The sequence below is a fragment of the Aeribacillus sp. FSL K6-8210 genome (assembly GCF_037963925.1).
Taxonomy (GTDB): domain Bacteria; phylum Bacillota; class Bacilli; order Bacillales; family Aeribacillaceae; genus Aeribacillus; species Aeribacillus composti.
Map to the genome: position 1 here is coordinate 2,125,145 of NZ_CP150172.1, position 57,671 is coordinate 2,182,815.

At 40.7% G+C, this 57,671-nt stretch carries 43 protein-coding genes, 3 pseudogenes and 1 other annotated feature (2 of these 47 running past the window's edge); of the genes and pseudogenes, 20 read left to right on the forward strand and 26 right to left on the reverse strand.

Annotation, left to right across the window (positions count from 1 at the left end):
• Both NSQ41_RS10175 and NSQ41_RS10180 read right to left on the reverse strand, forming a co-directional pair.
• Nucleotides 1-560, reverse strand: a pseudogene (locus NSQ41_RS10175) (AAA family ATPase); its annotated part reaches 514 nt to the left of the window's first position; the annotation flags it as partial.
• Between the two features lie 380 nt (nucleotides 561-940).
• The gene (locus NSQ41_RS10180) at nucleotides 941-2,179 is read right to left on the reverse strand and encodes a hypothetical protein (RefSeq protein WP_339209854.1); all 1,239 of its coding nucleotides are present in this window, start codon (nucleotides 2,177-2,179) and stop codon (nucleotides 941-943) included.
• A gap of 142 nt (nucleotides 2,180-2,321) precedes the next feature.
• Between NSQ41_RS10180 and NSQ41_RS10185 the strand changes: the two genes are divergently transcribed.
• Nucleotides 2,322-3,695, forward strand: coding sequence for an IS1380-like element ISGsp2 family transposase (locus tag NSQ41_RS10185; RefSeq protein WP_044899598.1), 1,374 nt, complete (start codon nucleotides 2,322-2,324; stop codon nucleotides 3,693-3,695).
• Between the two features lie 202 nt (nucleotides 3,696-3,897).
• Here the strand turns inward: NSQ41_RS10185 and NSQ41_RS10190 are convergent, their stop codons facing one another.
• From NSQ41_RS10190 to NSQ41_RS10205, 4 genes are all read right to left on the reverse strand, one after another.
• Complete coding sequence (locus NSQ41_RS10190) at nucleotides 3,898-4,317, reverse strand: hypothetical protein (RefSeq protein WP_339209855.1); 420 nt, start codon at nucleotides 4,315-4,317, stop codon at nucleotides 3,898-3,900.
• Nucleotides 4,318-4,849: 532 nt separating this feature from the next.
• Nucleotides 4,850-6,052 carry a transposase gene (locus tag NSQ41_RS10195; RefSeq protein WP_339192838.1) on the reverse strand — a complete coding sequence of 401 codons (1,203 nt, stop codon included), beginning with the start codon at nucleotides 6,050-6,052 and terminating at the stop codon, nucleotides 4,850-4,852.
• Between the two features lie 543 nt (nucleotides 6,053-6,595).
• On the reverse strand, nucleotides 6,596-6,850 hold the full coding sequence (locus tag NSQ41_RS10200) for a hypothetical protein (RefSeq protein ID WP_339209857.1): 255 nt from the start codon (nucleotides 6,848-6,850) through the stop codon (nucleotides 6,596-6,598).
• A gap of 387 nt (nucleotides 6,851-7,237) precedes the next feature.
• The gene (locus tag NSQ41_RS10205) at nucleotides 7,238-8,515 is read right to left on the reverse strand and encodes an IS110 family transposase (protein ID WP_339196343.1); all 1,278 of its coding nucleotides are present in this window, start codon (nucleotides 8,513-8,515) and stop codon (nucleotides 7,238-7,240) included.
• Nucleotides 8,516-9,905: 1,390 nt separating this feature from the next.
• Between NSQ41_RS10205 and NSQ41_RS10210 the strand changes: the two genes are divergently transcribed.
• On the forward strand, nucleotides 9,906-11,108 hold the full coding sequence (locus tag NSQ41_RS10210; protein WP_339192838.1) for a transposase: 1,203 nt from the start codon (nucleotides 9,906-9,908) through the stop codon (nucleotides 11,106-11,108).
• A gap of 640 nt (nucleotides 11,109-11,748) precedes the next feature.
• On the opposite strand, the gene NSQ41_RS10215 is transcribed toward NSQ41_RS10210, so the two are convergent.
• Genes NSQ41_RS10215 through NSQ41_RS10225 form a run of 3 tightly spaced genes read right to left on the reverse strand, consistent with a single transcriptional unit; the run spans nucleotide 11,749 to nucleotide 15,724 of the window.
• The gene (locus NSQ41_RS10215) at nucleotides 11,749-13,098 is read right to left on the reverse strand and encodes a GntP family permease (RefSeq protein WP_339209858.1); all 1,350 of its coding nucleotides are present in this window, start codon (nucleotides 13,096-13,098) and stop codon (nucleotides 11,749-11,751) included.
• Nucleotides 13,099-13,147: 49 nt separating this feature from the next.
• Nucleotides 13,148-14,692, reverse strand: a complete 1,545-nt coding sequence (gntK, locus tag NSQ41_RS10220; protein ID WP_339209859.1) for a gluconokinase — start codon at nucleotides 14,690-14,692, stop codon at nucleotides 13,148-13,150.
• Between the two features lie 15 nt (nucleotides 14,693-14,707).
• Nucleotides 14,708-15,724 carry a LacI family DNA-binding transcriptional regulator gene (locus NSQ41_RS10225; RefSeq protein WP_327848663.1) on the reverse strand — a complete coding sequence of 339 codons (1,017 nt, stop codon included), beginning with the start codon at nucleotides 15,722-15,724 and terminating at the stop codon, nucleotides 14,708-14,710.
• Between the two features lie 640 nt (nucleotides 15,725-16,364).
• On the opposite strand from NSQ41_RS10225, the gene NSQ41_RS10230 reads away from it, so the two are divergent.
• Together NSQ41_RS10230 and cbiQ are read left to right on the forward strand one after the other, a co-directional pair.
• The gene (locus NSQ41_RS10230) at nucleotides 16,365-17,411 is read left to right on the forward strand and encodes an energy-coupling factor ABC transporter permease (protein ID WP_339209860.1); all 1,047 of its coding nucleotides are present in this window, start codon (nucleotides 16,365-16,367) and stop codon (nucleotides 17,409-17,411) included.
• 60 nt (nucleotides 17,412-17,471) lie between these two features.
• Nucleotides 17,472-18,233 (forward strand): cobalt ECF transporter T component CbiQ, encoded by a 762-nt coding sequence (cbiQ, locus tag NSQ41_RS10235; protein WP_339209861.1) that lies wholly within the window; start codon nucleotides 17,472-17,474, stop codon nucleotides 18,231-18,233.
• 141 nt (nucleotides 18,234-18,374) lie between these two features.
• Here the strand turns inward: cbiQ and NSQ41_RS10240 are convergent, their stop codons facing one another.
• Entirely contained in the window at nucleotides 18,375-19,625 is a 1,251-nt protein-coding gene (locus NSQ41_RS10240) for an IS4 family transposase (protein WP_339192832.1), read from the reverse strand.
• A gap of 211 nt (nucleotides 19,626-19,836) precedes the next feature.
• On the opposite strand from NSQ41_RS10240, the gene NSQ41_RS10245 reads away from it, so the two are divergent.
• The gene (locus NSQ41_RS10245; protein ID WP_339209862.1) at nucleotides 19,837-20,667 is read left to right on the forward strand and encodes an ABC transporter ATP-binding protein; all 831 of its coding nucleotides are present in this window, start codon (nucleotides 19,837-19,839) and stop codon (nucleotides 20,665-20,667) included.
• Between the two features lie 479 nt (nucleotides 20,668-21,146).
• On the opposite strand, the gene NSQ41_RS10250 is transcribed toward NSQ41_RS10245, so the two are convergent.
• The gene (locus tag NSQ41_RS10250; RefSeq protein ID WP_339209863.1) at nucleotides 21,147-22,925 is read right to left on the reverse strand and encodes an IS1182 family transposase; all 1,779 of its coding nucleotides are present in this window, start codon (nucleotides 22,923-22,925) and stop codon (nucleotides 21,147-21,149) included.
• Nucleotides 22,926-23,333: 408 nt separating this feature from the next.
• On the opposite strand from NSQ41_RS10250, the gene NSQ41_RS10255 reads away from it, so the two are divergent.
• The 6 genes from NSQ41_RS10255 to NSQ41_RS10280 all read left to right on the forward strand — a co-directional run bounded on the left by NSQ41_RS10255 (nucleotide 23,334) and on the right by NSQ41_RS10280 (nucleotide 28,854).
• Entirely contained in the window at nucleotides 23,334-23,726 is a 393-nt protein-coding gene (locus NSQ41_RS10255; RefSeq protein WP_094245969.1) for a hypothetical protein, read from the forward strand.
• Nucleotides 23,727-23,796: 70 nt separating this feature from the next.
• Nucleotides 23,797-24,813: an FtsX-like permease family protein gene (locus tag NSQ41_RS10260; RefSeq protein ID WP_263115627.1), complete on the forward strand. Its 1,017-nt coding sequence runs from the start codon at nucleotides 23,797-23,799 to the stop codon at nucleotides 24,811-24,813.
• Entirely contained in the window at nucleotides 24,806-25,891 is a 1,086-nt protein-coding gene (locus NSQ41_RS10265) for a hypothetical protein (RefSeq protein WP_094245971.1), read from the forward strand. Before NSQ41_RS10260 ends, NSQ41_RS10265 begins: the two co-directional genes overlap by 8 nt.
• A gap of 2 nt (nucleotides 25,892-25,893) precedes the next feature.
• Complete coding sequence (locus NSQ41_RS10270) at nucleotides 25,894-26,589, forward strand: ABC transporter ATP-binding protein (protein WP_094245972.1); 696 nt, start codon at nucleotides 25,894-25,896, stop codon at nucleotides 26,587-26,589.
• Between the two features lie 120 nt (nucleotides 26,590-26,709).
• Nucleotides 26,710-26,898 carry a hypothetical protein gene (locus tag NSQ41_RS10275; RefSeq protein WP_263115623.1) on the forward strand — a complete coding sequence of 63 codons (189 nt, stop codon included), beginning with the start codon at nucleotides 26,710-26,712 and terminating at the stop codon, nucleotides 26,896-26,898.
• A gap of 1,077 nt (nucleotides 26,899-27,975) precedes the next feature.
• On the forward strand, nucleotides 27,976-28,854 hold the full coding sequence (locus NSQ41_RS10280) for an IS982 family transposase (RefSeq protein ID WP_339209864.1): 879 nt from the start codon (nucleotides 27,976-27,978) through the stop codon (nucleotides 28,852-28,854).
• 460 nt (nucleotides 28,855-29,314) lie between these two features.
• On the opposite strand, the pseudogene NSQ41_RS10285 reads toward NSQ41_RS10280, so the two are convergent.
• Nucleotides 29,315-29,470 (reverse strand): annotated as a pseudogene (locus tag NSQ41_RS10285) (GNAT family N-acetyltransferase); the annotation flags it as partial.
• A gap of 109 nt (nucleotides 29,471-29,579) precedes the next feature.
• Between NSQ41_RS10285 and NSQ41_RS10290 the strand changes: the two are divergent.
• On the forward strand, nucleotides 29,580-30,014 hold the full coding sequence (locus NSQ41_RS10290; RefSeq protein ID WP_339209865.1) for a GNAT family N-acetyltransferase: 435 nt from the start codon (nucleotides 29,580-29,582) through the stop codon (nucleotides 30,012-30,014).
• 404 nt (nucleotides 30,015-30,418) lie between these two features.
• Nucleotides 30,419-30,670, forward strand: a binding site (T-box leader).
• A 190-nt stretch (nucleotides 30,671-30,860) separates the two neighbouring features.
• On the opposite strand, the gene NSQ41_RS10295 is transcribed toward NSQ41_RS10290, so the two are convergent.
• Nucleotides 30,861-32,090: an IS110 family transposase gene (locus tag NSQ41_RS10295; RefSeq protein ID WP_027725928.1), complete on the reverse strand. Its 1,230-nt coding sequence runs from the start codon at nucleotides 32,088-32,090 to the stop codon at nucleotides 30,861-30,863.
• Between the two features lie 503 nt (nucleotides 32,091-32,593).
• Here NSQ41_RS10295 and trpS point away from each other — a divergent pair.
• Nucleotides 32,594-33,589 carry a tryptophan--tRNA ligase gene (trpS, locus tag NSQ41_RS10300; RefSeq protein ID WP_339209866.1) on the forward strand — a complete coding sequence of 332 codons (996 nt, stop codon included), beginning with the start codon at nucleotides 32,594-32,596 and terminating at the stop codon, nucleotides 33,587-33,589.
• Nucleotides 33,590-34,056: 467 nt separating this feature from the next.
• Here the strand turns inward: trpS and NSQ41_RS10305 are convergent, their stop codons facing one another.
• From NSQ41_RS10305 to NSQ41_RS10345, 9 genes and pseudogenes are all read right to left on the reverse strand, one after another.
• Nucleotides 34,057-35,517: a CoA-acylating methylmalonate-semialdehyde dehydrogenase gene (locus NSQ41_RS10305; RefSeq protein ID WP_339209867.1), complete on the reverse strand. Its 1,461-nt coding sequence runs from the start codon at nucleotides 35,515-35,517 to the stop codon at nucleotides 34,057-34,059.
• Nucleotides 35,518-35,543: 26 nt separating this feature from the next.
• Nucleotides 35,544-36,983 carry a GntP family permease gene (locus tag NSQ41_RS10310; RefSeq protein WP_339209868.1) on the reverse strand — a complete coding sequence of 480 codons (1,440 nt, stop codon included), beginning with the start codon at nucleotides 36,981-36,983 and terminating at the stop codon, nucleotides 35,544-35,546.
• A gap of 38 nt (nucleotides 36,984-37,021) precedes the next feature.
• Nucleotides 37,022-38,221, reverse strand: a complete 1,200-nt coding sequence (locus tag NSQ41_RS10315) for an iron-containing alcohol dehydrogenase (RefSeq protein ID WP_339209869.1) — start codon at nucleotides 38,219-38,221, stop codon at nucleotides 37,022-37,024.
• Nucleotides 38,222-38,397: 176 nt separating this feature from the next.
• Nucleotides 38,398-40,131 (reverse strand): sigma 54-interacting transcriptional regulator, encoded by a 1,734-nt coding sequence (locus NSQ41_RS10320; protein ID WP_339209870.1) that lies wholly within the window; start codon nucleotides 40,129-40,131, stop codon nucleotides 38,398-38,400.
• 343 nt (nucleotides 40,132-40,474) lie between these two features.
• Nucleotides 40,475-40,651, reverse strand: a pseudogene (locus NSQ41_RS10325) (aldo/keto reductase); the annotation flags it as partial.
• A 9-nt stretch (nucleotides 40,652-40,660) separates the two neighbouring features.
• A complete protein-coding gene (locus tag NSQ41_RS10330; protein WP_311066194.1) occupies nucleotides 40,661-41,665 on the reverse strand; it encodes a C-terminal binding protein in 1,005 nt (334 codons plus the stop codon).
• 715 nt (nucleotides 41,666-42,380) lie between these two features.
• Nucleotides 42,381-43,724 (reverse strand): acetyl-CoA carboxylase biotin carboxylase subunit, encoded by a 1,344-nt coding sequence (gene accC, locus NSQ41_RS10335; protein WP_339209871.1) that lies wholly within the window; start codon nucleotides 43,722-43,724, stop codon nucleotides 42,381-42,383.
• Nucleotides 43,725-43,890: 166 nt separating this feature from the next.
• A complete protein-coding gene (locus NSQ41_RS10340) occupies nucleotides 43,891-44,445 on the reverse strand; it encodes a biotin/lipoyl-containing protein (protein ID WP_339209872.1) in 555 nt (184 codons plus the stop codon).
• 54 nt (nucleotides 44,446-44,499) lie between these two features.
• Nucleotides 44,500-45,975 carry a hypothetical protein gene (locus tag NSQ41_RS10345; protein ID WP_066247442.1) on the reverse strand — a complete coding sequence of 492 codons (1,476 nt, stop codon included), beginning with the start codon at nucleotides 45,973-45,975 and terminating at the stop codon, nucleotides 44,500-44,502.
• Between the two features lie 220 nt (nucleotides 45,976-46,195).
• Between NSQ41_RS10345 and NSQ41_RS10350 the strand changes: the two genes are divergently transcribed.
• Entirely contained in the window at nucleotides 46,196-47,377 is a 1,182-nt protein-coding gene (locus tag NSQ41_RS10350) for an IS701 family transposase (RefSeq protein ID WP_339197155.1), read from the forward strand.
• Between the two features lie 79 nt (nucleotides 47,378-47,456).
• Here NSQ41_RS10350 and NSQ41_RS10355 read toward each other — a convergent pair whose 3' ends face one another.
• Nucleotides 47,457-48,779, reverse strand: coding sequence for an AMP-binding protein (locus tag NSQ41_RS10355; protein WP_339209873.1), 1,323 nt, complete (start codon nucleotides 48,777-48,779; stop codon nucleotides 47,457-47,459).
• A gap of 179 nt (nucleotides 48,780-48,958) precedes the next feature.
• Here NSQ41_RS10355 and NSQ41_RS10360 point away from each other — a divergent pair, with 179 nt between their 5' ends.
• The 3 genes from NSQ41_RS10360 to NSQ41_RS10370 all read left to right on the forward strand — a co-directional run bounded on the left by NSQ41_RS10360 (nucleotide 48,959) and on the right by NSQ41_RS10370 (nucleotide 51,592).
• On the forward strand, nucleotides 48,959-49,732 hold the full coding sequence (locus tag NSQ41_RS10360) for an IclR family transcriptional regulator (RefSeq protein WP_066247440.1): 774 nt from the start codon (nucleotides 48,959-48,961) through the stop codon (nucleotides 49,730-49,732).
• A 26-nt stretch (nucleotides 49,733-49,758) separates the two neighbouring features.
• A complete protein-coding gene (locus NSQ41_RS10365; RefSeq protein ID WP_327855855.1) occupies nucleotides 49,759-50,505 on the forward strand; it encodes an IclR family transcriptional regulator in 747 nt (248 codons plus the stop codon).
• A 901-nt stretch (nucleotides 50,506-51,406) separates the two neighbouring features.
• Complete coding sequence (locus NSQ41_RS10370) at nucleotides 51,407-51,592, forward strand: hypothetical protein (protein ID WP_063388204.1); 186 nt, start codon at nucleotides 51,407-51,409, stop codon at nucleotides 51,590-51,592.
• 141 nt (nucleotides 51,593-51,733) lie between these two features.
• Here the strand turns inward: NSQ41_RS10370 and NSQ41_RS10375 are convergent, their stop codons facing one another.
• On the reverse strand, nucleotides 51,734-52,345 hold the full coding sequence (locus NSQ41_RS10375) for a hypothetical protein (RefSeq protein ID WP_063388205.1): 612 nt from the start codon (nucleotides 52,343-52,345) through the stop codon (nucleotides 51,734-51,736).
• A 383-nt stretch (nucleotides 52,346-52,728) separates the two neighbouring features.
• Here NSQ41_RS10375 and NSQ41_RS10380 point away from each other — a divergent pair, with 383 nt between their 5' ends.
• Complete coding sequence (locus tag NSQ41_RS10380) at nucleotides 52,729-53,202, forward strand: hypothetical protein (RefSeq protein ID WP_063388206.1); 474 nt, start codon at nucleotides 52,729-52,731, stop codon at nucleotides 53,200-53,202.
• Between the two features lie 295 nt (nucleotides 53,203-53,497).
• On the opposite strand, the gene NSQ41_RS10385 is transcribed toward NSQ41_RS10380, so the two are convergent.
• Complete coding sequence (locus NSQ41_RS10385; protein WP_063388207.1) at nucleotides 53,498-53,977, reverse strand: VanZ family protein; 480 nt, start codon at nucleotides 53,975-53,977, stop codon at nucleotides 53,498-53,500.
• A gap of 899 nt (nucleotides 53,978-54,876) precedes the next feature.
• Nucleotides 54,877-56,154 (reverse strand): IS110 family transposase, encoded by a 1,278-nt coding sequence (locus NSQ41_RS10390; RefSeq protein WP_339209874.1) that lies wholly within the window; start codon nucleotides 56,152-56,154, stop codon nucleotides 54,877-54,879.
• Nucleotides 56,155-56,461: 307 nt separating this feature from the next.
• Between NSQ41_RS10390 and NSQ41_RS10395 the strand changes: the two genes are divergently transcribed.
• A complete protein-coding gene (locus tag NSQ41_RS10395; protein ID WP_339209875.1) occupies nucleotides 56,462-57,052 on the forward strand; it encodes a hypothetical protein in 591 nt (196 codons plus the stop codon).
• Nucleotides 57,049-57,671: the 5' portion of a transposase gene (locus NSQ41_RS10400; RefSeq protein WP_339209877.1), read on the forward strand. It continues 307 nt past the right edge of the window; only the first 623 of its 930 coding nucleotides appear in the window; it begins with the start codon at nucleotides 57,049-57,051; its stop codon lies off the right edge, out of view. Before NSQ41_RS10395 ends, NSQ41_RS10400 begins: the two co-directional genes overlap by 4 nt.

Sequence of the window (57,671 nt, forward strand, 5' to 3'; positions counted from 1 at the left end):
TCAATCGTATTTGCCCGATCTAACACCTTTTTACTAAATGGATGAGTAGTTTCGTCCATATTAACCGTTCCGATGATATAAACGTTTGATGGAAAGGTGACCTCTCTTCTCGCTACCTCTTTGGAAAGAAGGTTCGAGGACACAATTTTTCCATTCTCCCACCTTCTACTTTCCATTACACTTAAAACATCGCTAAAGTAATACTCGACACGCGCTAAATTCATTTCATCTAACAAAACAAAATATGGATATTCTGGATTTTGTTCCGCCTCGAGCACTACTTTCGTAAGCGGACCTGGTCGAAACTCTCCTTTAATGTCTTCATACCCTAACAAATCTGACCCATCGTTCCAATCGGGTCGAACAGGGATTAACGTAAATCTTCCATTTTTTTCGGTGGCTCCCACACTTTCTGCTAACCATTGAACAATTTTCGTTTTCCCAGTGCCTGAAATCCCCGAAAGAATGACAAACGGCTTTGTTTTTAATGATAAAAATAGATTGATCACTTCTTCTTTAGTGTAGTAAAAGCCTTTACTAGAAATATAGGAATGGATGTGGTGAGTGATTTGTTCGGATGTTAATGCTTTTTCTTCCTCTTGAATTGGAATGTTGATTATCTCTATGAGTTCTTTTGGGAAATGATTTTTAAATTTTCCTAAAAGTTTTCCTACAAATTCTTCTGATACTTCAAAAAAGTAGCCTTGTTTAACATTTCCGTTCCGATCAAATGGTCCGGTTTCATTCAAACGCCACTTTTCTGGAATCTCTTCTTTTTTAATAGGTGAGATTAAATCATAATATGTTAATCGAACAAGATTTCCTTCTTCTTCCCAATTTCCAGAGGATATTTCCTTAGGCTTTGGAAGCTCTTCTGCTTCTCTTTCAACAATTCCAACTGCTTTAATTTCTCCTGCCGAATATGCAAATACAAGATCCCCTACTTTTGCATAAACGAGATTTCGATGATGTGCAAAAATGGTCCCACTTTTTGTTTGTTTTGGCGCCCACAAATAGCCGCCTTCTTTTTCCTCTTTATGTGTTTGACCTGGTTAACCCACCAATATTTCAAACTTTTTCTCTCCTCATTTTGATTTATCCAATATAAATACCAATCCAATTCAATAAAATCAGCTGCATGTAAGGTTTCCTTCAAATGAGCGATATCTTTTTGGAAAGCTTCTAATGTGTCTGGTGAAAATCCTAGCTTTTTCAAGGCTTTAATAGATTGAGAATTATAGATGGCAAATTCATCTGGATGAAATACCATGACGAGACCTGTTGCAATATTTTCACCAAATCCCTTTATATCTACCAAATTTTTAACCTTCTCCAAAGGTGTTAGATCGGTTCTATTTAATATTTCAACAGCGTTATTGATTAACTGTTCTTTTTCTTGATCGGTCAATTTTAATTGAGCACCAAAAACTCTAGTTGCTGTGCCCCAGATAGAATTACCACTATATATTAATTCCTTTTTTTCTAATTGTTCGTTTAATTTCTTTAACGTATCAAAATCCTTGTTATGTATTAAGTTAAATACGTTAACTTTCGAGTCATTTAAGACTGCATAACCGATATTCCAAACTTCCTCGTTAAATTGTTGTAAGGAAATTTTGTTTTTTCCATTTAATAGCTCTTTCAGTTGATTGGCACGATACTTTCTTAGCTTAATAAAAAAACTGTGGAAGATATTTTGTTTAAAATCATTAAAGTTCAACAATTCATTTTCAGGATTTTGTTGGATTAAGTTCCATTCATCATCAACAATTCCCACGGCTTTCAACCAATTTAACAAATTCGTTGTTCGCTCTTTTGCGACGGAATCAACCATGAGATTTTCTCCACGTGAGTTACGAACTATTAACTTTCCTAACTCAACAAGTATTGCTTTTTTCTCGTTTTTATCAACACTACTTAATAGTTTCAGAACCTCCAATACGGTTTTGTTGTAAGGATGTTTTACCATTTGTTTTTTTATCACTTCATATTTATCTTCCGAATTGATATATTCATGAAAAAGCGTTTCATTTTTTTCATTTTCATCATTTAGGAAGCCTAGTAGCCTTAAATCTTGTCTCGCTCTTGATTTAATTCTATATAAATTGCTATCGGTTTGTTCACTTAATCTTTTAGGATCAAATATCTCATTTATCACTTCTTCTAAAAAAGTAATCACTTTATGAAATTGTTCAGATGGTAAATCTTCGGTTGTAAATTCTTTTCCTGAATCCGTGACAAAACATCTTTACAATGGTCGCAAACCGTTGATACGATAAGGGAAAACGACGTTGACGATTCTTCATCAAGTAGGTGATGTGATGAAAGATTTCCCGATTCGGTTTGTATTGACAGATGAAGCGATTACCCCAAGTGCTGGGCTTGCTCTCGTTGGCTACTTACTCCATCGAACGAAACTGGATAAACGGGTAAACGCACTTCGGCTTCCAACGGTTCGTCGAGAAGTGCACATTTCCCATAGCGATGTCATTCGCTCGATGATTGGCTTGCTTGCCACAGGAAAAACGGATTTCGATCATATCGAAGCGTATCGTCAGGACGATATCTTTTCGGCATCGATGGGGATTCAGCACGTGCCTTCCTCTCCAACCTTGCGACAACGACTCGATCAGCTCGCTTGTCTTCCGATGACCGAAACGATTCTTTGGGAGGAGTCCATACGTCTGTTGATTCAACGACATGCCACTTTGTCCCCTTGTTGGACCAAAGGAAAGACGACATGGCTTCCCCTTGATATAGATGGTTCCCCATTTGACAACTCCGATACGAAAAAAGAAGGAGTCAGTCGAACGTATAAAGGATTTGACGGTTTTACACCGTTGTTTGCGTATGCAGGGAAGGAAGGGTATCTCGTTCATGCCGAGTTGCGTCCAGGGAAACAACATGTGCAAGACAACATGCCCTCGTTTTTAGTCACCGCTATCCGTCGAGCTCGTCAACTGACTTCATCTCGTCTGCTTGTTCGCATGGATGCAGGAAACGATGCAGAAGCGAATGTGCACGTATGCCTAAAGGAAGACGTGGACTTTGTCATCAAGCGAAACTTACGCCGAGAATCGAAAGCGCTTTGGTTCCAGATCGCTTCGCAAAAGGGCAAACGTGTCGATGATGGACAAAGCGAAGGAGTACAAACCTATGAGCTATGCCTTCCACAGAAGGCAGCGATCGATGGGAACACGTATACGTACGTTCAAGTCACCCAAGTGACGGAACGGACGATGGAACGCAATGGACAGCTGATGCTCGTTCCTGATTATGAAGTGGAAAGCTATTGGGTGCGGCTCAAAGGATACGAGCATGTTCGAATGAGCGATGTGCTCGCGTTGTATCATGACCATGCGACATGCGAACAGTTTCATAGCGAACTGAAGAGCGACTTAGATTTAGAGCGGCTTCCATCTGGGAAGATGAAAACGAATGCGCTCGTGTTGGTCATGGGAGCCTTCGTTTACAATCTTCTTCGTCTGATTGGACAAGATCTATTAAGCGATCCGAGACATCCGTTGCACCACAAAGTGAAACGCCGCCGCATCAAGACGATTATTCAGACGGTGATCACGATGGCAGGGCGACTCGTCCGTCGATCACGACAGATCTGGATGAAACTGACGCGAAGGAGTGGCTATAGCGAGCCCCTACTGAACGTCTATCAGAAATGGAGAGAGGCAAGATAACGAACGAATGTTCGGGCACTGATGTCCAACGTCACTCCCTGTGCTTTTTTGTCTATTTTTTTGGTTCGTATACCTAAAAAAGAGATTTGTTCCATTTTCGGAAATAGAGATGACATAGGTCATAAGCATAAAAAGGGTTTTATGGATTATCAATCCATCAAAATTACAACAAAATCAAAGTCGATTTCAATTCATCACGGATTCAGGCTTTTATTTGAATGGCAATTGAATTTTCTTTGATTGTTTTCGTGACAAAAGGAAGTTCATGAAAAAAGGCCATTAAAAAAGATGATCTTCCTTTTGTTTTTATAAAATCTTTTGAATTGGCGGTTCGTACCTTTATAAATTCATTCCAGCCAGTTCTTATAAAGTCAAAGGGGATATATTCCCAAGGCTTATCCTGTTCTCCATTATTAAATTTCTCTCTCGATTTTTCTGTTTCCACATAAAACCCATTTGAATCAACTTTTGTTATCCAATTTGGGTTGTTGGAGCTTAATGTGTAAATACAATCTACCTTTTTTGCAAGTTCAATTAATAGTTTTTCTAGCATCTTTCCCACCACAATTCCAAAATTTCCTTTATTTATATTATCAAATTTTTTTGAAATAAAAAAACACATGCCTAAGTTGGAATGCATGTGTTGAAATGAAAAGGGAACAAATTTTCTAATTTAAGCCCTTCAAATTAATTTATCCTATTTTTGAGTTAAAGGAAATTCTCATTTAAACAATTATTTTAATTTCAAATAAGTCGGTAGATATCTTACCTTTCAGCAAATAAATAAACGCCCATCCATTCGGATAGACGCTTTTTTGACAGACTTTGACTACCTCAGCAAAATTGTTCACACTACAATCAAATCATGTTCGAAGCAAAATAATATGTCATCTATCCCATGTTTTGGTAGCAAAAATCTCCAAAGGATGTTTCAATTCCTCATAGTTAAGATAAAAACTGGTGACGATCGAACACAAACCGGTCGGTCGCGGGTTTCAATTCCTCTTAGTTGAGCATTTTGCAAAATTAGATTTTTTGGATAAAAGTATAAAAAATAAAGCACTCGGCAAATAGCTACCAGCATGTTATTTTACAAAATATTACAATAATCTTGTTTTCGGGCATACCTACAGAATTTTTCACATTGAATTTTTTTAAGCGGCTTTCTTCCCTTTATTTTCCTTTGCCATCGCTAGCGCTGAAACAAGTAATACAATAGCGTTCAGGTAAATATGGGTCTTTACTTTTTCAATTCCCCATACATGTAGGGAGTTCGCCGTAAGGTAGCTTTTCATTCTTGAATTACAGCGTTCTACACTTGTCCTCTCGTTGTAAAGCTCTTTCCAACGTTTTGTATCACGGTGCGGATTGGAATATCGGCGCACATCCTTTTTGATGTCGACTTTTACCACCATTCCATAGTTGGAAGATGAACAGGCTGCCATTCCTAATGGGCAATCCACTTTGCCGGTTGCGTGAGGACATCTGAACTTGAGCTGGTCCTTATCAGCTCCCCAATAAGTCATTTCATAACCCATGGAACAACGCGGAGTTCCATTGGAAGAAATCCCTTCAGGAGGCTCTTTTTCGTTGCGCAAATTGAGCGGGATAATGGCTTGCGCTCCAATGTTTTTGGCTGATTCATAGTTTTTTAGTTGGTCATATCCGCCATCCATGATCAGAAATTCAATTTTGGATTTGGTACGCTCTGCCACTTGCTCTATTAATTCTGGTGCGACTTCTCCATCGTTCACATGGGCAGGGGTTACTTTTATGGCTATTGGCAGTTCGCTTGCGGTATCGACTGAAAGATGCATCTTATAGCCAAACCAGGTAATTTTATTGCCGAAGGAATCATATTTTGCGCCCCAATTGGCATTACCCGTTTGTTCACTACGCTTTTTGGGCTGTTTCTTTTCATAGGCATCAATGGCGGCACTGTCGATGGCCTGGTGGCTGCCGTCAATTATTCCTTCCTCCTGAGCTAACTGTACCAAGTCAAGGAAGATCTTTTCAGCCAGCTTTTTTTTGGTAAGTGCCGCAAAAACCCGGCTGAGAGTGGAGATAGACGGTGCGGGGCGATCAATCGATAAACCGCATTGATAACGGAAACGAAGGTCTTTATCCAATCGATGATGAAGGGCGGTAAAGGTGTCGATGCCTTCGAGTGGGGCAGCGATGAGAGCCCTTAGAATCCCTTCTCTGGAATGACCGTCAGCCCCTCGGGGTGAAGAACTTCTCAACTGTTTAGCATAAGGGCGTAAATCAAGCGAGCTAAAAAAGATAGGTAATTTCTCTTTTGACTCTAATTTTTGCAGTTCTTCAAAGGAAAATAGGCTTTCTTGTAGAATATACAAAGTGACTTCCTCCTTTTGAATTTTTGTGGTTTCGTCACTTCAAAAATTCTACATTTTAGGGGTGAAGTCCTTTTTTATGTCTTTGAAATCCTTATGGCTCTTGGGTCAAAAAATATGCAAAATGCTCAGTTAAGATAAAAACGCTGTTTGAGTGGATCCATTATTCATCATCTTCTTGTTTCAATTCCTCTTAGTTAAGATAAAAACGATTTTCATACTTGCTAATAGCCGGCAGCGTTAACTTCTTTACGGTTTAAACATAATCTTTTTCACCAAGTTCAGCTTTGCAACGTTTATTATCAACAAAAAAGCGTCTAGATGTTCGACGCTTCCTGCCCAGATTTCGTACTTTTTAACTTCACATTGACAACAACCCTTCATGCATTGTGATGGTGTTGCCCGAAAAACGAACCATCTGGTTGTTACCATTTCCGGCCAAACCGCTTGTTCCTCGAGCTGATTCAAGTACGCTTATGCAGCTGTCAAGAAAGGAAACACTTTATACTTTTCCAACCAGCTATCACCCCGGATTTATGTCTGCCATTATTTCTCCGTTGTCTTTTCAAGAGCATATTTGATTGCAGCGACGGATCCGATCCCATACAAGGCATATTTTAATCCGTTTACTAAAACCTCAAATGAGAAAGCGCTGGCTTCAAAAATAGAGAAAGCAATGCCAAGTACAACTGCGACAATCGGAATGTAGCGATTCGAAAGATTGGTTGCTTGACGGATTGCGTACAGCAAAACGGCTAATGCCACATATGCAGTGAATTCAATTGATAGAATAGCTTCCAATTGAACATCTCTCCCTCTATAAATGTTGATATATCAACGGTTGTAGCCGTTTCAGGGGTGTCAAAAAAATATTTTTCGACAAAGTTTCTAACATTATTTCTTAAATATGTGTATATCTTACATTGACTGGGTACGCTTCGCGGCCACTACTGGTTAAATTTGGTTGTAGTGGGGGGAAGCGTATGGGATGCACCGTAGATCTCTGCATCGCTGATGATGACGAACCCTCCCATGTCTCTTGGCATCCTTGTGCCTACATTCCTTCGTTCGGTCTAGTCATCAGGCAGAGGCCGGCTAAGCTCCTTTAGGGACTCAAGGTCGAATGGATGATATCGCGCCAGCTTCTCCGTGTCATCCTTGTTGTCTAGAGAATCGAGACTATAGGCATCAAGCAGCCGTTTCGAGGCCAAAGATGTCCTGCATCATTCGCTTCGCATCGAACGCTTGGTGCTTCGTACATACAGCGTGCAATACCTTCAATAATTTTCCGCATAACACCACAATCGATTGCTTCTTCCGCAACGGATTATCAGGACGTGTCGTGTAATAGTCGTGCAGCTGCCGAAACGCTTCGTTGTGGCGGATCATCGGCATCATCACCCGGAACAGAAGGGCGCGCAACCGCCTTCTTCCACGCTTGGAGATCCGTTTTTGCCCTTTGTGTTGGCCGGAGGAATGTTCCCGCAGCGTCAGGCCCGCTAATTTGATAAGCTGCCGCGGATCCTGATAATGGGAGAAACTCCCGATCTCTGATAACAGTTCTACGATGGTCGCATCGCCTAAGCCCGGAACGGTCTTCAACCATTCGTACTCGACCGATGTCTGTACGAGTTCGATCAGCTGCTCTGTCAGTGCCTCGATTTCTTCTTCCAGTTGGCGGTATCGGCGGACAAGCGTGGCAATTTCGATACGGGCCATCTGTTGTCCTTCCGTTACGCCAATGGAGTGTTGGGCCAATTCCATCAACTTCTTCGCTTTCGGTTTTTGTGGCGATTGTAATCCCTCACTTTTCCGGTAAAGGGCCAGCACCTCTTCTAGTTCTTTTCCTGCCAGATCACTCGGAAATGGCGTATATTCCAGCACCGCGAGCGCCATTTTCCCAAATGACAGGAAGACTTGGGAAAACTCCGGAAAATATCGATCAAGCCAGCGAATCATTTGATTTCGAATCGCTCCCTGTTCTTCCACCAATTTGGAGCGAAATGTCGCTCCCACGCGCAGCTCCGCCTCCATCCCTTTCAGAATACGCGGATAGCTGAATCGGCCGTCTTTCACTAACCGGGCAATGACGAGCGCGTCTTTCGCATCATGCTTGGTTGGAAGATTGTCGTCCAGCTCTTTGGAGCGCTTCACGTGCATCGGGTTTGTCATGACGAGAGGAATGCCCTTCTCGTCAAGAAAGTAAGCGAGATTGAGCCAATAATGTCCCGTTGGCTCGATGCCAACGATCACCTCGGTTTTTCCAAATTCCTTCATGGCTTCCACGATGCACTGGTACAACCATTCCAATCCTTCTCTAGATTGCGGAACGGGAAACGGCTTTTTTAACACCCTCCCTCGCTCATCCACAAAGCAGGCATAATGTTTTTTCTTTGCAATATCCATCCCAACAACCAGCGTTTGATCGGTGACTTGATTAATCTTCTTGTTTGAGATAGAATTCATGTATAGTCCTCCTTGGTATCCAAATTAGGGGTCAATTCGTGCGATTGACACCCCCGAATCATACCAAGAGGGCTTTTTTTATTCAAGTCCCCGAAAAAACTTCTAACAGGAATGCTCCTTTCTAATTGTCATTACTCCAACATTAATGTATTCAAGACCTAGGGCAAGAGAAACAGCAGAAGCATAGCAATTCAACAAATGAGTTACTTGTCTACCGCACGATTTTTTCCGTCACTGAACACTTACTTCAATGTAGCAAAAATAATAGCTACGACTCCTCCGATCACTGACACAATAATTGCGCTTGTGATCGTTAGCCGTAGCCATTTTGTATCGTCCTTAATAGCTCGAATGTCATTAAATTTTTGTAGTCGCCTAGTGGTCAAGAAGGCAGAGTTTTACGTCCGGCTTCTTTTCGTCCAATAATGATCGCCAAAACAATTGACATAGAACCGTAATTAAATTACATTCTTATCCTTTGAATTTCAAATGTCGATATTTAAAACTCAATCGTTTGCTCGATTCTCATTAAAAATTTTCAAAAGAAAAAATGAACTTACTAATAAAACAGGTATTCCTATCAAGATGTATAAAAAATTTTTCGACATAATCATATCGTATACATACAAAAAGAGTTGTCCAAACAAACAGGACTATATATTTTAATATTTTTCAACTCCGCATTCATTTATCCATCGCTGCTTAACATAAAATCTCTATGAAACTGTCATTTACTGCTAATTTACATTGTATTAAAACCGATGGATAAACATAAAAAAGGTCGTGTAGTATGAATGAAAGCATTTTTATTTAGAAATCTCACAACATATTGGTTGGTATCAGTACTGATAACGATCTGTCTAATCCCTAGATTCAGGATGGAAACTCCTGATGAAATATTTCCTATATTTTTATCTGCTGGCTTCTATGTATCTTTCATTGTTTTGTTATATGGGGTATCCGCATCAATCCTCTCTGAAATTTTAAGTAAAAGTATTATAAGTATTATGAAAAAAGAAAATCGACTATTAGTCAAAGCAATTATATACTGTCTTTCTATATCTATATTTGCATTACAGTCAAAGTAAAGCGAAACACGTTAGTGAGTTCAGAAACTTTCTATATCTATATTTGCATTATAGTCTCCTCCTGAATTACTGATTTATGCAGTTATTCGTGCAGTGTTCTATTATTCTGTGGACGAATTTATTCGAAAAATATAATAGCAATAAACAATAGCCCAAGGATTTTTCTTTTGAACCTGAGCATTTTGCATATTTTTTGACCCAAGAGCCATAAGGATTTCAAAGACATAAAAAAGGACTTCACCCCTAAAATGTAGAATTTTTGAAGTGACGAAACCACAAAAATTCAAAAGGAGGAAGTCACTTTGTATATTCTACAAGAAAGCCTATTTTCCTTTGAAGAACTGCAAAAATTAGAGTCAAAAGAGAAATTACCTATCTTTTTTAGCTCGCTTGATTTACGCCCTTATGCTAAACAGTTGAGAAGTTCTTCACCCCGAGGGGCTGACGGTCATTCCAGAGAAGGGATTCTAAGGGCTCTCATCGCTGCCCCACTCGAAGGCATCGACACCTTTACCGCCCTTCATCATCGATTGGATAAAGACCTTCGTTTCCGTTATCAATGCGGTTTATCGATTGATCGCCCCGCACCGTCTATCTCCACTCTCAGCCGGGTTTTTGCGGCACTTACCAAAAAAAAGCTGGCTGAAAAGATCTTCCTTGACTTGGTACAGTTAGCTCAGGAGGAAGGAATAATTGACGGCAGCCACCAGGCCATCGACAGTGCCGCCATTGATGCCTATGAAAAGAAACAGCCCAAAAAGCGTAGTGAACAAACGGGTAATGCCAATTGGGGCGCAAAATATGATTCCTTCGGCAATAAAATTACCTGGTTTGGCTATAAGATGCATCTTTCAGTCGATACCGCAAGCGAACTGCCAATAGCCATAAAAGTAACCCCTGCCCATGTGAACGATGGAGAAGTCGCACCAGAATTAATAGAGCAAGTGGCAGAGCGTACCAAATCCAAAATTGAATTTCTGATCATGGATGGCGGATATGACCAACTAAAAAACTATGAATCAGCCAAAAACATTGGAGCGCAAGCCATTATCCCGCTCAATTTGCGCAACGAAAAAGAGCCTCCTGAAGGGATTTCTTCCAATGGAACTCCGCGTTGTTCCATGGGTTATGAAATGACTTATTGGGGAGCTGATAAGGACCAGCTCAAGTTCAGATGTCCTCACGCAACCGGCAAAGTGGATTGCCCATTAGGAATGGCAGCCTGTTCATCTTCCAACTATGGAATGGTGGTAAAAGTCGACATCAAAAAGGATGTGCGCCGATATTCCAATCCGCACCGTGATACAAAACGTTGGAAAGAGCTTTACAACGAGAGGACAAGTGTAGAACGCTGTAATTCAAGAATGAAAAGCTACCTTACGGCGAACTCCCTACATGTATGGGGAATTGAAAAAGTAAAGACCCATATTTACCTGAACGCTATTGTATTACTTGTTTCAGCGCTAGCGATGGCAAAGGAAAATAAAGGGAAGAAAGCCGCTTAAAAAAATTCAATGTGAAAAATTCTGTAGGTATGCCCGAAAACAAGATTATTGTAATATTTTGTAAAATAACATGCTGGTAGCTATTTGCCGAGTGCTTTATTTTTTATACTTTTATCCAAAAAATCTAATTTTGCAAAATGCTCACCTAAATAAAAATGCTCTATCAAATACAACTTCTAAATTTTATTTCGTTGGACGAATTTTTAACGAATGTTCCGTTCTTCTAATTTCGCATATTCACCTGCTTTTTACATTTAGATGAACAAAAAACACATAGTTTTGACGGCATCTCCTTTTTTATACGATTCAGCGAGCGATTAGTCTCACGCTTTTAGAAGTCCTTACGCAATTTCCTGCTGGATTAGTTTGATGATCAAAAAAAATAAATGTGTGATTCTTTAAGGCTTGTAATTGCGATTGAAGAATATATTCATTTTTTACCATTACAGTCGTTTCCAAGAAAAAATAACGGCCTTTCCCCGGTTGAGTATCGAGAAAAGGCCGCAGCTTCATATACTCTTTTTTTAATATCTGCTTGACAGAGTTATGTGCAAGTGACTATTACAGCATTGTTGTTCGATCTAAGTCGGAAATGCCCACTTGACAGGGTTTTGCGAAAGCGCCTGACATTTTTTATATCTTACACTAATAAATCCAGCAACGCAATCAGCGCAAAAGCGACGAAAGAAATAATTGTCTCCATTGCGGTCCATGTCATCAACGTTTCTTTGACGGTCATGCCGAAATACTCTTTGATCATCCAGAAGCCGGAGTCGTTGACGTGCGATAAAATGAGTGATCCCGCTCCTGTCGCTAATACAAGCAATTCAGCGTTCGTGCCAGGAATGCTGGCGGCAATTGGGGCAACAATGCCTGCCGCTGTCATCATCGATACCGTCGCAGAACCTGTCGCAATCCGAATGAGCGCGGCAATTCCCCAACCTAACAGCAGCGGAGACATTTGCGAATGTGTAGCCCAGTCTGCGATTTGGTCGCCAATGCCAGAATCAAGCAACACCTTATTGAACGCCCCGCCAGCTCCGATGACAAGCAAAATATTGGCGACAGGACCAAGGCAGTCATTGGCAAATTTTAATACTTTATCGCGATTGAATCCTCGAGCGTAGCCAAGGCTAAAGAACGAATAAATCGTCGCGATCAAAAGCGCGATGATCGGATCCCCGATAAAGCGCAACACTTTCGATGCTTCCGACGCTTGATCCAGCGTAACATTAGCTATGGAAGCAACCAGCATTAAAATAACCGGAAGCAGAATCGTAAATAACGTGTTGCCAAAGCCAGGGAGGTCTTTCTTTTCTTTATGCTGTACAAGCTGCTCGGCGATTTCACTAGGCACTTGTTTATACATGCGCGACCCGATCCATTTTCCAAACAACGGGCCGGCGATAATGGCTGTCGGCAGCCCGACAATAAGCGAATAAAGAATTGTTGTCCCGACATCGGCTTTAAAAATGCCGACGGCAGCCATCGCAGCCGGATGCGGCGGAACAAGTCCATGCACGACAGATAATCCGGCAACTAGCGGAATACCAATTGTCACAAGTGAAATTCCTGTTTCCATTGCAATGGTAAACACAAGCGGAATTAATAGCACGAATCCTACTTGGAAAAATACTGGGATCCCCACTAAAAATGCGACGACCATCATTGCCCAATGGACGCGTTTTTGGCCAAAACGGTCAATCAATGTTTTCGCAATGCGTTCAGCGCCTCCGGACTCCGCCATCATCTTTCCAAGCATCGTTCCAAGCGCCAATACGATCGCCAAAAAGCCAAGCGTATTGCCAAGACCTGCTTTAATCGAATCAATAATTCCCGGCGTTTCCGGCGACGGTGCGATCAGCGGCATCCCCATTGCCAGCCCTACTCCAACAGATGTCAAAATCAAAGCGACAAACGGATGCATTTTCGCAACCGTGATGAGCAGCAATAACACAACAATCGCAGCAATAACAATCGCGATTCCCATTTCCATTCCTCCTCTTTTCTGTTTGATGCAAACTAAACCGATTTAGTAGCTATCCATTTCTACGCTGGAAAGAAGCAATCACATCAAACTCATCCTTTAAGCGATCATATAATCGTGTATATATATCAAATAGTTCGGAATAAATAAGCGTATTTTCTTCATTTGGCACATGGCGTGATAAAATATGAATCCACGTTTTCACCGTATCAAGCGATGGAATATCGCCAAGCGCATACAATGCCAATGCTGCAGCGCCTAACGCAGACGCCTCGTGCGTTTCCGGTACTAACAGCTCTTTTCCCATCATATCGGCAAGCATTTGCCGCCAAAACGGAGATTTCGCAAAACCGCCAGATACGCGGATTTCCGACAGCGGCCCTGTGACATCGCGAATCGCCAGAGCGACAGAAAAGACGCTCATACATACCCCTTCCATCACCGCGCGAATAAAATGCTCCCGCTTATGACGGAGGCTGATGCCGAAAAAAGTCCCTCTTGCGTTCGCGTTCCAGTACGGTGCACGTTCGCCAGACAAAAACGGAAGAAACAGCAATCCTTCTGAACCTGCTGGAACTCTTTCAGCGTACTTTGTCAGCAGTTCATATGGATCAATGCCGAGCCTTTTCGCCACTTCGCGCTCTGGGCTGCCAAATTCGTCACGAAGCCAACGCAGCAAAATACCGCCATTGTTCGTCGGCCCGCCAACGACCCAATGATTTGGTGTAAGCGCATAACAAAACGTCCGCCCTTTTTCATCTGTTTTTTGAATTGGGGAAATCGTCCGCACCGCGCCGCTTGTTCCAATCGTAATCGCCGCCTCCCCGGGCAAAATCGCTCCGACGCCGACATTAGCGAGCACCCCGTCACTAGCTCCGACAACGACAGGGACGTTCGGATCCAAGCCCATTTGCTCAGCCCATTCTTTCCTCATCCCCTGCAATATGTGCGTCGTTGGCACCAAGCTCGATAACTGCGCTCTTGTCATTCCGAGAAGTTTAAGAACATCCTCATCCCAATCAAGCGTATCTAAGCGGAACAGACCCGTTGCTGAAGCGATCGAATAGTCGACAACATATTGGCCATATAATTGATACAGCACATATTCTTTCATCGATACAAATTTGTGCGTCTGACGGAATAAATCAGGCTGTTCCTCTTTCAGCCAAAGCAATTTCGGAAGCGGGGACATCGGATGAATCGGGGTTCCAGTCCGTTTGTAAATGCTTATGCCGCTTAATTCATCCAAAAGCCGCTCCGCTTGTTCGACACTGCGGTTATCGGCCCAAATAATGCAGCGGGTAAGCGGGCGTCCTGATACATCAAGCGCCATTAATGAATGCATCGCCGCGCTGAATCCGATCGCCTTCACTTGGCTAGAAGGAATTTTTAACTTAGAAATAACAGCGTTTACAGTTTTCACAACAGCTGCGAAAATCTCCTCCGGCTCCTGCTCCGCCCAGCCTGGATGCTGCTGTATTATTGGATAATCAATTGCGTGGGAGGCTAGCGTCCGCCCCTGTTCGCCAAACGCCACCGCTTTTGTGCTCGTCGTTCCGATATCGACACCAATTACAACTGGTTGTTTTGCTTCCATGTCTGCTCCCTCTTTCTATGATGTTTTTTCTTTTACCGATCCTCGTTCGATAAACGTAGGCGAAAAACGAAAAACTTGCGGTTGATGCTCGCTTTTTTTTTCGATTTGCAAAAAAAGCCGTTCTGCCGCTTTTTTCCCCATGGCAAACGTCGGCTGCGAGATCGTCGTCAACGTCGGCGTATAAACATGGGCAAACGGCACATCGTCAATGCTGATGATCGCCAATTCGTCAGGAGTATTAATATGATTTCCTTTAATAAAATACAAAACTTCCATCAATGTTAAATCATTGATCGCAAACAATGCTTCCGGCAAGCGGCCGGATTCATACAACCTTGTCAATTCTTTTTGAATATGCGGGATCTCCGTTGTGATAAAATAATCGTCAACAACTGGAAGTCCCTTTTTTACTAACGCTTGCCGAAATCCTTCAATGCGCTCCATCCTCGGAACGATATGGGAAACAAGCGGCGGAGTGACAATTCCGATGTGTTCGTAACCACGCTCAGCAAAATATTCGACCGCCAATTCAGCAGCCTTTTGATTATCAAGCAGAACTGCGTCCGCTTTGACCTCCGGAACCATCCGATCGACAAACACAAGCGGAAACCGTTCTTCAAGTAATTTTTGATATATATCAGCGTTTTTTCCTGTTGGAAAAATAATCAAACCATCGACTTGTTTTGCCCGCAGCATCTCAATATATTTCTTTTCTTTCTCCGGATCATCATCGGAGTTAGAGACGATAACATGGAAACCCCGCTCTTGGCACTCTTCCTCAATCGCATGCAGCACTTGCGTCGTAAGCATATGCATAATGTTGAAGACGACTACTCCGATTGTCATCGTTGTTTTCTGTTTTAAGCTGCGGGCGATAAAATTCGGTTGATATCCCAATTCCTTAATCGCCATGGCAATTCGTTTTCTCGTTTCCTCGCTCATATATTCATAGCGTTTATTTAAATATTGCGACACTGTGCTTTTCGAGACATCCGCCAACTTTGCGACGTCAGCCATCGTAACTTTTTTCAAAGGGATCCCTCTTTCATTACTAAATCGATTTAGTATTTATAAGCGTTTTCATAAACCGGTTTAGTAAAATTATAAAACAAAATGAAATCGTTTTACAATTATTTTGTTAAAAATTTTTTCTTTAAAAATCAACATATCTGGCTGCCAAACGTTGTAAATAAATCGATATGTTTGTGAACCAGTTAAATGCGGACAAATCCAATTTTAAAAAAAACTGCCCGTTTATATGATAGATTCATTAATCGCCGATAAGAAAAAAACTTCGCAAAACATTGACGGAATTACCGGTTGTACGCAACAACGAACATAAAGATATATTTTTCGACATCTATGACCCGGCACAGAAAATCTGCGATACTAGTTGACCCTTAACGATGAGCCGAAAACAACATGAGTACCAGTAAAAATCCATCTCCTCCCCCGTTTCAAATCCAGAAACCGGATAGTGAGAAATGGCTGGATAGCAAAAGATTGTAATTGCTGGACAAAAACAAATCGCGTTCAACAAAGCTGAACATTTCTGACCATTGAAAGTCGTGTAACTTAACATTCTCTTGACCATTCTTGTCAAACCGTGATACGCTCGACTTACAAATTATTTTAAAAATTCTAAAAATAATGTTACAAAGGGGTGAATATGATGCACATGGCGGATGCCTTGATTTCACCAGCTGTTGGTGGAACCATGCTGGCAACCACTGCTGGAGTTGCAGCTTATTCAATCAAAAAGCTCCAGAATGAGCTGGATGAAAAGAAAATTCCTTTAATGGGAGTGATGGGAGCATTTGTTTTTGCAGCACAAATGATTAATTTTTCAATACCAGGCACTGGTTCAAGCGGACACCTCGGAGGAGGAATGCTGCTGGCAATATTATTAGGTCCTTATGCGGGATTTTTAACAATGGCTTCGATTTTGTTGATACAGGCATTGTTCTTTGGTGACGGTGGATTGCTTGCTTATGGCTGCAACGTATTTAACCTTGGTTTTTATACGTGCTTTATAGCGTATCCATTCATATATAAGTGGATTACACGTAAAGGGGTTACTTCCAATAGGATTTTTGCTGGTTCGATGGCTTCAGCACTGGTTGCTCTCCAATTGGGTGCTTTTAGCGTTGTCCTTGAGACTCTTTTATCAGGAAAAACTGAATTGCCCTTTGAGAAATTCGTATTGTTAATGCAGCCGATACACCTTGCGATCGGAATAGTTGAAGGGCTGGTGACCGCAGCAATCATTACCTTCGTATGGAGGGCTAGACCTGACATTTTGGAAAAAGCAGCAAACGAGGAAGCCTTTGGCAATATATCTATGAAGAAAGTATTGACAGCCCTTTCAATCGCTGTAGTTGTGGTTGGCGGTTTGTTTTCTTGGTTTGCATCCGCTAATCCTGACGGACTGGAATGGTCTATCGAAAAAACAGCAGGTACGGCAGAATTGGAAGCTCCTGACGGCATTCATGAAACACTCTCTGAAATTCAAAGCAAAACAGCATTATTGCCTGATTATGATTTTAAAGCAAGTGAAAATGAAAAAACAGCTGGACAAGCTGAAAATGCGTGGCCTGCTGTTAATGCTGGGACAAGCGTTTCGGGTATAGTAGGAGGAGCATTGACTCTTGCATTAGCCGTATTTACAGGGTGGGTCATCATGTTGATTAAAAGGAAAAAAATAAAAACGACCGCTTGATTATTTTATGGTGGGGCCCTCCCTTTAGTTTATTAAAATATATAATAGGAATGGATGTAAATGTCGAACATGATAAATTCGCTGTCTAATATGAGGCTTCTGGATGATCTGGCGCGAAAAGAGACCTTTATACACAAAATTCATCCGCTAATAAAGCTGTTAACCACAGTCGTCTATTTGACTGTGGTTGTATCATTTGAAAGGTATGAAATAATTGGTCTTTTGCCTTTTATTTTTTATCCTATACTAATTTTTGCTTTTGCAGAGCTACCAGTTGCGCCAATTTTAAAAATGATATTGCTTATTGAACCTTTCATTATCGGAATCGGAATATTAAATCCATTGTTTGATCATTCTAAAGTGCTGTTTGGTGGAATTGCCATTTCAAAAGGTTGGGTTACTTTTTTATCAATTTTAATAAAATGCAGTTTAACAGTGACAGCCAGCATTTTACTCATTGCAACCACAGGGATGGATCGGTTTGCCGCAGCTTTGCGGATGGTCAAAATCCCTAAGATTTTTGTCTTACAGCTTCTATTAACATATCGATATATATCGGTGCTGATCGAAGAGATTTCCAGGATGATAAGGGCGTATTCACTTAGGGCGCCAGGACAAAAGGGATTAAAGTGGAGCGCTTGGGGCTCTTTTGCCGGACAAATATTGCTCAGGACTTTTGAAAGAGCAGAGCGGGTATATCAAGCAATGAATTTAAGAGGCTTTACAGGAGAGTATTATACAGGAGATATTGCAAAACTAAGCTTTAAAGACCTTGCCTATTTTGCCGGATGGAGTCTATTTTTTATCAGTAGCGTTGCATAAAAAAATTTAATGTTTGTCAAGCTCAATAAAAATTCCAGTTATTTCATGTAACTGAATATTCAGACATACAATCTTTCTAAGCAAGCTTAAAAGGACAATGACGTCTTAATCGGCAGTCCATTTCCACAATTTGGTAATATATTACAGAAACATTGGATCATAAACTAAATCGTCTAGGTGTTCCACCTCCCCTTCTTCAAATTGGTACACGATGGTTTCAAAATCTTTTTCCCAATGGTATTTTTTCCGACCGTTGGACGTTCGAATTGGCTTTTTAAAAAGGGAGCGAACAAAACAGTCAAAACCTTTAAAAAGCAGATTCTGTAAAGTTCGCTTGATCTCTAATAAAGGACCATCGTGATTCACTTTTAATTGGAGCATGGCCTGTAAGCAATAGGTGATTAGGGCGATCCAAATTTGATTGTAAACGGCATTTTGACTTTTTCCATAAAATCTTTTTATCTTAAGGTGCTGTTTCATCCATTTAAAGAAGGTCTCTATCTTCCAGCGATATCGGTATAAATCTGCAATCTCTTCCGCAGAAAGATCAAAGCAATTGGTTATGATGATCACGGGATTCCCTTCGCTGTCGACCGTTTCGATCAATCGGAGAGGATGAGTCATTTTGGTATGATTACGGTCATTTCCTAAAATGACAATCTGATCCCTATAAATCAAACGTTCTGGATTGGGAATCCGTTCCGATAAAACTTCAATCTCTGCGTTCTTTTTAAGCCGGGTAATGAATCGCACCCCTTCTCGGCATAAGCGGTCGAACTGTTTGTAATCGACATACCCTCGATCAAACAAGTAAATCGCATTTGGATCGATTTCAATGAGTTCGTCCATCTGTGTGCGATCGGCATGTTTCGCGGGTAAGATAATCCCTTGATCCGGAACAGTGATATCCTTCGTTACAACAACCTTTAAATGGAGTCGAACACCAGCCTTTGTCTTACGAAAAGTTGCCCATGGATATTGGCTCAAACTCATGCTCATCGTGGTAGAATCAATGACCAGAAGACGACCAATGTTTCGGATGATCGGGGCATTTTTCATTTGCCCTTGGATCTTTAAGACCAGATATTTAAATACTTTTTCAAACAGTTGAGGGGATAATTGGCCTAATTTGCGAGAAAGTTGCGAAGTACTAATTGCATCAAATTCCAGATATGTCTGCAACTCTTCCTTGTCTTTCAAATGTTTGGCCAATTTTGTTAAGCTTTCCAATTCGTTTAACTGAGCGATGATACAAAGTTGTAAAAACTTATACGCCGTTAATTTTTTAATGTATTTGTCAACGTCAATCACATTAATTAGTTTTGAAAAAGTTATTGGATCGATCTCTTTAAATAGTTCATTTATTGTGGATTCTGTGGTATTCTTATCCATAATGGTTTCTCCTTATTCTTAGGATTTGGATAGGACTGCCAATCCTAATTATAAGGAGTTTTTTTATATCCAAAAAGATGAAATTTAACATAAAATTGGGCTTGACAAATTAAAATTAACTTAATGCAATGCTACTGATTTTTTATTATTGCAAGAATTTACAACATACCTGTATTGATAGGGTCATTGTTTACAGGAGTGATTTGATAGGATGAGTCATCATAAAATTGAAGTGAGGAATCTGCATTTTTCGTATCCGGATGGACATGAAGCAATTAAAAATATGTCTTTTTCCATTTATCATGGTGAATCAGTCGGAATCATTGGTGCAAATGGTGCTGGGAAGTCTACGCTGCTAATGCTGTTGATGGGAGTTTATTTTCCGGATGGCGGAGAAGTGCTGGTAGGAGATGTGCGTGTAACCAAAAAGACATTACCGATGATTCGCCAAAGATTGGGAATGGTTTTTCAGGACCCTGACGACCAATTGTTCATGACTACTGTTTATGAAGACGTTGCCTTTGGACCACGAAATTATAAGCTGGAAGAGGAAGACGTGGAGAGACGGGTGATGCAGGCACTGGAGAAGGTTGGAATACCTCATTTGAGAGACCGAGCCCCCTATAAACTATCAGGAGGAGAAAAGCGCTCTGCCGCAATTGCATCCGTTTTATCCATGCAACCTGATGTATTGATCATGGATGAGCCAACTTCTGGCCTGGACCCAAAATCAAGACGGAGAGTAATTGATTTGTTAAAAAGCTTTGAACATACAAAATTAATTACCAGCCACGATTTGGACATGGTACTTGAAACCTGTAAAAGGATTATTGTGATAAAAAAAGGAGAAATAGCTGCAGATGGAACCGCAGTGGACATTTTATCCAATGAAGATCTGCTGAATAGCTGTGGCTTGGAATTACCTCTTTCACTTCAAAAATGTCCTGTTTGCGGAACTTCAAAAGGCAAATTCGGATATATCCATGAGAAAATTGTAGTCGACAAAGAAGCCAAAAAAGAATTGCGATTGACCGGAGAATGAGTTTGCTTTTGAAATTTGAAGAAGCTCAAATAAATTCAACTATTTCGAAGCAGTTGACCTTATGAAATAAGCACTGCCTAATCTGACGAGAACCATAAAATATTCTCTCGTTTATTTTGATGTTCCATGCACCCCCGCCCCGGCATCACTTTCACAAAAAACATCGGCTGGCTCATTGATGTTCCGAACTTAACTTATATCCGTTTCCCCGAGTCTCCTAGTGGGAACAGATAAATGAATTTATTATCGAATAAAGCATAATCTGAGGATACTCTATAGAACCTTACACAAAATTCTTGATGGTACCTTTAAAAGGAAAAGTTTCTATTTCTATATAATTATTCTTACAACCTTTTTATTTTAGAATGAGTGTATTGAACAATTCTATTTGATATGCAACATACACTTTACTGAGGGATAAATCCTATTAAGTTAAAAATGCCTTGTGGCTCTATGGTTGTGGAAATATATGCTTTACGTCATACGAAATGTGACAGGGGCTTGTCTAAAAAGTCCATAAAAACAGAGCGAATGGAGAAAACAATGAGTTTTTCCATTCGCTCTGTTTCCTTATTTTTGAAATTGGTTTGGGAATTTGCGGCCCATTTCAGTATGTTGTGGGCCATTGCCACAATCCCGAATTCTGTTCGGACTTTATGAAGCCCCCGTAACAGAAATCGAGTGAAACGCAAATTGCCCTTGATGTTACCGAACACACTTTCGACATCCACTTTACGCTTCGCATAAAGAGCTGCCTTTTGTTCGTCACCAAGAGCTGCTTTGGCTTTCGCTTTCATTTCTTCATAAATCGTGTTCCAATATACTCGACGATTTCCTTTGGCTTTCGTACACCCATTCTTCAACGGGCAATCCGTACAATCTTCACACTCGTACACTTTCAAATCTTGTATGTATCCAGATGCATTTTTTCTTTTTTGATAATACTTGAATACGACTTTCCGATTGTTCGGACAGATAAAGCAATCGTCTTCTTCGATGTATTTCCAGTTTTGTACTTTTGATAAATCCTTTTTAAACTTTTTACTTTGTTCCTTCAAATAGGTTTGGTATGGGGCTAATAATTCAAAACGAGGTTCTTTTTCTTCGCCAATCGCATATAAATAGTTTTCTTCACTCGCATATCCTGCATCGGCAATGACATACTTGAGTTTCTTTTCCTTCGGCATCGATTCCAATAACTTTTCCATAAATGGTTGGAAACAGCGAGTATCTCCTGGATTTTGATAAATTTCAAATCCCACGATAAATTGATGTTGTGTGGCGAGTTGAACATTATAACCCGCCTTGAGTTGGCCGTTTTTCATATGGTCCTCTTTCATTCGCATAAAAGTGGCCTCATGGTCGGTTTTCGAGTAGCTATTTCGTTCACCTAGAATCTGTTTTTGTACTTTGTATTTTCGTAATCGTGGAAGATAATCCGTTTGAATCGTTTTCAGTTGTTTGGTGAGTTGGGATTTTTTAGAGCGAAGTTCTTTTTTTCTTTCTTTGTCTTCTTCCTGTTTATAATCTTTTTCCAAAGCTTCTATTCTCTCAGAAAGTTGTGCCGATGATTTTTCTAATTCTTCTTCTAATTGTTCTTCTTTTAATTCCTCCAAGGCGATTTGGTGCGCTTCTTGTAGAAACGATTGAATTTTGGCTCGTAGTTTCTGATCATATTTTTCTACGGATTTTCGCCATACAAACGTATATTTGTTGGCATTCGCTTCTATTTTCGTACCATCCACAAAAATATGGTCGAGGTCGATAAGTCCTTGTTCTACTAGTTGAAGGACAAATTGTTCAAATACAGAATCCATCATGTTTGACATACGAACACTACGAAAATCATTTATTGTGCGATGGTCAGGGGTTTGCAATCCCGCCAACCACATCATCGGAAGATTTTCTTTCACCATTTGCGCTATTTTCCGACTTGAATAAACATTTTGAGTGTACGCATATAAAATCACTTTCAATAACATTTTAGGGTGATAGGGTGCACGACCCCCACCAACATAATGAGTATACAACACTTCATCCGGAATCGATTCCACCATTTCATCCACTAAACGGGCGACATGATTTTCAGGAATATACATTTCGATATCTAAAATGCTCATGACTTGACGATTGCAATAAGGTTGGAAAACTAGTTTTTTGCGTTTCTTATTCTTTTGAACCTCTATTTTTTGAATACCCTCTAGAGTCATTTCTAATTGCGTGTTATAATTTTCTTGAATAGTCATTTGATTATTCATAAGAAATCGTCCTTTCTGTAGAATGTTTTTTGGTCAATTTCATTCTATAAAAAAGGACGATTTTTTTGTACCCTAAAAACAGAAAAAAGGGCTGAGCCCAAGGTCGATTCAATCGACTTTTCGGACAGCCCCTTTTTATTTTAATGGAATTTTATATACTTGTCGAAGCAAAAAATAAAGTGTGATGTCCCCTTTATGCGATCCTATTGTAGTAAAAACAAAGACATGTTTGGATTATCCAATCCTTCATAAATTTTACTCCACCATTTTTACCTATATATTTTCGTGCAAAAATACTAAACCTTAATTGATGCTAGTAATATTGTTTCATTTTGTCAAAATAGAGAGGAATTTATTGTTAATTGTTGAAAAGATTACTGTGAAAAACTTGGAAAGGGGGGATAAAAAATGAATAGTAGTCTTGGAGTTTCTCGCTATGTGCGAAATGTATTTGTCTTAATCATTGCGGGGCTTTTAATTACCTTATGTCTCTCTTTTACTCAAACACAAGCAGCCGGTCAGAACTATGCTAAAGCATGGGAAACACTAATGGGGGCAAAATGGAATGGCTATGTCCAAATCAAAGCCTCGTATAATGATAATGGCAAACACGCGAAACAGGGATATCACCGGTTTACTCGTCAGGCGGGACCTTCTCTTGATACAGGACGTCTTTACACTTCAAAAGCAAGTTCGAAAAGTGATACAAGAGTTCATTCCCGCCAAGACTCTGTTTGGGACTCACCACTTTGGGGTGACAAATATGTAACTCGCTATAACTATAACTTTATTTACTTCTAAAATTATAACCTAATTAAGTTTTACTTTCTAGAATTTGGATCAAAGCACGTAAATTGAGGAGGGCGTTGACATGAATACAAATAAATGGTTTCTATTAAATTTAAGACTTGCACTTAGTTGCGTCCTTCTCAGCATGCTAACATCTTTCATGGTGCAAGCATTTCAATGGACGCTTGAAAGCCGCCAAGAAATCACATTCGGCTTAACAGGAGAAATAACTGTCTTGACCATGATTAATGGTCCACAAGAGGTTACAAAAACTGAAGCATCTTCTGCACAAAGTATGTTAATTGACTATATTGATAAACAGTCACTATCTCTTGTTTATTCTTCGTTAGGCGATGGTCGACCTGAAATCATTGTTTACGACCCACATGGATCCCTGCCTTGGTTTCCAAAAGATTCAGATGAAAGTACGGACTTAACAACTTCTCATGCCTATCTTTTCCGAGGTACATACACTGAAAAACAGTGGTCGAATTCTGGTACAGCATCTCTTTTACCAAAGGAAGTTGAAATTTCCGGAGTGATTGATTCGCCATCTGCAACAGATGATTATCAATATGCACGTACGATTAATCTAGATCCACTACCTCCTGGAAATTACACGATAAATACTTCGGATCCGGATCAAGTAAAACATATATTAAACTTGTTCTATCAGATGGGGTTTGTCCCTCAGGTAAGTAAGGAAATCCCATTATTTACATATTTCATTAATAATCCATTTGTTGTAATCACTGTCATTTTTCTAGTTATGGGTCTTTTATGTGTTGTTTTGGACTGGTTTTTATACAATCAAGAACGTACTCGAGAGTTTGGCATTCGAAGACGTTATGGAGCCTTGCCCACTACCCTCGTGCGAGAAAATCTATTATTTGGGATAGCTGGTCTTCTAATAGGGAGTGCTATAGGTGGAATTATGTCAAAACTTCTAATAGCAGAAGTTAGCCATACTGATATCCCATTATTCAATTTACAAACATTCGCTAGTATTGCTATCTCATTCATTATTGTCATCTTGACATGGTCTTTGATACTTTATGTGGTTATAAAGACAAACAAGGAGGTAAATGTTGATGCGTGAGTTGTGGGCAGGGGTTATTATGGCTTGCCGACGTTGGCAGGCCATGTTAGGAATTTCATTGATGATTACCGCAGCCTGCGTTGTTTTTGCACTGGCCTTAGAGGATGTTGTATCCCAGGTTGCTGTATTAAAAGGAGGCCAGCAATTACGGGAACAGCACGCTGTCACTTTTACCCCTTACTATCCATCCGATGGTGAACCGAGTCAAGTAGGGACGGATACTATACAATTTGTGATAGACCAAATCAACGATCAAAAGGGCTATACTGCAATCATTAATAACATGGGACTTGATGATCCTGAATTTGCAGATGGACATCTTACACTAATACTGTTCGGTGATGTTATTTCAGATTTATTTCCTGAGCTTCAGCTGTGCGAATCCGTACCATGTGCTATGCAAGGGTCAAAACTTGCTGGTGAAAATATGGACTCTGTAAATATAGCAGGAGAAAACATACCAGTAGTCGGCACACTTCCTGCAGGAGCTACCTTTTTTGATCCTTCGGCGGCAGGTTTACCCTTAGACAATCGCATCGTGATTAGAGCACCATCTAACCTTCTTCCACTACTCAGTCCTATTGAGCAAGAAGAAGCTATAGCTCGAACGGTCTTGCTTGATCCGGAAGCTAAAGCGGTAGGTACGTTTGTTAAGATGAGTGCAAATAGTGACTTGTTTCTTATTCCCCATGACATAGCTGTGGATCAACCTCAACGATTTCGTGAAATAATGGGACGTTCCGCTATATATATTGTAGGTATGTTAAGTTTTCTGTTACTAGTTTTTATTGCTTTCGTGTCCTCTGCACGTTTGACGATTCGTCAAGAGCATCGGGCTTTTAAAATCAGGGTTATGTATGGAGCAACGCCTTTTCATATTAGTCTTCGCATTGGGGGATTTTTGGCAGCGGTGGTGCTGATCCCACCGATTACGATACTTACACTGCTCTTATGTTACTTACATCTTGCGGGTGCACCATCACCAAATGTACCGTTATGGGTTATGTTAGGAATCTTAGTGACATTTTTTATATTATGGTTATGGTCCATGCGCAGCACAAAAAAGATAGGAGGCTGAAAATGAAACCAATCCTTGAAGCTCGAAACATTTCGAAGGTTTATGGTAGGGATCGCACACAAGTAACGGCTCTTGAAAAAGTTTCTTTACGACTGAATGCTGGTGAATGTGTTATTTTGATGGGGGCGTCAGGTAGCGGTAAATCTACATTATTAAATATATTAGGATTAATTAGTAAGCCAACGCGGGGCCATATCCTCATTCAAGGAAGAGAAGTATCAGAACGCGATCGTAATAGGGCTCGTCTACGAAATGAGTATTTTGGATATATCCATCAGGATTACGCAATAATTGAGAATGAAACTGTTGAAAGTAATGTCATGATACCATTGCAATATGCAAGACCCTTACCAGGACGTAAGGAGAGAAAAAATAGAGTATTAGAGGCATTAGAGAAAGTCGGTCTGGATTGGGCATTAAAGAAGAAACCATCAGAACTTTCTGGAGGTGAACGACAGCGAGTTGCTATTGCTCGTGCTCTGGTGAACAATCCTGATGTGATACTCGCCGATGAGCCGACAGCAGCCCTTGATAGCGAGACAGCGCAAACAGTAATGTCTCATATTCTTTCTTTCAAAGAAAAAGGTGCTGCAGTGCTTGTTGCGACCCATGATGATAAGGTGGCTAAGCTAGGGGATCGAATTCTACGAATTAATGACGGTCAACTCATAACAAGTAAGGGGCTGTCCAAAAAGTGACTAATTTTCACTTTTTGGCAGCCTCTTTCTGTTAATTCATGCTTAAAAATACAAAAAAATCACCCTTTCTAGTAAAAGGTAAGTGACCAAACAAACATTTTAGAAAGAGGGCGATTTTTTATGAGTAATCAAAAGACTACTATAATGAATGATACCATGCAATTGTCATTTTTTCCAGAAATACATGATAAAGAACCTTCAAAACAGCAAAGAGACATTACTCCTACATTTAAAGAATACAACAATAAGCAAGTTATGGTTATTTATGATATTGAGGGGTTATTCCCATACCGACATCAAAAGCAATGACGCTTTGCATATACATTCCTCCTGATTTTTATGTAGAAGTCTTCACTTCACCTTATCGATTCCCTTTTCTTATACACGATCTCAAGGAACCAACATACTGAAACTGATTCTTATAAGGGCAGTGAAGTAGGCCAGTTTTTTCATTACGAACTCAAGGTTCTGGGGCTGTCACGACCTATTCTCCACTTCTACTATAAATCGAGTAGGAGGGAGCGATTAACTCCCGTCCTCTCACACCACCGTACGTACGGTTCCGTATACGGCGGTTCAATTAAGATAATTGACGCAAGTCTTTATAACTTCCGTGAATAGCTGTTCTCTTTATGCCAGTGGTCACTCCACCCTCCAAGAGATCTCCCACGGGATTCACCGCTTCCTCCCTCAAGTGAGGTACTACGTTTTCTGTGTTCATCATGACTCACTGAATGCCAAGGGCTATTCTCTCTTAATTGTTCGGTCCTTCTTAGTTGTTCTAGACCAACTAATACTATGACCTCTGCTGACTTCTGACTGTTCAGCTATCTATCACTAGATAGGTTACCAAGGTTACTTGGCGTGCCAGCCAGACCTCCCCGGGTAAGAGTGTAATCTTTCCTTCCATCCATCTGCTTCATTTACTCTGTATCACCTTCGGCAGAAAGGGCTTTGTTTTGTCTTGCAAACTCACCCAGTGATACCTAGCCTCATATGAAGTTCGTGTTCCTCAGACCGGAAGTTTGCCGCTCGCTTCCTTCAGATTCCGCGTCACCACGGACACCCTTGCGTTAAGCTAACTGCTACTTCTGCCTTCGCAGCTCGGGACTTTCACCCTATAGATTACACCCATGCCGGGCGCACAAATAGTAGCACAGACCATGGCCATGGTCTGTGCTACTAATCTTAGTATGTTTTTACGGAGAATTCATTGAATCATATGCGGTTGCTCATTTGTTTCAATTCCTTATAGTTAAGATAAAAACTTAAATAATGTTTGACCCGTGGTGCTAGATAAAATCAAACAAGCATAAAAAATAGCTCTTGCCTGGCGAATCTCCTGTAGAATGAAAGTGCGACCTACCATTCGAAAGGAGAATCCCCATGCAAGAGCACTTTCATTTTACTACAGATCGTGTCAAACTTCAAAAACAATATGCATCGATTTTGCTTTTTGTATCGGCTCAACTATCGAGTATCCAGATTCCTCTTCAACGTCGAAATCGTCATTTGTTGAAACAGAAAGACGAAGTCATCATCACCATCCATGTCCTTGGAAAGTTGTTGGGCTTCACTTCCGAACAGGCTTGGCATCGGTTTGTGATTGGGAATTTGTTTCCCAAGGACTTGTTCCCTGAGCGTTCTCGGTACAACCGTCGCTGCCGAGCGCTTAGCTTTGCGATCAAGTGGATTCGGCACCAGCTAGCCAAGCGTGGGCAACACCATGCGTATGCGGTCGTGGACAGTTTGCCGATCGAGCTGTGTCATTCATCCCGAATGTATCGCGCCAAACGGTTTCGTGGAATTGCGGATATTGGCTATTGTGCTTCGAAAAAGATCGCTTTCTATGGGTTGAAACTTCATCTGCAGGCCACCGACCAAGGGCTTCCGATGGGATATGTCGTCACTGAAGCGTCTTGTCACGATCGGGTGGCCGCTGAAACCGTCATGACGCAAATTCCACATCCATATAACCTAGGTGACAAAGGGTACATCAGCCAAAAACTGCAAAAGAAGCTGTACGAAGAGCATCGAGTCGCTTTTTGGACGCCCGTTCGAAAAAATCAGCGAATTCTCCAATCCGACGCATGGAAACAGTGGATGAAACGAAAACGCAAAGTGATTGAAACCGTGTTTTCGATTTTAGTCGATTCGTATCGGATCACCGAGATTCGAGCGAACTCGGTTTCTGGATTTGAAACGGCACTGGATGGTATTTTACTAGCTTACTCCCTTGTTGTTCTTAGGCTAGTTGAGCGTTAAGACTCAACTAGCACCACGGATGATTCAAAATAATCAATTTTTGGATCTTTTCCGTTAATGAATTCTTTAACTCGATTTTTTAGGTCCGATGGCTTTACATTCTTCTTGTACCTTTTTCTCAATACTAACCGCAACCTTTTTAAATATTCCTCGAATTCATCCTCGGTTAATCGATCCAAAGCCTCACGCACATTATTTACATACATGTTTCTCCCCTCACAAACCTTTTTACTATCAGTCATTTCCGTTTTATTTTCAGAAAATACTTAAAACATAATAAAAATGAAACCCATTTAAAACCTTAACGGGTTCACTTCGTGAAGAGAAATGTGAAAAAACACAGCAAATACAAAGTAATTAGTACAAAATAACAATATAAATCGCAAAGAAAAACGCTCGGAACAAAAATCAGAGCGTTTTTATACTTATTTACTGCTTCTTATTGAGCTAATACTTATTGTTACTTCGATAGTCTCTTCAAGAATACGTAGCTTACTTTATCATATTGCATTTTTTCTTCATAAAAACGATGTGCGTCAACACGCTGTAAGCCAGAAGATAAAGAAACGATATTATAATTATTCTCTTTAGCCCACTGATGTACTCTTGAATACAACAATAATATAGTGTTATGTAAAGTTCACATGAATAAAGGATACAGAAGGAATTTAATTTTCTTGTAAGAATCTAATAAATAATATTACAATGCAAGGAGGAAACTATCAGTGAATATTAGCTACAGCCATAGCAAAGATGATATTGATGTTGTAGAACTCAAAAAGATTTTCCAAAGAGTAGCTACTTGGAAGATGCCAACTGATATAGCAGAATGGGAAGAAATGTTAAAACATACCCCTTTACTGGTTGCAGCGTTTGATAATGGTAAAATTGTTGGTTTTGCCCGTATGCTTACCGATTATGTACGTTGGGGAGAAATCTACGATGTGGAAGTGGATAAACCTTATCAAGGAAAAGGTATAGGAAAACAGTTGATATTAAGATTGATAAATCATCCAAAAGTGAAGAGGGTTCGTACTATTGCTTTAGGAACAAAAGATAAAACCTCCTTCTATGAGAAACTGGGTTTTACAAATGTAAATAAGTATGGTGGTCATTATCTAATTTTAGTAAGAAAAGAGCGAGATCACGAATTAGAATAGACGAGTGGCTCGAAAATAAGAAAAACAATCGTGTGTGTTGTTAACGGGTTCACTTGTCAGGTGCAAAACAGTAAAACGCAGGTTGAGTCACAGGTCAAATCGCACAATTTTCACAATGAATTCACAGTATAATTCAAATTAATAAAAGAGCTTGAAAAACGTTACAAGAAAACGTTCCAATCTCTTTTATATTTAATGTAGGTTATTCAACAAAGCACCCGTTAGCCAACCATGAAGCGAGCTTCATCACAGATGTGGAAGTTAATTCTTTCTTCCATGGGAGTCAACCATGCCGCATCTATGTGGCATCAGCAATGATGAAAATACTAATTTTTTGGATAATTTAGTAAAAAACATTGCAATCATTCTACCGTGTGATTATAATAAATAAAAAAATTCCATATATCTTTGTGATGATGAAGAATAGTAGGCATGGCGGACACTTCAGAGAGCTGATGGTTGGTGCAAATCAGTGTGGAAACCATGTTGAATGGGCTTCGGAGCAACCAGACCGAAATTTAGAGTAGGTTTTGGCGGAGAGTCTCACCGTTAAAAGAGACAAGGTATCGAAACGTAATTTATGTTTCCGTACCCTAAAAGTGCGTTTGTTGTTTTACAAACGAACAAAGGTGGCACCGCGGCTTTCCGTCCTTTGGCAAGTGGATGGAAAGCCTTTTTATTTAGTTGTCTAAAAGTCCTGCGGTAATATGTCAAGGTGAAAAATCATAGAAATTGGAAATTCCCTTGTCCGATGATCCGAAAAAAGGCAATACTGAAGAAACCCAGTATTGGTACATGTAATAAACTGGGTCTAAAGGTTGATATTGGTATACCAGATCGATCCTCTTATCGATCTTCCCCCTTTCTTGGCGTGTAGATTTGACCGTTGCGTAGCAGCGCATCGATCACACGCACGAGTTTTCTAGCGGTGAGGACGAGGGCTCGTTTATGTTGGTGTTTGGGCACTTCCTCATACTTCTTCCGGTAGTACGCACGAAACGTCGCATCATGCCGTTGCACCGAGTTGGCAGCCTCCACTAGGTAGTAACGGAGATAGCGATTGCCGGAACGAATGAGGGAGGTGTCCTCGGCTTGAAAACGGCCCGATTGGTGCTTGGACCATGTCAAGCCGGCATATTTTGCCAAGGCGGCCTGGTTGTGAAACCGCTCGATTTGCCCGATTTCGGCCAGGATGCCTGCGGTATAAACCGGTCCGATGCCTGGGATGGTTTGCAGTGTGTTCGGAATGCCTTCAAGATGGCGGGTAATGGCTTTATCGAGCTCTTTGAGCTGCGATTGCAGGCTGCGGATTGATTGAATCGACAGCCCTAACAGCAAGTCGATGGAATCCTCGACACACTTGGACAACCGATACGACGAACGGGCCGCCTTTTGAATCGACTTGGCGATGCATTCCGGATCGGCAAAGCGATTGCGCCCTTTTTGGCGCAGGAAGTCGGCCAACTGCTTGACATCCATTTGGCAGATGTCATCGAGGCTCCACGACTCAAGCAGCAGTTCGAGAATGGCATGTCCGAAGATCGAACTGTCCACCTCTTGGGTAAAGGAACTGCATTTGTAAAACAAGTGCTGGAGAAAATACTGTTTCTCACGGGTTAACTGGTGGACGAGATGATATCGCATGCGTGTCAGTCGCTGAAGCGCGAGAAACTGCTCCTTGAGGACAGCCGTCATCTTCAGACGGCCGAAGCGAAGCCGATCCGCAATGATCCAAGCATCGATGTCATCCGTTTTCTCCAAGTCGACATAGGCTTCTTTAAACTTGCGAATGAGCTTTGGATTGATCGTAAACACCTTGACGTTCCAAGCCTGCAAGGCCTCCTGCTGGTGGAAAAACATAGCTGGATGCCAACTGTAGACCGAGGTGGCTTCCATCCCGATCAGAATTTCGGTTGGCTTTCGCTTGTTAGCCCACAGGAGGATTTGATCCCGAAGGAAGGTGGCGCCCAGAAGATGATTATCCACTTTGAAGCGTGCGCACGTATTTCCTTCATGATCCATAATGCAGGTGGCTAAGTCGCGTGAGCTCACGTCGATCCCGACGTAGAGTTTCATGAGATCACCTCCTATTGTTGTAGGATCGAGGGGTTGGACTCTTCGGGATGCCCCCGGATCGCGCCTGTTGACCAGTCACCCTCGCATATGAGAACTCACGTTGGACCATGGGCTGCCCTGGAAGCTGCTCCTTCCAGCATGGGGAAAACCAACGGGAACAGCCTGCGGGTTAGACGTCCAAACAGGGGCCGAGGAGACAGACTTTACAAGTAGTCAAAGCTACAGGAGTGAGAAGAGTATCCCCGATGATCCTAAGACCATTATCCAGGAACATTGCGAAAAGTCCAACCCCGGTACGCTCAACCCTTTGTGGGAGGGGCGCGCCCCTCCCACAAAGGCAACCACCCAAGATATGCGATTGTCAAGGAGCGTATCGGACTGGAAATTCGATAAAAAAACTTTCTGAAACTTAGTATACGAGGAGTGATTAGTCATGGAAGACGGCTGGTGGACGTTTTTTTCAATTCAAAGCATTAAAACTACAACAAAATGGAGGGATTTCGATGAATAGGGGAATATTAGTATCAGGAATAAGACCTACAGGAGAATTACATTTGGGTAACTACTATGGTGCAATGAAGAATATCCTTGAATTACAGGAAAAGTACAATTCATACTTTTTTATCAATGATATTCATTCACTAACTACTCACCCTAAACCAGATGATTTAACGAGAAATGTTTTGGAAATTGCTAAAGATTATTTGGCAGCAGGGCTCGATCCAAATAAATCTACATTTTATGTCCAATCCTCGATTGCAGAGGAAATATGTGAATTGCATACTTATTTAAGCATGGTAATGCCATTAGGGGATTTATTACGTTGTCCGACATTTAAGGAAAAAGCAAAAAAACAACCTGATAATGTCAATTATGGATTAGTAGGTTATCCAGTTTTGATGGCAGCAGACATTCTTATACACAAAGGAAAATTTGTGCCCGTCGGCGAAGATCAATTGGTTCATTTGGAAATAGCAAGGACCATTGTACGTAGATTTAACCAACTCTATGGAGATATTTTTCCTGAACCAAGACCGATTGTGGAAAATGCTGTTCGTATTCCTTCTCTTTCAGGGAAAGGGAAAATGAGTAAATCCGATAACGCCGACAGTTATATTAGTATGAAAGATGACAATGAAACCATTCAACGAAAAGTAAAGAAGGCATATTCTGACCCTACTCGTATCTATAAACATCAAGCAGGTAACCCTTCAAAAGAAGGGTGCAACGTTTATCATTTGCACACTTACTTTACTGAAAAGGAAACGTTAGAAAAGATTCAGCTCCAATGCAGTAATGCGACGATAGGGTGCGTACAATGTAAATCCATTCTATCCGATTCGATCAATTCCATCGTTGGACCGTTTAGAGAAAAAAGAAAAAAATTGTCAGATAGTGATGTATATGATGTTTTAGAACACGGGAAAATGAAAGCGAAAGAGTCATCACAAAAAGTGATCAGTGAAGTTAGAAAGGCAATTGGATTAAGGATGTTTTAAGTGATTTAATAAGGTGTATCGAATAGTGATACACCTTTTTCTTCATCAATTTATTAACGGTTTATTATGACTAACTGCTTCGTTAGCCAACCATGAAACGAACTTCACCACAGATGATGGAAGTTCATTCGTTCTTCCCAGGGAGACAACCATGCCGCATCTATGCGGCATCATCAGAATAATGAAAAATTCATTTTCAGGATAGACCTCCATGTCGTGCTTACGGCACTAGCAAATGATGAAAATACTAATTTTCGGGATAGTTAAAAAAGAAATGGGTGTAAGCAAAGGGGCTGTCCGATAAGTCCCTAAAATGAAGCAAGTGGAGAAAAACAATTCGTTTCTCTCCACTTGCTTTTATATTTTTTCGATTTTTATCTGAAAGTAGCTGGCGGATGCCGGCTACTTTCAGGAAGTTGTGGGCTAATGCCACAATCCCTTTCCACCTAACTATCATAATTACGGCTTCAATATCTCGCCGTCACCATTTTTTTGCGCGTATAAAATTCGACGCCGTCGCGTCCATTTGCATGAAGGTCTCCGTAGAAAGAGTTTTTATAACCGGAGAATGGAAAGAAAGCCATCGGCGCCGGAACCGCCACGTTGACACCGAGCATGCCGGCGTCAATTTCTTCGCGGAATTGACGGATCGCTTTCGCGCTGTCGGTATAAATGCACGCGCCATTGGCAAATTCGCATTGGTTGGCAATTTGAATGGCTTCATCTAAATCGCGCGCGCGAACGACCGACAAAACAGGCGCAAAAATTTCATCTTTCCAAATCGTCATGCTCGGTTTCACATGATCAAAAATCGTCGGGCCGATAAAATAGCCTTCCCCGCTTGTCGCAGCGTCACGACGTCCGTCACGGACAAGCTGCGCTCCTTCTTTTTCACCGATTTCAATATATTGGATGGTCCGTTCTTTATGAGACTGGCGAATGACGGGGCCCAAAAAAACATCTTTCTGCAATCCGTTGCCGATTTTTATCTCATCGGCTGCTTTCTTTAAACGCTCCACAAGTTCATCGGCAATATCGCCGACGGCCACTACTACTGCGCACGCCATGCAGCGTTCGCCTGCCGAGCCAAATGCAGCATTAATAATGTTTGCAACGGCATAATCCAAATCAGCATCTGGCATAACAATGGAATGGTTTTTCGCACCTGCCAAAGCTTGCACCCGTTTTCCATGAGCCGCTGCCGTTTTATATACATACTCAGCGACCGGCTGAGATCCGACGAAAGAGACCGCTTTAATATCTTTATGTTCTAAAATGCCATTGACGACATCATGCGCCCCATGAACGATGTTTAGGACACCCGCTGGGAGACCGGCTTCCGTAAATAGTTCAGCTAAGCGATTGGCTAACATTGGCGTACGTTCAGACGGTTTCAGCACAAACGTATTTCCGCAGGCAATCGCCAAAGGAAACATCCAGCATGGGACCATCATCGGAAAATTGAAAGGCGTAATTCCCGCAACGACGCCAAGCGGATAACGGTACATGCCTGATTCGATTCCCGTGGCGATGTCTGGAAGCTGCTGTCCCATCATTAAAGTAGGAACTCCCGCAGCAAACTCTACGCATTCAATCCCGCGTTGAACCTCACCATACGCTTCATCATAGCTCTTACCGTTTTCTAATGTAACAAGACGAGCTAACTCTTCCCAATGCTCAACAAGGAGCTGCTGGTAGCGAAAAAGAATGCGGGCGCGACGCGGTACAGGCACTTTGCTCCATGTTTTGAACGCTTCTCTTGCTGCCGCAACCGCTTGATCTAATTCTTTCCGTGAAGAAATCGGAACATAAGCTAACGCTTCTCCCGTAGCTGGGTTAGGAACGAGTTCTACCTTTCCTGAAGATGAGTCTACCCATTGTCCACCTATAAAGTTTTTCAATGTTTGTACAGTAGTCGCTGAAGCCATCATTCATTCCTCCTTCAATTTTGTTTTTAAACAAGCCCGGTTAAACTGTACACAGCAATCACAAAGAAACAAGCAATGCTCTTAATGATAGTGATCGCAAAAATATCACGATAAGATTGGCGGTGAGTTAACCCTGTGACTGCAAGAAGTGTAATCACTGCTCCGTTATGCGGAAGAGAATCCATGCCCCCGGAAGCCATCGCCACAACGCGATGCATCACTTCTAGCGGAATACCGTAATTTGTTGCCATTTCCACATACTTCTCTCCCATAGCACTAAGAGCGATCCCCATTCCACCGGAAGCAGAACCGGTAATCCCTGCTAAAACGTTCGTTGTTACCGCCCCATTTACCAATGGATTGGTAAAAGTGTGAGAAATTCCTTCACGAACCACGCTAAAACCCGGCAACGCTGCAATAACGCCGCCAAATCCATACTCTGAACCTGTATTCATGGCAGCCAATAAAGCGCCGCCAATGCTAGCATTTATACCGCTTTTAAACCCTTGCACGATACCTTTCCAATTATAAGCAATCGTAGCGATAATGCCGATTACCAGCGCCAGTTCGACAGACCAAATTCCAACCACTTTAGAAATTTCAACCATTCCAAATTCTTTTAAACCGATCTTGGTAAAATCAAAGCCATTAGGATACCACTTTGGAATATTTACCGTAAAAAACTTATTCATCACACCTACTAAAATAAGAGGCAAAAATGCTAACCATTGACGCGCTTTGCTTGTTGTCCCTTCTGTAGGCAAATGGACGGCAAGCGCCTCCGCTTCTGCCGCAGCAGCCATTTCTGGACGTGGATCGTCAAACCCGTCATACCCTTCGCCAGCCGCTTCTGCTTTTTTGCGCCGAGATTCCAAATACACCATGCCAAGAACGAAAATGAAAATGGAACCGATGATCCCTAACGTTGGGGCAGCATAAATATCCGTTTTGAAAAAAGAAGTAGGAATCACGTTTTGAATTTGCGGTGTCCCCGGCAGAGCGTCCATCGTAAACGATAAAGCCCCTAAAGCAATCGTTCCGGGAATTAACCGTTTAGGAATATTCGCTTCACGAAAAAGGTTGGCAGCAAACGGATAAACAGCAAACGCGACAACAAACAAGCTGACCCCGCTGTAAGTTAAGATGGCGCACATGAAAACAATTGCTAAAATAGCGCGTTTTGCACCAACTAATTGAATAATGATTTTGGCAATCGATGATGCTACCCCTGACATTTCAACTAACTTTCCAAAAATAGCCCCTAATAAGAAAACAGGAAAATATAGTTTAATAAAACCAACCATCTTTTCCATAAAAATATTCGAGAAGAACGGAAGCGCGTAGCTAGGTTCAGTAAGAATGACCGCCAGCAATGCACACAGCGGTGCAAAAAGAATAACAGAAAATCCTCTGTAAGCAATTAACATTAACAACGCTAAAGCAAGAACAATAACAAGAAGATCCATCACCTTTTCTCCCCTTCCCCCTTGACCCCTTTCTTTGACTAAAACGATATAGAGTGCGTTGAACGAAAATCATAATCATAGCAAACATGATAAAGTTGAACAATTTCTTCATGGGTCGGAACTCTTGGGTTATTTCCCGGACTGCCGCTCGCTAGCGCATCGGCTGCCATTTTATCAACGGCCTTGTCAAACTGTTCTTTTTCAATTCCCCATGTTTTCATATTTGGAATATGAAGATCCAGGCAGAGCTGCTTCACTTCCAAAATAAGCGCATCGGCCGCTTCTTCATCGGAGGCGTTCTTTAATTCCGGCTTGATCAGACGGGAGATTACTGCAAGTTTTTCTACCGCGCTCTCTTTTGTAAATTCCAGCACCCCCGGCAGCAGCATCGCGTTCGACACGCCGTGCGGAACATGAAAAAGTGCGCCGATCGGCCGTGACATCCCGTGGACAAGCGTCACCGATGCGTTGGAAAATGCAGCACCTGCCACCATCGCACCGATTGCCATCTTCTCGCGCGCAACCATATCGTTGCCGTTTTCATACGCTTGGCGCAAATTCCCCATAATCGCTTCGATCGCCGATAGCGCCAATACATCGGTCACTGGATGGGTGCGCCGCGAAATATACGCTTCGATCGCATGGCATAGCGCGTCTATCCCAGTTGCCGCGGTCACAGACGGCGGACATGATGCGGTTAGAAGCGGGTCGACAATCGCCACAGCCGGCAATAGTTCGGGCTGGGAAATCATCATTTTGACGTCCGTTTGCGTGTCAATAATGACGGTAACTTTCGTGACCTCGGAACCGGTGCCTGCAGTCGTCGGAACGGCGATAAGCGGAAGCGGTTTGTTCGCAAACGGCTTGACATTGTCAACATAGTCGCTAATCGTTCCTTCGTTTGTCATCATGACCGCCACCGCTTTCGCCGTATCAATGCTGCTCCCTCCGCCAATAGCAACGATGACATCGCACTGCTCTTGACGGCAAACTTCGAGCGCTTCCTTTACATGAATATCGGTCGGCTCCGTATCTACCCCTGTATACTTGGCAAATGGAAGCGCTTTTTTTCGTAAATGTTCTTCACAAATCGCGACATTGCCGAGCTTCTCCATGACTGGATCACTGATAATAAGCACTTTGTTCCCAAGCAGACGCGCCTGATTCCCAATTTCGTTAAATGCACCGCGTCCATATAAAATCCGGCTCGGCATGAGAAGTTGATACACTTGTGACATCGTTCTTCCTCCTTTTTTGATAACGCTTTCAATATAATGATTATGCAAAAGTCATGCCAAGCCGGAACTACCACTATTTTTTTGCTAGTTTAAATATTCAGTTTTTTATTACTACAATGATGCACCGACAATTATCCGACATATTCCAGACATATTTGTACATTATTCCAACGTGTTTATAGATTATATTTTTTCAGTTTTTCATAAAGTGTGGACCGATGCATGCCAAGTTTTCGCGCTGCCGCTGTTTTATTTCCCTTCGCATCAATTAATGCTTGCTTGATTCTTTCACGTTCATAATTATCGACAATATCCCGCCAATGAACATCTGTTTGTTCGATGATATGTTTTCTTTCTTCCATTTCACGACCGTTTTTCATAAACAAAGCTGAAGAAAGAATATGAGAAGGCAAGTGCTCCTTTTCGATTTTTTGCCCGTCCACCATTCCAACCAACCATTCCACTACATTGACAAGCTCGCGAATATTCCCCGGCCATGAATAATCCATAAGCGCTTGCATCGCCTCTTTTGTGAATTCTTTTTGTTTTAAGCCGAACTGCTTACAAATCCTTTCCATATGGTAGGCGAGCAAATAAGGGATATCCATTTTTCGCTCCCGCAAGGCAGGTATATGAATGCGAATAATATTGAGGCGGTAGAAAAGGTCTTCGCGAAACTCACCTTTTTGTACCATTTCCTCTAAATTTTTATTCGTAGCGGCGATGATGCGAACATCAAGCTCCATTTCCGCCACGCCTCCGACTCGCTCCACTTTTTTCTCTTCTAACACTCTCAGTATTTTCGCTTGCATATATAGCGGCATATCGCCTATTTCATCTAAAAATAACGTCCCTTTATGGGCAAGTTGAAACTTTCCCGGCTTTCCACCTTTTTTCGCTCCGGTAAACGCTCCTTCTTCATAGCCAAACAATTCTGCCTCGAGCAGCGATTCCGGAATTGCTGCACAGTTGACGCTGACAAAATTGCCATCAACATACGGACTCGATTGGTGAATCGCTTTCGCCAACACTTCTTTTCCCGTTCCGCTTTCTCCGGTAATTAACACAGTAGATGGCACACGCGCTGCTCTTCTCACCATTTGCTTAATTTTCGCGATCGCTGGGCTGCGGCCGACAATGCTATCCGCACCTGAAATTTGTTTTTTTGGAGAAGCCGCACGTTTTACTTGCTTTTCTTTTTGACTAGATTGACGCGTTAACTCTTGTACTCGCTGAAAAATTTGATACACTTCCGAAACTCCTTGAAAAATAAGCATTCCAATTGCCCCGACCACTTTTCCTTCGCGCCAAATTGGAATGCGATGCACAATCATCGTCTGATCAAAAATTTTTTGAATAAATCCTCTTTCCGGAATACCCGTTTCGATGCAAATATGTAATCTCGTATTTTCAATGACTTCTGTCACATGTTTTCCGATCGCATCTTCCCGGCGAATGCCGAGAAATTGACAATACGCCTTGTTTATTTCCCGAATAATGCCTTGCGCGTCCACGACAGCAATTCCTTCATATGCCGAATCAAGAACAGTTTTCATCATCTCCACCATGCTATGCGCCCCTTGCAATTCCTGTTCCAACCGCTGGATATCGGCAACCAGCTCCGAAACGGGCGCATGGCTTTCAGTCGGAACATCGGCCTGCTGTTCTTCTGTATGTTCCACTGTCGTTTCCTGCACGTTCCATAGCGCCTCTATTGTTGTGTCGTCATCCCATTTGTCCGCCAACGCTTTTAGTAGCATCCTGTATGTCAATCGACCGATCTCTCGCCGCTGACGGTCAATTACCGGAATTTCGTTTATCTCGTAGCAGATAAACAGCTGCACTGCTTCTTTCAACGTCTGATCGACACGCAACACGATTTTTTCACATCCATGCATACTTCTGTACATGCAAAGTCCCTCCTTCCCCTTCCTGTTCATATTTTTCGCTGCGCTCAAGAGAAATCCTTTGCATCGATCTGACGCGACAAAAAAGAGGCAATCTTTTCGCTTGCCTCTTTTTATAAATGTGGATATATCAAAGGTTGTAGCTGTTTTAGGAGCGTTTTTTTGACATCCTTTCTAACATTGTAGAAAGTGTATATGATATACCATAGATCTCAAATAAAGAACTTTGTATAAAAATAAATGGCATAATGTGGCTTTATTTTCCAGATATCTAAGTTTGCTGGACAGGAGGTGGATTTTACACAATCATTGGACCTCGACCGATCTCCTCATCATTCTTTTATACCTATGCAAGAATTTGCTCGATTTTCTCCAGCACATCTTCCGTTAATTGGACGTCGACGGCTTTGATGTTTTCTTCGACTTGTTCCGGACGGCTTGCGCCAATTAACGCTCTTGCGATGTTCGGGTGGCGCAATACCCAGGCAAGCGCCAATTGAGAAAGGGTGATGCCGAGTTCGGCGGGTTGCTTTTATACGTACAATTCCTTTTCTCTTAAATGCACTTTCTCTTTCACGCTAGGATTCATTATATATTTAGGATAATATCCCGATAATACATCAGCCACATTCTGGGCAGTTTTTCGCTTCAGTTCACTTTCCGATTCCTCAGAGTACCAAGCAACATGCGGTGTAATAATCACATTCTCCATTTTGAGAAGAGGATTACCCGGTTGAATAGGCTCATATTCCGTAACATCTAGACCTGCACCTGCAATCTTTCCATTCTGCAAAGCACGAATTAATGCAGCCTCATCAATAAGAGGACCGCAGGCTGTATTTACGATAAATAGTTCCTTTTTCGCAAGATCAAATTGCTCGTCGCTGATCATTCCATGTGTATCTTTCGTCAACGGAGCATGGACGGAAATGTAATCAGATTGTTTAAATAGATCGTTTAATTCTACCAATTGAACATTTAATTGATTGGCTACCTCTTGCGGGATATATGGATCATAAGCAATGATATTTAAGCCAAAAGATTGTGCTTTTTTAGCCAATGCCTGTGGAATTCTTCCTAGTCCTACAAGTCCAAGTGTTCTGCCGAGTAATCGATAAATTGGTTTTCCTAAATTAAAATTCCACACTCCATTTTTTACTTCACTATTTAACTTGACAACTTTGCGCACCAATGAAAGCAACAAAGCAAAAGCATGGTCAGATACTTCATCTACCGAATAATCTGTGACATTGGCAACGATGATGCCCTTTTGGGTAGCCGCATCCACATCGATGGTATTGACTCCTACCCCATATCGTGAGATAACTTTACAGTTTTCTAAGTTTGCAATTACCTTTGCAGAGATAGGAGCGTATTGATTAATAATCGCATCGGCATTTTTGCAGGCAGCGATTACCTCATCTTCAGTGCGGCACTGTATAGCTACGAAGTCTACATTCAATGAGGAAAGCACTTCTTGTTCAGGAGCTAGTGTTTGAAATTCATAATCAGTAACCACTATTTTAAATTTTTTCATTTTTCTCTCCCCCTAAATTTTTTCGTATTGTCAAAAATTTTTTAATAAAAACCTGTAAAACTCTTGGTATGAATGGACATGTGGGTAAAAAACGTTCTCCCCCCTTTAGGAGAGAAATTCTGACTGCATCTTTCCACCGAGGCTTTACATTGAGTGACGAGTATGATAGGCTATAAAGCCTTACGCAACAAGGATTGGCTACGTCTTTGCGTAAAGAATCATGCTCGTGGAGGCTCAATGTCAAGCCTTCAATATTCGAAGAGTTTTCATATTTCTTTTGACACTACCTCCGTTGCCTTCTAATTGGACAAAAAAGGCAGTTAGTAGAGAAAAATGCTTGCAATAATTCAACAACATCATATCAACTATTTGTATTAAGGGATGTCTCTGAGACCAACGCCAAAGAGACGGGACATAGTTTTAAAACAGTTAAAAAATATGCGAATAAAGAAGATAGGAATCTGTTTGTGAGACTTTTTATAACCAGATCGATAAAATTAAGACAAAAAAGAGATAATCGACAGTTTTGCGATAACCTTCTTTTGAAAGTTAAATAAAATTATGTTTTGCTAGACATTCTAAGTAAAATCTAAATCCTTCATCATTTATCATTTAAAACTAAAATAGACAATTTGCTTATGTTTTAAAAATAAAAAAATCAGGACTGCTCTTTCATCGATTTTTGAACAGCCCTGTCTATTTCTGCATGCATTGTTTACTTCATAACTTTTTCAAGCAAACGGGTATTAACATTTCCGCTTACAAATTCTTCGTCCTGTAAAACTTCTTTTAAAAATGGGATTGTTGTTTTAATCCCTTCAACTGTAAATTCATCTAATGCGACAAGCATTCGTTTCATGGCATGTGTTCGATCATAACCATGGACGATGACTTTAGCGATCATGGAATCATAAAACAAAGGCACTGAATAGCCTTGGTAACAATGGGTATCAATCCGCACTCCAGGTCCTTGCGGCATTTCCCATTTTGAAATTAATCCTGGACTTGGTCGAAACCCTTCTTCCGGTGCTTCCGCATTGATTCGGCATTCGACTGCATGACCAGTAAACCGAATATCTGATTGGGTAAAGCGAAGTTTTTCACCATGTGCTATATTTATTTGTTCCTGTACTAAATCAACACCTGTAATGGCTTCAGTCACTGGGTGTTCAACTTGAATTCTTGTGTTCATTTCAAGGAAATAAAACTTTTGTTCATCTTGATCCACAATGAATTCAACCGTCCCTGCATTTTCATAGGAAATGTTTTTTGCTAGCTTCACTGCTGCTTCACGGATCTCTTGGCAAAGTTTCTCAGAAATATTAGGTGCGGGCGCTTCTTCAATTAATTTTTGATGCCGGCGTTGTGTTGAACAATCCCTTTCACCAAGATGAATAACATTTCCGTGTTGATCGCCAAGGATTTGCACTTCAATATGCCGGGCGTTAGGGATATATTTTTCAACGTACATAGTTCCATCACCGAAAGCTGCTTTCGCTTCAGCTGAGGCTGATTCAAAAACCGTTTTAATATTGGCATAATCGGTAATAATTTTCATACCGCGCCCCCCTCCTCCAGCTGCAGCCTTTAACATAATGGGTAAACCTATTTTTTCAATGGTTTGAATTACTTCCTCAAAGGATGCCACTTTTTCGGAACCGGGCAAAACAGGGACGCCGCATTGCTGTGCGATTGATCTAGCGACAAGTTTGTTTCCCATTTTCGAAATGTGCTCCGGTTTTGGACCGATAAATATGAGACCATGATCTTGACAGTTTTGTGCAAGTTCGGCTACTTCCGATAAAAATCCATACCCTGGATGTATTGCATCTGCCCCAACTGATTTCGCTGCTGTAATGATCACGGGAATATTTAAATAACTTTTGGTTGAATTAGCTGGTCCGATGCAAACGGTTTTGTCGGCTAATCGAGCTGGCAGACTGTCTATATCAGCTTCAGAAACAGCAAGAACTGTTTCGATTCCTAAAACTTTGCAAGATCTAATAATTCGAACTGCTATCTCGCCTCGATTGACGATGAAAATTTTTTTAATATTCATTTGACCTGCACCCTCTATCTTTCATTTAATAGAAATTAAGTTTTTCCAATTCATAAAAAGAGCAACGTAAAGAGAAGAAATCGGTATAAAACCGATCCCTCTAATTTCTGAGCTTAAAAGCGATACCCATTTTATATTTTTCCAATATGATAAGAGGTGCTAACGTCTATTTGACTTTAACTGAAAATAACGGTTGGCCGTATTCTACTAGTTGTGCATCCTCAACATGAATGTCGACAATTTCTCCTTTAACTCCCGCATGAATTGCACTGTATACCTTCATGACTTCGATTAATCCAACTGTTGTCTTTTCTTCAACTTGGTCGCCAACTTTTACATATGGAGGAGCACCTGGTTCAGATTGAGCATAAAACAAACCGGCCATTGGCGCTTTAATAACTTCAATTCCTTCTTGTATGGCAGGTATTTCGTTAGAAGTGTTTGAAGGAGCTTCCTCAATCACCACTTGTTCTTCCGTTGCAGCTGCCTCTTGGTACTGAATTTCTTGTGTTTTTGATTCTACAGGAGTTTCAGCAGCGACTTGGACAGTTTGTTTTTCAGTCTCACTTGATTCGATCACACCATTTTTGCCGATTACAATTTTATAATCTTCATTCTCAAGCTTTAAAAAATTAAAAGAAGATGCCTCTAATTTTTCAATAAGAGCCGTGAGGTTTTGTACATCCATTTCACTTAAAATTTCCAATCCTTTTTTGTTCATATTTTCCCCTCCTATGTTTTCTTTGACACAACCGCTGTCTATCCGAAACTTTTTTTATTTTGTTAAAACTAAAGAGCTGTTAAAACCTTGTATTTGTACATGTGTGATATCTTGCTGCTTACTAAGTTTATCTAGCAGTTGTACTAATGGAGTTGACGCTGAAAAATAGGTCTTATGAGGCCCTGCTTTACGCATCTCTTCAATTTCTTTTGTTCCTTTCATAATATAGCGAAGCAAAAACTCTTCATCCGATAAATCAGGACCGCCGAATTGCTCTCTTATTTTATGAAGAGGTACATCTCGATCTGACGGTTTTGACAACTGTTTTGCTCTCGGCAAAGATAAAATCTTATCCCGTAAATTTTGATCCATCCAAGTGTAACCAGAGTCTTCACTAAATATTCCTTGAGCGAATTGAATAATTTCATCAATTACTACTTTGTAGCGCTCGCCTGTAGCAACATTGATCGCAGCTTGACTGACAACAAATTGAGAATACGGAGTAATCATCACCGGATAGCCTAAATCTTCACGAACACGCACCGTTTCTTCCAATACTTCATCTAATCGGTTTTCAAGTTTTAATTCTTTTAATTGGTGTTTTAAGTTTGATATCACACCGCCCGGAATTTGGTAAACATATTGGGAATAATCATAATAGAGCGGTTGTCCGATTGGCAGATTTTCTTCTTTCGCGATTTGCATTAATTTATCTGAAGCCCGCTGGATTCTTTCTAAATCTAAGCTTGTTTGATGGCCTAAATACCCGGCATTTTTTACTGTATTGAAAACGGATGGCTGAGAAGATCCGTCTGCTAACGGCGGAATGGCAGTATGAAGGGTCCGAACACCAAGTTTAACCGCTTCCATATACACCGCTTCGGCTAATCCCGTTGTACAATGGGAATGGAGTTCAACAGGAATGCCGCCCGCGTTTTCCAAAATCACCGGCATCAACGTTTTGATTCTATCTGGTGTTAAAAGACCTCCTTGGTCTTTTAAATAAATAACATCCGGTTTCATTGCAGCTAACTCACGGGTTTTCTCGGCGTAATATTCATCCGTATGCCGTGGTGAAACAGTATAAGAAAGAGCTAGAACAACTTCTAAGTTTAAACTTCTTAAAAACGGAAGATACCATGGATAAAGTTTGTCTACATTCCCGAAAATATTTGCCATAATTTGTACCCTGTTTAATACTCCTGTTTCCACAATCCGCTTATAAAACAGTTTCACAACTTCAACAGGGGCGTTTATAATCTCAAAGGGAAAAATGGCCGGTTCCCCCATAGTACCTTTTGTTACATTTGGCATTTTTTCCGCCAACATACGAACCAATTTCCAAGGATCTTCTTTTAAATCTCTTATCATCTTTTTGAAATTAATCGGCATAACGGGTACTTCAACAACGCGAAAGCCAGCATTTCCAATATCTTCTGCAACCGCTTCCATCATTCCTGTACGCATTCCGGCTGCCCACAAACTTTGGGATCCATCCCGAAACGTTGTATCAACAAATTGCAAATTCATTTTATCCCTCCATAAATTTTTTAAAATTTCTTATAAAAGTAACATTTCTCGCTATATGAAAATGCTATGAATCTTATTAACAAATAGTCAGTATTAATACAGTAGATGAGCAAAATCACTAACATAAATTTACATCGAAACAAAAAAGGAGACATGAACCCGATTCCTTGGTTAGAATAGATGTGCCAACAAACCATTCACACAAGGAGGTTCATGTCTCATGAATAGATTAGCACATCATCAAGGAATCCACAAGTTTTTCACGATGTTGGGGTTGGCACTTTATTTTTCAAAACCTGTCATGAAGCATCTCGTTCATATCGTGGATGCGATGATCACGAAAGGCTTTTCTGGAACGTTGACCGATCTTCATCATTGGAGCTTTCACCCCAATCATCGAACGACACTCAGCCATTTTTTCACGAAAAGCCCTTGGGATGAAGAGACGCTGCTTGGCAAACTCCAGCAATGGATGCTTCATCGTGTCGAACGGATCGCCAAACAGAAAAATCAACCCCTTTTTGTTTCGATCGATGATACGATTTGCCAAAAAATCAAGCCTTCGTCACGGGCAACGCACGCCATTCAAGGGTGTGATTGGCACTATTCTCACACAGAGAAAAAGTCGATCTGGGGACATTCTCTTGTTTGGCTCATGGTTCATACGATGACCCAGGCTTTTCCCTTTGCGTTCCGCCTCTACGACAAGGCGGCTGGGAAAAGCAAGGGGGAACTCGCGATCGAGATGCTTTCTTCTTTGGATGTACGCCGTCCCGTTTATGTGCTGATGGATTCGTGGTATCCATCGCAAGCGCTCGTGGAAGCCTGTCTGAAAAAAGGATTTCACGTCATCGCGATGCTCAAAACGAACCGGATTCTCTATCCGAAAGGCATCGCCATCCAAGCCAAACAGTTTGCCCGCTATATCGAACCGAACGACACCCATCTCGTCACGGTGGGAGAAGAGCGTTATCGCGTGTATCGCTACGAGGGATCGCTGAAAGGTCTCGATGATGCCGTTGTGTTGTTGGCTTGGAAAGCCGATCAGCCGATGACACCCGAACATCTTCACTGCGTCTTGAGCACCGACCGGGAGCTAAGCGATGAAGAGATCTTGCGCTACTATGCCCAACGTTGGTCGATCGAATGCTTTTTTCGACAAGCGAAAGACCAGCTGAAGCTCGATGGGTACCGTGTTCGTCATCGTCGGGCGGTGAAACGGTATTGGATCTTGGTGCAACTCGCTTATGTGTACAGTATGGTCGAGTCCAACCGGGATTTCTCTACTGGGCTTGATCTTCTCCGAACGAAGAAAGGGCATAGTCTCGTCGAGTTCATTTACCATGCAGCGAAGCAAGATATTCCCATTGATGTTGTCAAAAAACAGCTCCATGTGGCATAAGGGGTACCCTGTTTGTCTCTTTTGGTATGGTAATTATTGTTATGAAAATTGCTCATCTACAGTAATATAGAAAAATTTTTTACACATTTATTTCTTGAACTAATTTCGCTTTCATTTCAAACCTTGGTAATGTTCCTTTTGGAACAAGTTGAACATCAGAGGTAAAAATCAGTTTCGAACGAAGAGTACTCTCTATCTCTTTTTTCAATGCCGATTGCTCACTTTCGGTTAACCCGTCTTCAACCTCTACTTGAATGGGTAAAGGAGGATGTACTAACGGCGGTTTTTGTTTTAACAAGATTCGAATTTCTCCCGTTACTTGTGGACGGAAGCTGCTGACCACATCTTTAATGGCAGATGGAAATACATTGACACCTCTTACAATAAGCATGTCATCAGTTCGTCCGATGCATCTGATTCGAAAACTTTTTCTGCCGCATTTACATTCACCTGTTTTAACCCGAATTAAATCTCTCGTGCGGAAGCGAACGAGCGGACAGCATTCGCGATCGATCGCTGTATAAACGAGTTCCCCCTCTACTCCATCAGCTATTGGAATCGTTTTACCCGTTTTCGGGTCAATGATTTCGCAAATGACAAAGTCTGAGCCTATAAAATGCATTCCATCCTGTTCCGGACACTCGCTAAACAAGACAGGAGCCATATCTGCATTTCCCATTGCCTCTAAAACTTTACATCCCCAGTCTTGCTCTATTTTTCTTCTTACTTCCGGCAGACCACCTCCCGGTTCGCCTCCTACAGACATAATTTTTATGCCAAGATCTTTTGGCTCCATATGAAAATGGTCCCGTACATATTCTGCTAAATAGCTTGCATAGGAAGGGGTGCAAAATAGAACATCCGCCTGAAAATCTTGAATGCTTTGAACTACACGTTCAGAAGCGCCGGTACCAATAGGAATAAATGTTGCACCTAATTGTTCAATGCCGTCTTTCATTGAACTTCCAACGAAAAAAGTAAGTCCCATGGCAAAAACGATTCGACTGTCTCTTCCAATCCCGTGGGTCGTCAATACCCTTGCAAGAATTTCTGTCCATATATCCCAATCATGCCTTGTGATCCCAACATATGTTGGCTTGCCTGTTGTTCCTGATGAAGAATGCACCCGAATGACATCTTCTAAAGAAGCGGCCGCGTGCAACCCTAGAGGCGGTTGAATTTTTTGGCTCTCCCTTATCTCATCCTTTGTTGTAAAAGGTACTTTCTCTAAATCCCCGATCGTTTGAATATCATCAGGCGAAATTCCCGCTTGTCTAAATTTTTCTCTATAAAATGGGGAATTTTCATACACATACTTTATTTGTTTCCTCAGTTTTATTTCTTGAAAATCCTTCAATTCCACATAAGGTTCGTTGAATGCGTTTTCAAATTTCAGAATCATTTTTATCCTCCCTAAATTATAAATATTTTGTTTTTATTGAATTTTTCGATTTGATGTTATAATAAAAAACAGTTAAATAAAAGTATACATTCCCGCTATATGACATTTATCAAAAAAATAGTTGTATAAAAATATAGATTCTCGCTATATGATAATTTCAAAAGTTTTGGAGGAAGCGTATGAATGAAACCTATTCGATTCACACAATCAAAAATGCCATGAACATTCTGAAACTATTTACGAAGGAGAATCCTGAATGGAAACTATCAGAGATTTCGAAACAGCTTCATTTAAACATTAGCACGACCAAAAGGTTATTGGTGACCCTTGAAGATTATGGCTACATCTTGCGAGATTCTCAATCAAAACGATATAGGCTAGGCTATATGTTTCTCCATTTATCTGAAATCATTACAACAACAATGGAAATTCGAAAAGAAGCCAGACCCGTTTTAGAAGAACTCGTTCAAAAATTGGATGAAGCCGTTCATCTAGGAGTCCTGGAAGGAACTGATATCGCATACTTAGACAAAATTGAGAGCAAACATCCGATCCGGTTAAATTCACACATCGGGAAAAGAAATCCATCCTATTGTACAGCCTGCGGAAAAATCATGTTAGCTTATCAAAAAGAGGAGAAAAGAGAAAAGTTAGTGAAAAAAATTGAAGAAAACGGGATTGTACGTTATGGACAAAATACCGTTACATCTGCTCACGAACTGATCACTCAATTAAAGGAAATTCAAAAACAAGGTTTTGCTATTTGTATTGATGAATTTTACCAGGGGATTAGCATCGGTGCTCCTGTTTATGATTATACAAATGAAGTCATCGCAGCGATTAGTGTTACAGGAAGAAGTAATCGGATTACCAAAGAGGATATTCCCTATTTTACCCAAGAAGTCATCCGAGCCGCCAAAAAGCTTTCGAAAATGCTCGGATATTTTAATTAATCTTTAGGCGGGAGTTGCTAAATTACATGAAAAAGAAAACTTACTCTTCTTTAGAAAATGCCTTAAGAATTCTCGATTTATTTACCATGGAAAAAAGTGAATACTCCATTAGAGAAATTTCAGATCAACTTGGAATCGCCTACAGCACTGCTCATCGGCTAGTAAAAAATCTTGAAGACGAAGGCTTTATTGTGAAAGATTCCATATTGAACAGCTACCGATTAAGTGTGTCCATTCTTTCCTTAAGTTCTGTTGTGACAGCCCACACAAAACTTATCAGCAATTCTACCTATTTACTTAAGAAATTATCTTCTCAATTCAAAGCAACGGTTCAAATTGGTGTGATGCACCGCGAACACGTTTACTATATTAATAAAACAGACTACGAACATCTTATCATGGGGTATGTGACGTACATAGAAAGAAAGGTACCTTTACACTATACAAGTGCTGGAAAAATTTTATTGTCGCAACTATCTGAAGAGGAAATTATCCATTATTCCGAACAATATCTTTTAACTGCTACCGCTTTTTCAAATATTGAGGACTTTTTAGATGAACTCAAACATGTAAAAACTAATGGATATGCAATTTCAGCGGATGAACATTATCAAGATTTCATCACTGTCGCCGCTCCTTTGAAAAACACAAGCGGTCATATTATTGCTGCTATTGAATTGATATATCCAAATGATGCAAAACTATTGCGAACGATTGAGCAAAGGGCAAAAGAATTCAAGAAAGTTTGCGAGAAAATTCGGCTTAACTCGTAACGTTCAAATGTCTCCAATCCTTTCTAGAATCATTAGTTAGATAGCGGTACTATTCAAAGGATGCTTCTTAACTGGGATAGTTGATGTCCATCTCTTTTATCGGTATGTTTTAAGCGTTTGAAAGGTATGTCCTGTCTCTTTGGTGATGACTTGCAAAGATACCCTTCATTTTATATTTGATGTGATGATGTTGAATCATATGAAACGCTGCAACATCATCAGGAATCAACACAACTGAAAAAGAAGCTGAACAACATCTAGAGACAGGCAAGTCGCAAAAAAAGAAAAGAACAAGACGATTGATTTCTTTGACCAAATAAAAAGAAGGTTACGCTTAAAAAATACTAAAACAAAAACGACTAGCTAAGATCAAGGGCAATCGTCGTTTTGCAGATTTTCTTTGCGGAACTCGATAAGGACATGTTGAATTGGGAATTGTGACATTACGACATCCTGAAAACAGCAAGCATCAGCCGGGTCCAACATTGAAACTGATTCTGGCAAGGACAATGGTAGGAAGCCAGATTTTTTGTAAGAACTCATGTTTTAGGACTGTTAAGACCTTTTCTCCACATCTACTAAAGTAACACAGACATTGGCCGGAGTCTGTGCTACTACTCTTCATATGCTTTCAAGAAAAACTTGATTTCTCCATGGAAGAAAGCTGATAATTCACGATCAATTTTTACAATAGCCATATTTACAATTCGATTTATTTTAAGAATCCAAACTCCTTAATAAAGTAAGCAATTACTTTTAACTCGTTTCTAAAATGGAAAAAAGCATTTTTAAATACTTTTCATTTAACACAATTTTGTTTCGCAAATTCTTCAAATCACTTTTTCACGTATGCACTAAAACACCATAAAATATGGTATTATTTTCTTGGGAGGTGTTTCATTTGAAAATAGATAATATGGTGATTTCTCAATTTCTTATAGGTTTTTCTTTGCTTCTAATATGTCTGACAACGGAACAGAGTAACGATATTCTTCAGAAATGTTCTTTATTTATTGGAATTCTGTCTATTGTTTCTGGTTCAGTTTGGGCGTTTGTAAATGGCAAAAGAAATAAAGATCCAGTCTGATAATTTATATCGGCTGCTTGTTGGCCGATTTGGACACCTCGAATCTCTGTTTCCATTTACATTTTTTGACTAACATCAAATGTGAAAAAATTTAGTTGACGAATAAATCAAATTTACCATAACCATCGTTATCAAAAATGATTAAACGGCCTTAGTCCTGCGGATCAAGACTAGCGACTCCAATCTTAATGCAGTCGATCCCTTTATGGTCTTAGTCATTCGAAGTTTAGGATCGAGACCGCTGATTGTTTCCACGTTCTGCTTGAAAGGAAGCAGTTCATCTTGGATTAGTGTGCTTTTAAAGCTAGATAAAATTTTATGCTGTAAAGGTTCATTTTTGTAAAAGGTTAAAAACTTTTGATCATAACCTATCGTCAAGTGAGAAATAAGATTCGTTTTAAAGTAATCATAAAATTTTTCGAAATCAACAATTTCTCTGCCAGCGGAGAATGGAATATCTTGACTTGCAACAACAAATGGAATAACGCTGGCTCGCTCATAAAATTCATAAACTAAGGACAAGTCTTCAGCCTCTGCATAACCTAATATGTATTCTGTTTTCGGAAAGGAATATTTTTCATCCAAAATGTTTTTGATTGTTACAAACTTTGGAGAAAGCTCTAAAAGGAAGTCATCGTAGTAATCAGGAATCATTGCATAGATTATTCTTTTTTGAGGAAACAATTGATTTATAATATTTTCCAATATCTCTTTCGAACGGTTTTTCTCTATGTCAAATTTATATTGTATCATAAGCAAGCACCTCTATTTTTTGTCTCCCCATTTGGGATTAATATGATGCTTTTTAATTTTAGTTGTCCGCTTATTTCCTTCTTTATAATTTAAAACAAAAATCGTTGTCTTAGTACCAATATTTTTTTCATAATTTTATACCTTTTTACAGCTTTTCATACTTTCGTTACATGCTGTTTTGCAACTATAGTGCTCTTAGCCACTCTCTAATTGCAGCAGCAACTGAACCCTTCAAGTAGAACGTCCTAATTATGAAGAATTTAATATTTCCTCCAGTTTTGATACGGAGGCATTTGCGAACTTTCTTCTAATTTTGTTAAATCTACATCTGGAAAATCGATTCCCGTTTCTAATAAATAAATTAGAGAGGAATTTTTCATATTATGAAAAAGAAAGATAGAAGCAAATATTCTTTGGCAGATCACATCTTTGCTAAAACAGTTGTATCTTTCATGTGCTTAGCCATTATTTCTTTTCCTTTTCTTGTTTTTTATTTTGTAATGCATCTTATTTCATGGACAAACGATGTTCATATTCATGCATCGGGAACCTTATCTTCTATAAAAATTGTTCTCAAATTTTTTGTAACTACTCTCTTTATTACAGTGATCATGGATATGATATTTTCCGCCGTGTTAAACCGTGCAAAAGGAATTCTTGGTTATATTTCCGAAGCTCTTCTCATGCTCGCCTTTTTCTATTTGTATGTGTTCTTTTATTCTCTTCTATCTAATGAAATTGTAATGACAGAAAAAGGTCGTCTTTATGTTTCCCTATTTTTGTTTTTCGGGTATTTATGTATTCACGCAGTATATGTTGGCGCAAAACGGCTTTCTAAATTTATAGTAAAAAATTGAGATAATTACATTTGATACGAGGTGCTGGAAAATGATGAGAGAGGCGTTTTTTCTTTATATACTTTTACAACTATTCACTGGAGATTTGATATTAGGTCAATAAAGTAGACACAAAAATTTATAAATTTTTTTTCGCAGCTACCGCGCTATCGTTTGGTGGCCTTTTAAAAATGGCTATGTTAAAGTTTAATGTTGATTTTATATAAAAAATATAACTTCCAATTATCTGGAAGTTATATATCGTAGTTTAGTCTTATTCACCTAAAGCCCCCTTTAGTTGAAGAGTAAGAGACATCTATTTAAGTAACCTCTGAACTATTTTTGTTTTCCAAATACCAAAACCTATCAAAGCACCTACCATATTAAGTATAAAATCATCAATATCAAAACTTCCTCTTCTTGTAACTAATTGTGTTACTTCAATAACAAATAACAATATAATCATTGAGAACGTAAATCCACCTACCTTGTTTATCTTTTTAATATAGTAAGGTAGGTAAATTCCCATTGGTAAAAACATAATTAAGTTACCAAAGAGGTTTTTTATAGGTATACCTATATTCAAACTTCCGTCAAACATTGCCGTAATATATGTACTAATAGTTTTAAATGGAACGAAATTTGAAGAACTCCTTAAATATTCTATTAACGATAAGTCTGTCCATATATGACCTCTAATTCCCACAAACATAACTCCTACAAACAACAGCATTACCAGTGCTAATAAATAAAATATGAAACTAATACTAAAAATTACCTTTATTACTTTTTTCATTTACAGCTCATCCTGTCTTTCTTCGTATTTTTAATGTTAGCTCTTAAACTATCCCGCCACGTTAATTGAATAAGATATAATGTTAAATCACAAATTTAGTTAATCTGTAGCTCCTTTTTCATGGAACAGTCTATATGCCAGCCGACTATTTTCCTTGAAAACAAACATAATACTAGCTAGATAAAGCCAACCTTCCGTATGCATTGACTAGTCTCTGTCCATCTCTTTCTTCAACAAGCTCTCAATATAATCGTTAAAACGTTCCGTTCCATCTTTCAAGGAATACAAAAAATACTATTTGTGAAAGCTAATCCAATAACTCTCAAAATCTTAATGATACTTCCTACGAAGGATACAAATATATACAGTTCGTCATTCCTCCAAATAAAAAGGCACCCCGAAGGATACTATTGTTTTAAATTCTATTTTAGAAATAAGATCAACACAGCACAGGCTATACCTGAATAAATCCAGATTGCTTGATCTTTGGCACATTGAAAAAACTTTTTCATTTTAAACCAACCTCCCTCTATAAATGTTGATATATCAACGGTTGTAGCCGTTTCAGGGGTGTCAAAAAAATATTTTTCGACAAAGTTTCTAACATTATTTCTTAAATATGTGTATATCTTACATTGACTGGGTACGCTTCGCGGCCACTACTGGTTAAATTTGGTTGTAGTGGGGGAAGCGTATGGGATGCACCGTGGATCTCTGCATCGCTGATGATGACGAACCCTCCCATGTCTCTTGGCATCCTTGTGCCTACATTCCTTCGTTCGGTCTAGTCATCAGGCAGAGGCCGGCTAAGCTCCTTTAGGGACTCAAGGTCGAATGGATGATATCGCGCCAGCTTCTCCGTGTCATCCTTGTTGTCTAGAGAATCGAGACTATAGGCATCAAGCAGCCGTTTCGAGGCCAAAGATGTCCTGCATCATTCGCTTCGCATCGAACGCTTGGTGCTTCGTACATACAGCGTGCAATACCTTCAATAATTTTCCGCATAACACCACAATCGATTGCTTCTTCCGCAACGGATTATCAGGACGTGTCGTGTAATAGTCGTGCAGCTGCCGAAACGCTTCGTTGTGGCGGATCATCGGCATCATCACCCGGAACAGAAGGGCGCGCAACCGCCTTCTTCCACGCTTGGAGATCCGTTTTTGCCCTTTGTGTTGGCCGGAGGAATGTTCCCGCAGCGTCAGGCCCGCTAATTTGATAAGCTGCCGCGGATCCTGATAATGGGAGAAACTCCCGATCTCTGATAACAATTCTACGATGGTCGCATCGCCTAAGCCCGGAACGGTCTTCAACCATTCGTACTCGACCGATGTCTGTACGAGTTCAATCAGCTGTTCTGTCAATGCCTCGATCTCTTTTTCCAACTGGCGATATCGGCGGACAAGCGTGGCGATTTCGATACGGGCCATCTGTTGTCCTTCCGTTACGCCAATGGAGTGTTGGGCCAATTCCATCAACTTCTTCGCTTTCGGCTTTTGTGGCGATTGTAATCCCTCACTTTGCCGGTAAAGGGCCAGCACCTCTTCTAGTTCTTTTCCTGCCAGATCACTCGGAAATGGCGTATATTCCAGCACCGCGAGCGCCATTTTCCCAAATGACAGGAAGACTTGGGAAAACTCCGGAAAATATCGATCAAGCCAGCGAATCATTTGATTTCGAATCGCTCCCTGTTCTTCCACCAATTTGGAGCGAAATGTCGCTCCCACGCGCAGTTCGGCCTCCATCCCTTTCAGAATGCGCGGATAGCTGAATCGGCCGTCTTTCACTAACCGGGCAATGACGAGCGCGTCTTTCGCATCATGCTTGGTTGGAAGATTGTCGTCCAGCTCTTTGGAGCGCTTCACGTGCATCGGGTTTGTCATGACGAGAGGAATGCCCTTCTCGTCAAGAAAGTAAGCGAGATTGAGCCAATAATGTCCCGTTGGCTCGATGCCAACGATCACTTCCGTTTTTTCAAATTCCTCCATCGTTTTCACGATGCACTGGTACAACCATTCCAACCCTTCTCTGGATTGCGGAACGGGAAACGATTTTTTCAGCACCCTCCCTCGCTCATCCACAAAGCAGGCGTAATGCTTCTTTTTCGCGATATCCATGCCAACGACGAGCGTTTGATCGGTGACTTGATTAATCTTCTTGTTTGAGATAGAATTCATGTATAGTCCTCCTTGGTATCCAAATTAGGGGTCAATTCATCCGATTGACACCCCCGAATCATACCAAGAGGGCTTTTTTTATTCAAGTCCCCGAAAAAACTTCTAACAGGAATGCTCCTTTTGGTCTACTCAATTCGACAAAATGTGTCGCTCAAGTTTGACACCATTTCACTACATGTGGATAACTAAAGGTGATTATACCAATAGTTATCCACTTTTTTTATCGAAAATATAATCATTATGTAGTGTTATGTGGATAACTTTTGTATATCCAATAATATGTAATATATGTTATACTATTAGTGCTATGTATATTCGAATTAATAAGCAAAAAAATAAAAATGGTTCTGTTCGTCAATATCTACAAATATGTCGTACATTTCGTGTAGACAATAAAGTTCGGCAACAAACGCTTTGTAATCTAGGGAGGTTAGAACATTTATTAGAGAATGGCTCTGTCGATAACATAATCGAGGGATTAGCCAAATTTTCAGAGCGTTACTTTGACCGAATTCACGGGCAAGGCTCTTCCTCTTCTGTCTCCGTGCTTTGGACAAAAGAGTTTGGGCCGGTTTATCTGTTCCGAAAGGTATGGGAAAAGTTAGGGCTTGGTCGGCTATTACGTAAAATCATGGATGATTCCGAGGCTGCTTCTCAGTATGACGAAGCCATTTTTGCTATGGTGTTAAACCGTCTCATGGATCCCAATAGTAAGCATTATATCTTCAAACAATGGATCGACACGATTTATGCAGAAGGTCTTTCAGACATTCAACTCCATCACTACTATCGTGCATTAGACTTCTTAAGTGAACAAAAAGAAAAAATTGAGGAACAACTTTATGGACATTTAACCGATTTAACCTCATTAGAAGTGGAGATCGAAAACAAGTCGTGATTGGCTTATTAATGACCAAAACAGGGATTCCGATTGGGCATCAAGTCTTCCCTGGAAACATGCATGATACGAAGACATTTGGCATGGTGGTTGGAGATCTGAAGAAGCGCTATCCTATTCAGAAAGTCATTCTAGTGGGAGACCGCGGAATGGTTAGTGAAGCCAACTTAGATCAAATTCGTGAACTGGGCATGGAATATATTGTGGGTGTCAAATTACGAAAGTCGAAGAAAGCCCAAGAGCTATTATCCATCCGTGGGCCATATAAGAAGGTTCTCCCGAATCTAAAAGTGAAGTCAAAGAAAATCGATGGCGAAACGTATGTACTCTGTTACAATCCGGACGCTGAAGAACGTGATCGAGCGAGTCGTCAAGTCGTGTTAGAAAACCTTCAATCGAAGCTTGATGAACTCGGTCCATCTGGACTCGTCAAAAACCGTGCGTATTCCAAGTTTTTAACGATAGAAAAAGCATCGGCCAAAATTGATGAAGAGAAGGTATCCAATGACGAAAAGTTTGACGGAAAGTACGCCATTCGGACCAACTCGTCATTAACGGATGAAGAGGCAGCACTTGCCTATAAAGAATTGTGGAGAGTGGAACAAGCCTTTCGTAACCT

Bases quoted from the DNA above. Each gene is read 5' to 3' on its own strand.
- NSQ41_RS10215 (WP_339209858.1), bottom strand. From the start codon at position 13,098: ATGGGAATCGCGATTGTTATTGCTGCGATTGTTGTGTTATTGCTGCTC.
- NSQ41_RS10390 (WP_339209874.1), bottom strand. From the start codon at position 56,154: ATGAATTCTATCTCAAACAAGAAGATTAATCAAGTCACCGATCAAACG.
- NSQ41_RS10245 (WP_339209862.1), top strand. From the start codon at position 19,837: ATGAGTCATCATAAAATTGAAGTGAGGAATCTGCATTTTTCGTATCCG.
- NSQ41_RS10355 (WP_339209873.1), bottom strand. From the start codon at position 48,779: ATGATTCTGAAATTTGAAAACGCATTCAACGAACCTTATGTGGAATTG.
- NSQ41_RS10380 (WP_063388206.1), top strand. From the start codon at position 52,729: ATGAAAAAGAAAGATAGAAGCAAATATTCTTTGGCAGATCACATCTTT.
- NSQ41_RS10305 (WP_339209867.1), bottom strand. From the start codon at position 35,517: ATGGCTTCAGCGACTACTGTACAAACATTGAAAAACTTTATAGGTGGA.
- NSQ41_RS10205 (WP_339196343.1), bottom strand. From the start codon at position 8,515: ATGAATTCTATCTCAAACAAGAAGATTAATCAAGTCACCGATCAAACG.
- NSQ41_RS10185 (WP_044899598.1), top strand. From the start codon at position 2,322: ATGAAAGATTTCCCGATTCGGTTTGTATTGACAGATGAAGCGATTACC.
- NSQ41_RS10295 (WP_027725928.1), bottom strand. From the start codon at position 32,090: ATGAAACTCTACGTCGGGATCGACGTGAGCTCACGCGACTTAGCCACC.
- NSQ41_RS10375 (WP_063388205.1), bottom strand. From the start codon at position 52,345: ATGATACAATATAAATTTGACATAGAGAAAAACCGTTCGAAAGAGATA.
- NSQ41_RS10360 (WP_066247440.1), top strand. From the start codon at position 48,959: ATGAATGAAACCTATTCGATTCACACAATCAAAAATGCCATGAACATT.
- NSQ41_RS10270 (WP_094245972.1), top strand. From the start codon at position 25,894: ATGAAACCAATCCTTGAAGCTCGAAACATTTCGAAGGTTTATGGTAGG.
- NSQ41_RS10345 (WP_066247442.1), bottom strand. From the start codon at position 45,975: ATGAATTTGCAATTTGTTGATACAACGTTTCGGGATGGATCCCAAAGT.
- gntK (WP_339209859.1), bottom strand. From the start codon at position 14,692: ATGGAAGCAAAACAACCAGTTGTAATTGGTGTCGATATCGGAACGACG.
- NSQ41_RS10320 (WP_339209870.1), bottom strand. From the start codon at position 40,131: ATGTACAGAAGTATGCATGGATGTGAAAAAATCGTGTTGCGTGTCGAT.
- NSQ41_RS10280 (WP_339209864.1), top strand. From the start codon at position 27,976: ATGCAAGAGCACTTTCATTTTACTACAGATCGTGTCAAACTTCAAAAA.
- trpS (WP_339209866.1), top strand. From the start codon at position 32,594: ATGAATAGGGGAATATTAGTATCAGGAATAAGACCTACAGGAGAATTA.
- NSQ41_RS10395 (WP_339209875.1), top strand. From the start codon at position 56,462: ATGTATATTCGAATTAATAAGCAAAAAAATAAAAATGGTTCTGTTCGT.
- NSQ41_RS10350 (WP_339197155.1), top strand. From the start codon at position 46,196: ATGAATAGATTAGCACATCATCAAGGAATCCACAAGTTTTTCACGATG.
- NSQ41_RS10330 (WP_311066194.1), bottom strand. From the start codon at position 41,665: ATGAAAAAATTTAAAATAGTGGTTACTGATTATGAATTTCAAACACTA.
- cbiQ (WP_339209861.1), top strand. From the start codon at position 17,472: ATGTCGAACATGATAAATTCGCTGTCTAATATGAGGCTTCTGGATGAT.
- NSQ41_RS10250 (WP_339209863.1), bottom strand. From the start codon at position 22,925: ATGAATAATCAAATGACTATTCAAGAAAATTATAACACGCAATTAGAA.
- NSQ41_RS10190 (WP_339209855.1), bottom strand. From the start codon at position 4,317: ATGTGTTTTTTTATTTCAAAAAAATTTGATAATATAAATAAAGGAAAT.
- NSQ41_RS10240 (WP_339192832.1), bottom strand. From the start codon at position 19,625: ATGGATAAGAATACCACAGAATCCACAATAAATGAACTATTTAAAGAG.
- NSQ41_RS10275 (WP_263115623.1), top strand. From the start codon at position 26,710: ATGAGTAATCAAAAGACTACTATAATGAATGATACCATGCAATTGTCA.
- NSQ41_RS10340 (WP_339209872.1), bottom strand. From the start codon at position 44,445: ATGAACAAAAAAGGATTGGAAATTTTAAGTGAAATGGATGTACAAAAC.
- NSQ41_RS10265 (WP_094245971.1), top strand. From the start codon at position 24,806: ATGCGTGAGTTGTGGGCAGGGGTTATTATGGCTTGCCGACGTTGGCAG.
- NSQ41_RS10385 (WP_063388207.1), bottom strand. From the start codon at position 53,977: ATGAAAAAAGTAATAAAGGTAATTTTTAGTATTAGTTTCATATTTTAT.
- NSQ41_RS10315 (WP_339209869.1), bottom strand. From the start codon at position 38,221: ATGTCACAAGTGTATCAACTTCTCATGCCGAGCCGGATTTTATATGGA.
- NSQ41_RS10230 (WP_339209860.1), top strand. From the start codon at position 16,365: ATGCACATGGCGGATGCCTTGATTTCACCAGCTGTTGGTGGAACCATG.
- accC (WP_339209871.1), bottom strand. From the start codon at position 43,724: ATGAATATTAAAAAAATTTTCATCGTCAATCGAGGCGAGATAGCAGTT.
- NSQ41_RS10310 (WP_339209868.1), bottom strand. From the start codon at position 36,983: ATGGATCTTCTTGTTATTGTTCTTGCTTTAGCGTTGTTAATGTTAATT.
- NSQ41_RS10260 (WP_263115627.1), top strand. From the start codon at position 23,797: ATGAATACAAATAAATGGTTTCTATTAAATTTAAGACTTGCACTTAGT.
- NSQ41_RS10255 (WP_094245969.1), top strand. From the start codon at position 23,334: ATGAATAGTAGTCTTGGAGTTTCTCGCTATGTGCGAAATGTATTTGTC.
- NSQ41_RS10365 (WP_327855855.1), top strand. From the start codon at position 49,759: ATGAAAAAGAAAACTTACTCTTCTTTAGAAAATGCCTTAAGAATTCTC.